Annotated in this window: 49 protein-coding genes and 3 pseudogenes; 25 read left to right on the top strand and 27 right to left on the bottom strand. The window is 72.7% G+C overall.

What is annotated here, in order from left to right; genetic code table 11:
* Positions 1-14: 14 nt before the first annotated feature.
* Positions 15-806: pseudogene (locus tag BKA18_RS22150) on the bottom strand (class II aldolase/adducin family protein); the annotation flags it as partial.
* A 139-nt stretch (positions 807-945) separates the two neighbouring features.
* Here BKA18_RS22150 and BKA18_RS22145 point away from each other — a divergent pair.
* Entirely contained in the window at positions 946-1437 is a 492-nt protein-coding gene (locus BKA18_RS22145) for an SRPBCC family protein (protein ID WP_366044500.1), read from the top strand.
* A gap of 95 nt (positions 1438-1532) precedes the next feature.
* On the opposite strand, the gene guaA is transcribed toward BKA18_RS22145, so the two are convergent.
* Positions 1533-3119: a glutamine-hydrolyzing GMP synthase gene (gene guaA, locus BKA18_RS22140; protein WP_006603760.1), complete on the bottom strand. Its 1587-nt coding sequence runs from the start codon at positions 3117-3119 to the stop codon at positions 1533-1535.
* Positions 3120-3367: 248 nt separating this feature from the next.
* Here guaA and BKA18_RS22135 point away from each other — a divergent pair, with 248 nt between their 5' ends.
* Together BKA18_RS22135 and BKA18_RS22130 are read left to right on the top strand one after the other, a co-directional pair.
* Complete coding sequence (locus tag BKA18_RS22135; protein WP_366044501.1) at positions 3368-3673, top strand: chorismate mutase; 306 nt, start codon at positions 3368-3370, stop codon at positions 3671-3673.
* An 888-nt stretch (positions 3674-4561) separates the two neighbouring features.
* Positions 4562-5638, top strand: a complete 1077-nt coding sequence (locus BKA18_RS22130; protein ID WP_366044502.1) for an LAETG motif-containing sortase-dependent surface protein — start codon at positions 4562-4564, stop codon at positions 5636-5638.
* A gap of 92 nt (positions 5639-5730) precedes the next feature.
* Here the strand turns inward: BKA18_RS22130 and BKA18_RS22125 are convergent, their stop codons facing one another.
* The 3 genes from BKA18_RS22125 to BKA18_RS22115 all read right to left on the bottom strand — a co-directional run bounded on the left by BKA18_RS22125 (position 5731) and on the right by BKA18_RS22115 (position 11426).
* The gene (locus BKA18_RS22125; RefSeq protein WP_366044503.1) at positions 5731-7560 is read right to left on the bottom strand and encodes a GMC oxidoreductase; all 1830 of its coding nucleotides are present in this window, start codon (positions 7558-7560) and stop codon (positions 5731-5733) included.
* A gap of 59 nt (positions 7561-7619) precedes the next feature.
* The gene (locus tag BKA18_RS22120) at positions 7620-9377 is read right to left on the bottom strand and encodes a succinic semialdehyde dehydrogenase (protein WP_366044504.1); all 1758 of its coding nucleotides are present in this window, start codon (positions 9375-9377) and stop codon (positions 7620-7622) included.
* A 129-nt stretch (positions 9378-9506) separates the two neighbouring features.
* Positions 9507-11426, bottom strand: coding sequence for a serine/threonine-protein kinase (locus tag BKA18_RS22115; RefSeq protein ID WP_366044505.1), 1920 nt, complete (start codon positions 11424-11426; stop codon positions 9507-9509).
* Between the two features lie 110 nt (positions 11427-11536).
* Between BKA18_RS22115 and BKA18_RS22110 the strand changes: the two genes are divergently transcribed.
* From BKA18_RS22110 to BKA18_RS22095, 4 genes are all read left to right on the top strand, one after another.
* Positions 11537-12007: a hypothetical protein gene (locus BKA18_RS22110; protein WP_366044507.1), complete on the top strand. Its 471-nt coding sequence runs from the start codon at positions 11537-11539 to the stop codon at positions 12005-12007.
* 96 nt (positions 12008-12103) lie between these two features.
* A complete protein-coding gene (locus BKA18_RS22105; RefSeq protein WP_366044508.1) occupies positions 12104-13174 on the top strand; it encodes a hypothetical protein in 1071 nt (356 codons plus the stop codon).
* 490 nt (positions 13175-13664) lie between these two features.
* The gene (locus BKA18_RS22100) at positions 13665-14327 is read left to right on the top strand and encodes a response regulator (RefSeq protein ID WP_366044509.1); all 663 of its coding nucleotides are present in this window, start codon (positions 13665-13667) and stop codon (positions 14325-14327) included.
* Positions 14324-15625 carry a sensor histidine kinase gene (locus BKA18_RS22095; protein ID WP_429638518.1) on the top strand — a complete coding sequence of 434 codons (1302 nt, stop codon included), beginning with the start codon at positions 14324-14326 and terminating at the stop codon, positions 15623-15625. The genes BKA18_RS22100 and BKA18_RS22095 overlap by 4 nt, the downstream gene beginning before the upstream one ends.
* A gap of 111 nt (positions 15626-15736) precedes the next feature.
* On the opposite strand, the gene BKA18_RS22090 is transcribed toward BKA18_RS22095, so the two are convergent.
* Positions 15737-16111 carry an STAS domain-containing protein gene (locus BKA18_RS22090; protein ID WP_006603770.1) on the bottom strand — a complete coding sequence of 125 codons (375 nt, stop codon included), beginning with the start codon at positions 16109-16111 and terminating at the stop codon, positions 15737-15739.
* A gap of 503 nt (positions 16112-16614) precedes the next feature.
* Between BKA18_RS22090 and BKA18_RS22085 the strand changes: the two are divergent.
* A pseudogene (locus tag BKA18_RS22085) lies at positions 16615-17190 on the top strand (sigma-70 family RNA polymerase sigma factor); the annotation flags it as partial.
* A 113-nt stretch (positions 17191-17303) separates the two neighbouring features.
* Positions 17304-18620, top strand: a complete 1317-nt coding sequence (locus tag BKA18_RS22080) for a zf-HC2 domain-containing protein (RefSeq protein ID WP_366044511.1) — start codon at positions 17304-17306, stop codon at positions 18618-18620.
* Between the two features lie 185 nt (positions 18621-18805).
* Here the strand turns inward: BKA18_RS22080 and purU are convergent, their stop codons facing one another.
* The gene (gene purU, locus BKA18_RS22075; RefSeq protein WP_006603772.1) at positions 18806-19696 is read right to left on the bottom strand and encodes a formyltetrahydrofolate deformylase; all 891 of its coding nucleotides are present in this window, start codon (positions 19694-19696) and stop codon (positions 18806-18808) included.
* A gap of 32 nt (positions 19697-19728) precedes the next feature.
* Positions 19729-20187 carry an SCO4402 family protein gene (locus BKA18_RS22070; protein ID WP_366044543.1) on the bottom strand — a complete coding sequence of 153 codons (459 nt, stop codon included), beginning with the start codon at positions 20185-20187 and terminating at the stop codon, positions 19729-19731.
* Between the two features lie 330 nt (positions 20188-20517).
* Between BKA18_RS22070 and BKA18_RS22065 the strand changes: the two genes are divergently transcribed.
* Positions 20518-21705, top strand: a complete 1188-nt coding sequence (locus BKA18_RS22065; protein WP_366044512.1) for an ABC transporter substrate-binding protein — start codon at positions 20518-20520, stop codon at positions 21703-21705.
* 60 nt (positions 21706-21765) lie between these two features.
* Here BKA18_RS22065 and BKA18_RS22060 read toward each other — a convergent pair whose 3' ends face one another.
* Together BKA18_RS22060 and BKA18_RS22055 are read right to left on the bottom strand one after the other, a co-directional pair.
* Complete coding sequence (locus BKA18_RS22060; protein ID WP_366044513.1) at positions 21766-23601, bottom strand: hypothetical protein; 1836 nt, start codon at positions 23599-23601, stop codon at positions 21766-21768.
* Positions 23602-23803: 202 nt separating this feature from the next.
* Positions 23804-25198 carry an NsdA family TPR-like regulatory protein gene (locus BKA18_RS22055; protein WP_006603776.1) on the bottom strand — a complete coding sequence of 465 codons (1395 nt, stop codon included), beginning with the start codon at positions 25196-25198 and terminating at the stop codon, positions 23804-23806.
* 463 nt (positions 25199-25661) lie between these two features.
* Between BKA18_RS22055 and BKA18_RS22050 the strand changes: the two genes are divergently transcribed.
* The 3 genes from BKA18_RS22050 to BKA18_RS22040 all read left to right on the top strand — a co-directional run bounded on the left by BKA18_RS22050 (position 25662) and on the right by BKA18_RS22040 (position 28967).
* Positions 25662-26333, top strand: a complete 672-nt coding sequence (locus BKA18_RS22050; RefSeq protein WP_366044514.1) for a bifunctional DNA primase/polymerase — start codon at positions 25662-25664, stop codon at positions 26331-26333.
* Positions 26334-26556: 223 nt separating this feature from the next.
* Positions 26557-27336 carry an ABC transporter ATP-binding protein gene (locus BKA18_RS22045; protein ID WP_366044544.1) on the top strand — a complete coding sequence of 260 codons (780 nt, stop codon included), beginning with the start codon at positions 26557-26559 and terminating at the stop codon, positions 27334-27336.
* Positions 27333-28967: a transporter gene (locus BKA18_RS22040; protein ID WP_366044515.1), complete on the top strand. Its 1635-nt coding sequence runs from the start codon at positions 27333-27335 to the stop codon at positions 28965-28967. The genes BKA18_RS22045 and BKA18_RS22040 overlap by 4 nt, the downstream gene beginning before the upstream one ends.
* 126 nt (positions 28968-29093) lie before the next feature.
* Here the strand turns inward: BKA18_RS22040 and BKA18_RS22035 are convergent, their stop codons facing one another.
* Both BKA18_RS22035 and BKA18_RS22030 read right to left on the bottom strand, forming a co-directional pair.
* Positions 29094-29969, bottom strand: coding sequence for an alpha/beta fold hydrolase (locus tag BKA18_RS22035; protein WP_366044516.1), 876 nt, complete (start codon positions 29967-29969; stop codon positions 29094-29096).
* A 495-nt stretch (positions 29970-30464) separates the two neighbouring features.
* Entirely contained in the window at positions 30465-31157 is a 693-nt protein-coding gene (locus tag BKA18_RS22030; RefSeq protein ID WP_006603781.1) for an iron-dependent transcriptional repressor DtxR, read from the bottom strand.
* Between the two features lie 196 nt (positions 31158-31353).
* Between BKA18_RS22030 and BKA18_RS22025 the strand changes: the two genes are divergently transcribed.
* Positions 31354-32121: an SIS domain-containing protein gene (locus BKA18_RS22025; protein ID WP_366044518.1), complete on the top strand. Its 768-nt coding sequence runs from the start codon at positions 31354-31356 to the stop codon at positions 32119-32121.
* Here the strand turns inward: BKA18_RS22025 and BKA18_RS22020 are convergent.
* Both BKA18_RS22020 and pdxH read right to left on the bottom strand, forming a co-directional pair.
* Entirely contained in the window at positions 32109-33536 is a 1428-nt protein-coding gene (locus tag BKA18_RS22020; protein WP_429638763.1) for a PAS domain-containing protein, read from the bottom strand. The two genes, BKA18_RS22025 and BKA18_RS22020, sit on opposite strands and share 13 nt — an antisense overlap.
* Before the next feature lie 537 nt (positions 33537-34073).
* Positions 34074-34697: a pyridoxamine 5'-phosphate oxidase gene (gene pdxH, locus BKA18_RS22015; protein ID WP_366044519.1), complete on the bottom strand. Its 624-nt coding sequence runs from the start codon at positions 34695-34697 to the stop codon at positions 34074-34076.
* Positions 34698-35165: 468 nt separating this feature from the next.
* Between pdxH and BKA18_RS22010 the strand changes: the two genes are divergently transcribed.
* Positions 35166-36269 carry a citrate synthase 2 gene (locus tag BKA18_RS22010; RefSeq protein ID WP_366044520.1) on the top strand — a complete coding sequence of 368 codons (1104 nt, stop codon included), beginning with the start codon at positions 35166-35168 and terminating at the stop codon, positions 36267-36269.
* Positions 36270-36784: 515 nt separating this feature from the next.
* Here the strand turns inward: BKA18_RS22010 and BKA18_RS22005 are convergent.
* From BKA18_RS22005 to BKA18_RS21965, 9 genes and pseudogenes are all read right to left on the bottom strand, one after another.
* A complete protein-coding gene (locus tag BKA18_RS22005) occupies positions 36785-37408 on the bottom strand; it encodes a TetR/AcrR family transcriptional regulator (protein ID WP_366048525.1) in 624 nt (207 codons plus the stop codon).
* Positions 37396-38166 (bottom strand): enoyl-CoA hydratase family protein, encoded by a 771-nt coding sequence (locus tag BKA18_RS22000; protein WP_366048526.1) that lies wholly within the window; start codon positions 38164-38166, stop codon positions 37396-37398. Before BKA18_RS22000 ends, BKA18_RS22005 begins: the two co-directional genes overlap by 13 nt.
* Positions 38163-38464 (bottom strand): annotated as a pseudogene (locus BKA18_RS21995) (AMP-binding enzyme); the annotation flags it as partial. The pseudogene BKA18_RS21995 and the gene BKA18_RS22000, both read right to left, overlap by 4 nt.
* Positions 38465-38495: 31 nt before the next feature.
* A complete protein-coding gene (locus BKA18_RS21990; RefSeq protein ID WP_366048527.1) occupies positions 38496-39659 on the bottom strand; it encodes an acyl-CoA dehydrogenase family protein in 1164 nt (387 codons plus the stop codon).
* Between the two features lie 66 nt (positions 39660-39725).
* Positions 39726-41669, bottom strand: coding sequence for an acetyl/propionyl/methylcrotonyl-CoA carboxylase subunit alpha (locus BKA18_RS21985; RefSeq protein WP_366048528.1), 1944 nt, complete (start codon positions 41667-41669; stop codon positions 39726-39728).
* A 7-nt stretch (positions 41670-41676) separates the two neighbouring features.
* Positions 41677-43275 carry an acyl-CoA carboxylase subunit beta gene (locus BKA18_RS21980; protein ID WP_366048530.1) on the bottom strand — a complete coding sequence of 533 codons (1599 nt, stop codon included), beginning with the start codon at positions 43273-43275 and terminating at the stop codon, positions 41677-41679.
* A complete protein-coding gene (locus tag BKA18_RS21975) occupies positions 43272-44987 on the bottom strand; it encodes an acyclic terpene utilization AtuA family protein (protein ID WP_429638762.1) in 1716 nt (571 codons plus the stop codon). The genes BKA18_RS21980 and BKA18_RS21975 overlap by 4 nt, the downstream gene beginning before the upstream one ends.
* 128 nt (positions 44988-45115) lie before the next feature.
* Complete coding sequence (locus BKA18_RS21970) at positions 45116-45919, bottom strand: TIGR03084 family metal-binding protein (protein ID WP_366048531.1); 804 nt, start codon at positions 45917-45919, stop codon at positions 45116-45118.
* Positions 45920-46163: 244 nt separating this feature from the next.
* Positions 46164-47102, bottom strand: a complete 939-nt coding sequence (locus BKA18_RS21965; RefSeq protein ID WP_429638761.1) for an EamA family transporter — start codon at positions 47100-47102, stop codon at positions 46164-46166.
* A 141-nt stretch (positions 47103-47243) separates the two neighbouring features.
* Here BKA18_RS21965 and BKA18_RS21960 point away from each other — a divergent pair, with 141 nt between their 5' ends.
* Positions 47244-48128: a LysR family transcriptional regulator gene (locus BKA18_RS21960; protein WP_366048532.1), complete on the top strand. Its 885-nt coding sequence runs from the start codon at positions 47244-47246 to the stop codon at positions 48126-48128.
* A 230-nt stretch (positions 48129-48358) separates the two neighbouring features.
* Positions 48359-48973: a GOLPH3/VPS74 family protein gene (locus tag BKA18_RS21955; RefSeq protein ID WP_366048533.1), complete on the top strand. Its 615-nt coding sequence runs from the start codon at positions 48359-48361 to the stop codon at positions 48971-48973.
* A gap of 116 nt (positions 48974-49089) precedes the next feature.
* Here BKA18_RS21955 and BKA18_RS21950 read toward each other — a convergent pair whose 3' ends face one another.
* Complete coding sequence (locus tag BKA18_RS21950; protein ID WP_366048568.1) at positions 49090-50034, bottom strand: LysR family transcriptional regulator; 945 nt, start codon at positions 50032-50034, stop codon at positions 49090-49092.
* Between the two features lie 466 nt (positions 50035-50500).
* On the opposite strand from BKA18_RS21950, the gene BKA18_RS21945 reads away from it, so the two are divergent.
* The 3 genes from BKA18_RS21945 (at position 50501) to BKA18_RS21935 (ending at position 51895) form a co-directional block, all read left to right on the top strand.
* On the top strand, positions 50501-50944 hold the full coding sequence (locus BKA18_RS21945; RefSeq protein ID WP_366048534.1) for a hypothetical protein: 444 nt from the start codon (positions 50501-50503) through the stop codon (positions 50942-50944).
* Positions 50945-51008: 64 nt separating this feature from the next.
* Entirely contained in the window at positions 51009-51131 is a 123-nt protein-coding gene (locus tag BKA18_RS21940; protein WP_366048535.1) for a hypothetical protein, read from the top strand.
* A gap of 230 nt (positions 51132-51361) precedes the next feature.
* A complete protein-coding gene (locus tag BKA18_RS21935; protein WP_006603799.1) occupies positions 51362-51895 on the top strand; it encodes a nuclear transport factor 2 family protein in 534 nt (177 codons plus the stop codon).
* Positions 51896-51918: 23 nt separating this feature from the next.
* On the opposite strand, the gene BKA18_RS21930 is transcribed toward BKA18_RS21935, so the two are convergent.
* Both BKA18_RS21930 and BKA18_RS21925 read right to left on the bottom strand, forming a co-directional pair.
* Entirely contained in the window at positions 51919-52326 is a 408-nt protein-coding gene (locus tag BKA18_RS21930) for a hypothetical protein (RefSeq protein WP_366048536.1), read from the bottom strand.
* Positions 52327-52792: 466 nt separating this feature from the next.
* Positions 52793-52936: a hypothetical protein gene (locus BKA18_RS21925; RefSeq protein WP_366048537.1), complete on the bottom strand. Its 144-nt coding sequence runs from the start codon at positions 52934-52936 to the stop codon at positions 52793-52795.
* A gap of 399 nt (positions 52937-53335) precedes the next feature.
* On the opposite strand from BKA18_RS21925, the gene BKA18_RS21920 reads away from it, so the two are divergent.
* Genes BKA18_RS21920 through BKA18_RS21910 form a run of 3 tightly spaced genes read left to right on the top strand, consistent with a single transcriptional unit; the run spans position 53336 to position 54969 of the window.
* Complete coding sequence (locus tag BKA18_RS21920; protein WP_366048538.1) at positions 53336-53587, top strand: hypothetical protein; 252 nt, start codon at positions 53336-53338, stop codon at positions 53585-53587.
* Positions 53568-54089, top strand: coding sequence for a DUF6879 family protein (locus BKA18_RS21915; RefSeq protein WP_366048539.1), 522 nt, complete (start codon positions 53568-53570; stop codon positions 54087-54089). The genes BKA18_RS21920 and BKA18_RS21915 overlap by 20 nt, the downstream gene beginning before the upstream one ends.
* A gap of 25 nt (positions 54090-54114) precedes the next feature.
* Positions 54115-54969 carry a helix-turn-helix domain-containing protein gene (locus tag BKA18_RS21910; protein WP_366048540.1) on the top strand — a complete coding sequence of 285 codons (855 nt, stop codon included), beginning with the start codon at positions 54115-54117 and terminating at the stop codon, positions 54967-54969.
* Positions 54970-55083: 114 nt separating this feature from the next.
* Here BKA18_RS21910 and BKA18_RS21905 read toward each other — a convergent pair whose 3' ends face one another.
* Positions 55084-55194, bottom strand: a complete 111-nt coding sequence (locus tag BKA18_RS21905) for a hypothetical protein (protein WP_429638760.1) — start codon at positions 55192-55194, stop codon at positions 55084-55086.
* A gap of 240 nt (positions 55195-55434) precedes the next feature.
* On the opposite strand from BKA18_RS21905, the gene BKA18_RS21900 reads away from it, so the two are divergent.
* Together BKA18_RS21900 and BKA18_RS21895 are read left to right on the top strand one after the other, a co-directional pair.
* Positions 55435-56202: a dienelactone hydrolase family protein gene (locus tag BKA18_RS21900; protein ID WP_366048542.1), complete on the top strand. Its 768-nt coding sequence runs from the start codon at positions 55435-55437 to the stop codon at positions 56200-56202.
* Between the two features lie 340 nt (positions 56203-56542).
* Entirely contained in the window at positions 56543-56833 is a 291-nt protein-coding gene (locus BKA18_RS21895) for a hypothetical protein (protein WP_429638509.1), read from the top strand.
* The last annotated feature ends 144 nt before the right edge of the window (positions 56834-56977 follow it).

Genomic DNA, 56977 nt, shown 5'->3' with positions numbered 1-56977 from the left:
CCTCAAGACCGCCCTCAGTCGAAAAGATCCGGCTCACTGCGGGCGATCTGCTGGTACAGCGGCTGGTAGTTGATCCAGGCGACCAGGTCGTTGCCCAGCTGTTCGCGGGTGTGGACGGCGCTGTGGTGGTCGATCAGCACCGGCTTGCCGGCCGCCTTCGCGGTGAGCTGGACCTGGCAGGAGCGCTCCATCGTGAGGAACCACCACGCCGCCGCGTCGACCGAGTCGCCGACCGTCAACAGCCCGTGGTTGCGCAGGATCACGGCCTTGTGCGGGCCGAGGGCGGCCGCGATCCGCCGGCCCTCCTCCTCGTCCACGACCACGCCCGTGTAGTCGTCGAAGAGCGCATGGTCCTCGTAGAAGGCGCAGACGTCCTGGGTGATCGGCTCCAGCAGCTCGCCCAGCGCGGACAGCGCCCGGCCGTACGTGGAGTGGCTGTGCGCCGCGGCGACGACGTCCGGGCGGGCCCGGTGGACCTGGGCATGGATGGCGAACGCGGCCTGGTTGACGTGGTAGCGGCCCTCGACGACCTTGCCCTCGGCGTTCACCAGGATCAGATCGCCGACCGTGATGTGCCGGAACGACATCCCGAAGGGGTTGACCCAGAAGCAGTGCGGGAACTCCGGGTCGCGGGCGGTGATGTGGCCCGCGACGCCCTCCTCGAAGCCGCAGCGCCCGAAGAGGCGCAGCGCCGCGACCAGGCGCTCCTTGCGGTGGCGCCGTTCGCCCTCGACGGTCTCGTGCGTCGGCGGCATCGCGAAATGCAGCTCTTCGGTGGGTATGGGCGTCGGCTCGGGCATCGCGGCTCTCCTCCTGGCACGTACGGCTCTTGATGCTCGAAGCGGAAGCTACCTTTCACTACCGCAGGTAACCAGGGCCAAGACGGACACAGATCGGTCGGCCTGCATCATGAACGCACCAGAAACGGCAGCGGAGGGGCACATTATGAGAGCCGTATCGGTCAGCAAGGACATCAGCGCCACACCGGGGCAGCTCTTCGCCGTCCTCCGGGACCCGGCCCGGCATACGGAGCTGGACGGCTCGGGCATGCTGCGCGGCCGCCCGGAGGGCCCGTCGCCGCTGGGGCCCGGCGACCGGTTCAGCATGGGGATGGCGCAGGGACGCCTCGCCTACCGGTCGGTGAACATCGTGGTGGAGTACGAGGAGGACCGGCTGCTGGCCTGGGAGACCTGGGGCGAGGTCGGCGGCCGGCGGCTGGTCGGCGGGCAGCGCTGGCGCTACGAGCTGACGCCCGTGGACGGCACGGAGCGCACGGACGGCACCGAGGCCGCGGGGACCACCCGGGTCACCCACACCTATGACTGGTCGCGCGCCCGGCTCCCCCGCCTCGTCGTCGAACTCCCCGGCTTCCCGCGGCGGATGGCCCCGGCGATGGCCACGACGTTGGAGCGCCTGGCCTCGGCCGTACGGGGCTGAGGACGCGACCGCCTCCGCGCACTCCCCCACGCCGCAACGCACCACGCCGCCGCCCGGTGGCCCGGACGGCGGCGTGGGTCAGGCGGCGAGTGGGATCACTCCCACTCGATGGTGCCCGGCGGCTTGCTGGTGACGTCGAGGACGACGCGGTTGACGTCGGCGACCTCGTTGGTGATGCGGGTGGAGATGCGGGCCAGCACCTCGTACGGCATCCGCGTCCAGTCCGCGGTCATCGCGTCCTCGGAGGACACCGGGCGCAGCACGATCGGGTGGCCGTACGTCCGGCCGTCGCCCTGGACGCCGACCGAGCGGACGTCGGCGAGCAGGACCACCGGGCACTGCCAGATCTCGCGGTCCAGACCGGCCGCGGTCAGCTCCTCGCGGGCGATGGCGTCGGCCTCTCGCAGCAGGTCAAGGCGCTCCTTGGTGACCTCGCCGACGATGCGGATGCCCAGGCCGGGGCCGGGGAACGGCTGGCGCTGGACGATCTGGTCGGGCAGGCCGAGCTCGGTGCCGACCATCCGGACCTCGTCCTTGAACAGCTGGCGCAGCGGCTCGACGAGCTCGAACTCGATGTCGTCGGGGAGGCCGCCGACGTTGTGGTGCGACTTGATGTTGGCGGTGCCCGTGCCGCCGCCGGACTCGACGATGTCCGGGTAGAGCGTGCCCTGGACCAGGAAGGCGACTTCCTCGCCCTCGGCGCCGGCGTCGGCGACCAGCTCGGCCTGGGCCTGCTCGAAGACGCGGATGAACTCGCGGCCGATGATCTTCCGCTTCTGCTCGGGGTCGCTGACCCCGGCCAGTGCGGTCAAGAAGCGCTCCTCGGCGTCGACGACCTTCAGCTGGACGCCGGTGGCGGCCACGAAGTCCTTCTCGACCTGCTCGGACTCGCCCTTGCGCTGGAGACCGTGGTCGACGTAGACGCAGGTCAGCTGGTCGCCGATGGCCTTCTGCACGATGGCGGCGGCCACCGAGGAGTCCACGCCGCCGGACAGCCCGCAGATCGCACGCTTGGTGCCGACCTGCGCGCGGATCGCGGCGACCTGCTCCTCGACCACGCTGGTGGTGGTCCAGTTCGGCTCGATGCCCGCGCCGCGGTAGAGGAAGTGCTCCAGGACCTGCTGGCCGTGCGTGGAGTGCATGACCTCGGGGTGGTACTGGACGCCGTAGAGCTTCTTCTCGTCGTTCTCGAAGGCGGCGACCGGGACCACGTCGGTGGACGCGGTGACCGTGAAGCCCTCGGGGGCGGCGGAGCAGGCGTCGCCGTGGGACATCCACACCGACTGCTCGGCGGGGGTGCCCTCGAAGAGGGTGGATCCCGGGCGGGCGACGGTCAGCGGGGTACGGCCGTACTCGCGGGCGCCGGTGTTGTCGACGGTGCCACCGAGGGTGGTGGCCATGAGCTGGAAGCCGTAGCACATGCCGAAGACGGGGACACCGGCCTCGAACAGCGAACGGTCCAGGCTGGGGGCGTCCTCGGCATAGACGGACGAGGGACCGCCGGAGAGGATGATCGCCTTGGGGTTCTTGGCGAGCATCTCGGTCACCGGCATGGTGGACGGCACGATCTCGCTGTAGACCCGGGCCTCACGGACTCGGCGGGCGATGAGCTGGGCGTACTGTGCGCCGAAGTCGACTACGAGGACGACGTCCGGGGCAGCGGCAGGGGGCGCTGATGGCACTTCGGCGGCCTTCCGGCGGTGTGGAGCGGGGTTGGACTTTCGATTCTAACGGGCTCATACTGAGCCCCATGAACAAGCAGCTGACCTTCGTCTTTACCTATGGCACCGGCCCAACCGGCTGCCATGGTCGTGCTGCTTGATCCACTGACGAGCAACTTCCCAGGCGCCCCGGGCCGACAAGGTCCGGGGCGTCTGCGTCTGTCAGGACCGGCCGTCGGCTCCGGGGCCCCACACCCCAGGAGACGCACATGAGCACCGAGACCCCCACCGCCGCAGGCACTGCCGCGGACACCGGCGCACGCACCCCGGAGGCCGCCGGGATCATCACCGACGCACGGCAGCGGATCGACGATCTCGACGGCCGGATCATCGGCCTCGTCCAAGAACGGATGGCCGTCTCGGCCGTCATCCAGCGCGAGCGCCTCACCTCGGGCGGGCGGCGGGTGAACCTCTCCCGCGAGATGGAGATCCTCGCCCACTACCGCGACCAGCTCGGCAAGCCGGGCACCGCGCTGGCGATGACCCTGCTGGAGCTGTCACGGGGCCAGATCTGAGGCATCCGGGGCCCGCGGCATGGCTGGTTCCCGACGGTGTGCGGCCGGCTTCCGGTGGGGGCGGAGCGCGCGGCAGGAAGGGCGCGCCCCGGCGCAACTGCCGGATCTGCGTTCGGTTGCCGACTCACCCGTACGGCGCGTGACCGGCCGCTGCGAGGCTTCGTTGTTCCCGGTGCCACGCCAGCCAGGCGCGGCCTGCAGGACTACGCGTAGACGCCGCCCCACGGGCGGACCCCCGGAGCGATGAGACGCCGACCGCCAGCCGCGGTCCGCGTCGTGGGACCTCGCTCCGGTGCAGTGACCGGTCAGCAGGGGACAGCAGCCCGGTCACATCCGATGGGGTGGTCGGTCCTGGGGACGCCCGGGACCGACCGCATCCGGTCGAAACGGTTGCGCCAGGTGAGGCGCATCCAGGACGATGCTTGACGCACCACACTCCGCTTCCGGCAGGGACCTCTGCCACGCCATGGATCCGGCCACCGCCGGGATCCGCATCATCGAGCACCACCCCAAAGAGCCAGCGGCGCTACCCCCCCCCAGCGCCGCCATCGGTGCCGGCGCTGCCCTGACGCCGGCACCGAAAGCCAAGGGCCCCGTGGCCGTCCGCACCCCCCTCGCGGACGGCATCCGGGGCCCTTCGCTATGGGGGGCGCGCGCCGGGCGCACGGCCTCCGCCGGGCCTGGGCTGTGAGTTGCCCTTGAGAAGCCTGTGAGACAGCTGTGACGGATGTGACGGGCATCACGGCGGCAATCCTGGTTGAGCGAACAACCTTTTTCGGCCATGGCCGGTCATGTACCTGCAATCGCACGGCCATACCGCGCCCCCACCGCGACGGCCCGCACCTCACTTGTGCCGGCTTTCGGCACGCTGGACCCCGAGAGGTCTTGATGAAGCTTCGCCGTGCCCTGACTGCCGCCGCCGCGACGGCCGTCATAGCGCCCGCCGCCCTGATGGCGGCCCCCGCCGCGTTCGCGACGACCGGTCCCGAGACCGAGTCCAGCGCGAGCGCCGAGCCGACGCCGGGCACCCCCGGTGCCGAGCAGTCCGGCGCCACCACCACCCAGCCGGCGACGCCGGGCGCCGGCGACGCGAGCGCGCCGGGCGACACCACTCCGGGCGACGACGCCACGACCGGTGCGGAGACCGGGGACAGCGCCAAGCCGTCCGCGCCGGCCACCCCCGGCGACGGCACGAAGACCGGCAGCCCGGCCAAGCCCTCCGTCTCCGCCGAGCCCACCGAGCCGGGCGACGACGGGGACGAGTCCGACTGCACGGTCGACGACGCCGCGATCAAGGTGACCGTCGACCATCTGCCCTCCAAGCTCGTTGCGGGCGGCGGCTGGAAGGGCTTCAGCGTGCACCTGGCCAACACCACGGACCACACGCTCGACGAGGTCTACCCGGTCATCTACGCGGTGCCGACCGAGAACATGGACCACCCCAAGTCCCAGCTCGACCTGGAGTACCAGAACCCGGACACCGGCAAGTGGACCTCGTTCGACGAGTGGACCGACGGCCAGTACTTCGGCTGGTTCCAGCTCGACGGGCACCAGACCGCCGAGCTCAAGATGCGCATCCGCGCCGACAAGGGCGCCACGGCCGGTGACGGCTTCGCGCTGGTCGCGGGCGATTACCAGAACAAGGACGGGTCCTGCGGCTGGTCCGAGGAGCAGTGGTACGACTTCACGATCCTGACCGCCGGCAGCAACCCCGGCAAGATCCCGCCGGCCAAGCCCGGCAAGCCCGGCAACAAGCCCGGTCCGCAGGGCGGCGGGAAGCCGGTCGGCACCGCCAAGCCGAAGGCCGGCATGGACAAGCTGGCGGTGACCGGCAACCTCGCCGAGACCGGTGCGTCCTCCGCGCTGCCCACCCTCGCCCTCGTGGGCGGGGTCGCCATGGTCGTGGGCGCGGGCGCGGTCTTCGCCGTCCGCCGCCGTAAGACGGACGGTGGCGCCGCCGCGTAACGGCTGACGCAGTGGAGCGGGGGCCGCATCCGGAGCGGGTGCGGCCCCTCGTCACGGTCGGGTGTGCGGCCCGGGTGGGCCGAAGCCGCGTACTAGCCGGCGGACTTGGTCTTCTTCGGCGGTACCGGCGGGACGGCCAGGAGTGGCAGGTGCAAGGCGCCGAAGGCCTTCGCGGGGACGGCCGGGCGGACCGGCTCGACCGGTGTCAGCCGCCGGTAGCCGTGGCCCTGGGCGGGGCGCGGGTCCGGCTCGCCCTTGTTGGGCCACAGCGACATCGCCCGCTCGGCCTGCGCGGTGATGGTCAGCGACGGGTTGACGCCCAGGTTGGCGGAGACCGCGGCGCCGTCGACGACCGAGATGCCCGGGTGGCCGTAGAGGCGGTGGTACGGGTCGATGACGCCCTGGTCGGCGTCCGCACCGATCGGGCAGCCGCCCAGGAAGTGCGCGGTCAGCGGGGTCCCCATCAGCTCGCCGACATTGCTGCCCGCGAAGCCGTTGATCTCCTGGGCGAGCAGGGTGGCCGCCTCGGTGGCCTCGGGGATCTGCTCGGGGTTGGGCGCGCCGTGGCCCTGCCGCGCGGTGAGCAGGCCCTTGCCGAGTCCCTTCGGTTTCCGGTACGTGGTCAGCGAGTTGTCGAGGGACTGCATGACCAGACCGATGATGGTCCGCTCCGACCAGCGGCGGTTGGACAGCGAGCGCACGGCCAGCAGCGGATGGCGGGCCACGTTCGCCAGCCAGCCGGCGACCCGCCCGGCGGGGCGGTAGGGCACCTGGAGGATGGTCAGGCCACCCATCGCGTTGGAGCCCCGGCCGTAGCGGACCGGCTCGATGTGGGTGTTCTCGTTGGGGTGGATCGACGAGGTGATCGCCACGCCCCGGGTGAAGTCGGCCTTCGCGCCGTGCCGCTTGCGGTAGCGGCGGTTGTCGGTCTGCGCGCCGACCAGGGCCTCGGAGTTGGTGCGGGTCAGCGCGCCGAGCCGGCCGGAGACGTACGGAAGCAGGCCGCTGTCCTTCATCCGGTGCAGCAGGGTCTGCGTGCCGTAGGTGCCGGCCGCGAGGACGACGCGGCGGGCGGTGAACGTGTGGCCCGCGCCCTTCTTCTTGTTGTCCGTCGGGAGGGTGCCGACGGCGAAGCCGCCGCGGGAGTCCTCGGTCAGCGAGACGACGGAGGTCATCGGGTGGATGACCGCACCGGCCCGTTCGGCGAGGTGGAGGTAGTTCTCGTTGAGGGTGTTCTTGGCGCCGTGGCGGCAGCCCGTCATGCACTCCCCGCATTCGGTGCACGCGCTGCGGGCCGGGCCGGCGCCGCCGAAGTACGGGTCGGGCACCTCCGCCCCCGGCTTCCCCCGCGCGCTGCCGTCCGCGTCGTCGCCGTCCCCGAAGAACACGCCGACCGGCGCCATGTGGAAGGAGTCGCCGACGCCCATGGCCTGTGCCGCCGCCTTCAGATGGACGTCGGAGGGCGTCATCGTCGGGTTGAGCCGCACGCCCAGCATCCGCTGTGCCTGGTCGTAGTACGGCGCCAACTCCTCCTGCCAGTCGGTGATGTCCTTCCACTGCGGGTCGTCGAAGAACGGCTTCGGCGGGACGTAGAGGGTGTTGGCGTAGTTGAGCGAGCCGCCACCGACGCCGGCGCCCGCCAGGACCATGACGTTGCCCAGGAGGTGGATGCGCTGGATGCCGTAGCAGCCGAGCGCCGGGGCCCACAGATAGTTGCGCAGGTCCCAGGAGTTCTTCGGCAGCGTCTGCCGGGTGAAGCGGCGGCCGGCTTCGAGGACGCCGACCCGGTAGCCCTTCTCGGTCAACCGCAGGGCGGAGACCGCGCCGCCGAAGCCGGAGCCGATGACGAGCACGTCGTAGTCGTAGCCGTCCGTCCCGGCGCCGTCCGGGTCCTGGGGGCGGGCAGAGTTCTCCTGGGGCACTGGCTCTCCCTGCTGGTTCTGGCGGAGCGGCGGGGCCGGCTGACCTGCCGCGGGCGGCCTCAGCGCAGGCGGAACGCCTTCATCGCGCGCAGGCTGCGGGTCATCAGCTGTGCGTACCGCTCATCGGTCAGCCCGAAGGACGGAGCGATCGGCATCAGCCGCTGCTGGGCGACGGTCTGTGCCTCGGTGTACTTGAGGATGCCCTCGGAGCCGTGCCGGCGGCCCAGGCCCGAGTCCCCCATGCCGCCCATCGGCGACTGCACGCTGCCGTAGCCGGCGGCGTAGGACTCGTTGACGTTGACCGTGCCGGTCCGCAGCCGGGCGGCGAGGGCGCGGCCGCGGCGGCCGTCCTTGGTCCAGACGCTGGAATTCAGGCCGTACGGCGTGGCGTTGGCGAGCGCCACCGCCTCGTCCTCGTCGCGGAAGCGGTAGATCGAGACGACCGGACCGAAGGTCTCCTCGCCGCAGACGGCCATCGGGGCCTGGACGCCGTCGAGGATGGTGGGCTCGTAGAAGAGCGGGCCGATGTCGGGGCGGGGGCGGCCGCCGGCGAGCAGCTCGGCGCCCTTGGCGACGGCCTCCTCGACATGGCGGGTGACGGTCTCCAGCTGGCGCTCGCCGACCAGTGAGCCCATGTCGGCGCCGTAGGCGAGGGCGTTGCCCAGCCGCATCGCCTTCGTCCGGGCGACGAACCGCCGGACGAAGTCGTCGGCGAGGGACTCGTGGACGTACAGCCGCTCGATGGAGATGCACAGCTGGCCGGCGGAGGAGAAGCAGCCGCGGACGGCGCCGGCGGCGGCCTTCTCCACATCGGCGTCCGCGAGGACCACCATCGCGTTCTTGCCGCCGAGTTCGAGGCTGACGCCGACCAGCCGGGCGGCGGCGCCCTGGGCGACCTCGCGGCCCGTACGGGTCGAGCCGGTGAAGGAGACGTAGTCGGCGTGCTCCACGACGGCGGGGCCGACGACCGGGCCCTCGCCGATCACGACCTGCCACAGCCCCTCCGGCAGCCCGGCCTCGATGAGCTGCTCACGGGCCCACAGCGCGGTCAGCGCGGTCTCCGTGTCGGGCTTCATGACGACGGCGTTGCCCGCGACGAAGGCCGGCAGGGCATCGCCGACGGACAGCTCGAAGGGGTAGTTCCAGGGGGCTATCTGACCGATGACGCCCCGGGGCTGGCGGAGTTCGGTGACCTTGGTGAGGGTCGGTACGACGCCGGTGTGCGCCTTGGGCCGGAGGTAGGCGGGGGCCTTGCGGCCGTAGTGGCGGGCGGTGACCGCGACCGACAGCACCTCCTCATGGGCGTGCAGCCGCGCCTTGCCGGTCTCCAGCTGGATCAGGTCGAGCACCTCGGCCTGGCGGCTGAGCACCAGGTCGTGGAAGCGGAGCAGGACCGCCGCACGCTGCCGGACCGGGACCTTGGCCCAGATCTCCTGGGCGGCGCGGGCCCGCTCGAAGGCGGTCGCGACGTCCTCGGGGGTGGACTCGGGCAGGTCGGCCAGCTTCTCCCCGGTGAACGGGGTGTGGTTGGCGGTACGGCCGGTGCCGACGACACCGCGGGTGAGCCGCGCGGCGAGCTCCGGGGTGACCACGTCGGCCGCGGTACGGGCGCCCGCCGGGGTGGGGGCGACCGGGTTGCCGTCGGCGGGTGCCGGGGCGGCCTCGGCGGTGGCGGCCTCGGCGGGCGCGGGGGCCGCCTCCGCGGGCGCGGTGGTTGCGGGAGCGTCGTCGGGGGCCTCGGCGGCGGAGGTGGGGGCACCGCCCGTTCGAGCGGAGCCGAGAGCGGGGGATGTTCCGGTGTCCTGCGAGTCCGTCATGTCGGCGAGGGTATGCCTCACCGGGCGCTTTGTGTACCCGGGAGTAATGAGTTTTCACGGCGCACGCACCATCGCGCCAGCGCCTGCTGGCCGCAAGGGCGCTGGTCTGGGACGACCGGCAGCCCCGGCTCACGCCCCCGGCAGCCGGAGGGTGTCGAGCGCGGTGTCGAGGTGGCGTCTGGCCTCGCCGCGCGAGCCCAGCGGGGCGGAGATCCACACGTCGATCATCCGGCCGCCCTCGTCCCAGCTGAGGTCATAGGTGTACCGGGGGCCGCCGTCGTGCGCACCGCCGTCCCAGACGAACTCCCAGAGCCCGGCCCGCAGTCCGTTGTGGGTGGTCTCGGTGACGCGGCCCCCTCGGTAGCCGGGGTATTCGGCAGGGCCCCGCGCGTCCGCCGTCCGCATCGCGCCCAGCGGCCCCTGGGGCACCTGCTTTTGCAGCTGGACGCCGATCCGGAAACGTCGGCCCCTGGAGGAGTAGTAGACCCGGTCGTGCTCGTAAGTGCGGTGGAAGCCGGACGGTACGGCGATCACGAAGCCTGCCGGGTCGCGGACGAGCCGGTAGCCGGCCGGGAGCGTGCCGGCGGGGGCCGGCGAAGGCGGTGCGGTGACCGTGACGGTGGGCGTCGCACCGCCGGGGCTCCGCGTCGGCCCCGGGCCCGCGGTCTGCGGGGAACGGCCGGGCCGGCCGGTGCCGTCGTCGGTCCCGCTCCGGTGCGTCAGCAGCACGGCCAGGCCCGCGCCCGTACCGCCGATCACCACCGCCGCCAGCGCGACCAGCAGGGCGGTGCGGGTACGACCGGTGTGCGGGCGGGCGGCCGCGGCCAGCGCCCGGTCGTCGAACGCCGCCGCCCGGACCGGAGCGCCCGGGGCCCGGCCGCCGGTGCGCCCGGCGCCGCCCGTGGCGGGGGCAGGACCCGGGGCGGCCGGGGCGGCGGGCCCCGCCCCGGCCGCCAACGGGTCCTCGCTGGGCGGGTGTTCACCGGGAACGCCGCCGTCGGCCCCGTCGTGCAGGGCGGCATGAGCATCGGCGCCGGGATCGTACGGGGCCTTCGGACCACCGGCGCGCGACCCGCCGGGACCCGCCGGCCCCCGCGCGTCCGCCACGGCCTCGGCGGCGCGGCCGGCGCCATGGCCATGACCGCGGCCGGGCCCGCCCGCACCACGATCGGGGGCGCGGCCGGGCCCGGGTCCCCCGTGACCACGCTCGGGGGCGCGCCCCGACCGCAGATAGCCGCGCAGCAGCCGCTCCGTCTCGGCGACGCCCAGCCGGCGCGCCGGATCGCGCTCCAGGAGGCCGTCGACGACGGCACGTAACGGGCGGGCGGCTTCGGGGAGTTCGATCTCCTCGTACACGACGGCCTGCAGCACGGCGCCCAGCGAGTCGCGACGGAACGGGGAGGCGCCGCTGAGCGCGGCACACAGCAGCGCCCCCAACGACCAGAGGTCGGCCTCGGGGCCCGTGCCGCGGCCGGCCATCCGCTCCGGCGCGGTGTACTCCGGCGAACCGACGAAGCCGCCGGTATCGGTCAGCGTCGTGACGCCGGAGACCTGGGCGACGCCGAAGTCGGTGAGCACGACCCGGCCGGTGCCCGGCTCCATCAGCACGTTGGCGGGCTTGAGGTCGCGGTGCAGCACCCCGCGGGTGTGCGCGGCCCGCAGCGCGCCCAGCAGCGCGACGCCGATCCGGGCCGCCTCGCGGGGCGCGAGAGGCCCCCCGCTCTGCAGCCGGTCGGCCAGCGACGGCCCCTCGACCAGCTCCATCACGATCCACGGCCGGCCGTCCTGCTCGACGACATCGTGCACGACGATCACATTGGGGTGCTTGATCCGCGCGACGGTCCGCGCCTCCCGTATCGCCCGTCCGCGCTGCACCCGCGCCTCGGGCGCGTCCGGGCCCGCCCCCACGTGCAGTTCCTTGACGGCGACTCGGCGGCCCAACAGCTCGTCCTGGGCACGCCAGACGGTCCCCATGCCGCCCCGGCCCAGCCGGACCTCCAGCCGGTAGCGGCCGCCGATCAGTCTGCCCTCGCCGGAGACGATCCCCATGGCCCCATCTTGCCGCACCACCTCCCGGCCGCCAGGGGTCACGCCGCACGGACCGGCCATGGTCGCGCACACCCTGCCGCCGTCCCGGCCCGCTGTGATCAACTGCCGCCATGGAGGCAGTTGTGGCAAGCGTGGTGGCCGTCGTCGGCACCCTGCTGGGTTCCGGCATCACCCATTTCTTCCAGAGCCGGGCGACCGACCGCAGCGAGCGGTTCGCCCGCGCCGAGCGGCTGCGGCAGGAGCGGATCGATGCGTACTGCGCCTACGCGGGCGCGCTGCTGGAATACCGGCGGGCTCTGGTCCACCGCTGGTTCGTGCTGCACGAGGGCGAGCGCTGCGCCGAGGACACCCCGGAGCTGCGCGAGGAGATCTACAAGAACCGCTATGCGGCCCAAGAGGCCATGTTCCGGGCGCAGATGGTGACCGAGGACCCGGAGATACTCGGCCGCAGCGAGGAGGTGATGTCGGCGGTGACCGAGCTGCACTGGGCCGAGGACCGCGAGACCCTCACCGCGCTGCGGACCACCACCCGCCAGGGCATCCGCGACTACATCGCGGCCACCGCCCGCCAGGTGCGCTGATCATGCGACAGGGGAACCACCCGACACACGGGGTGGAACCTCCACCGGCTCTCCCGCCGTCCTTGACACAGTGAGGCTGTCGTACGGGAACTGCCGGTGCGACAGCTGCGAGAGGCGGAGCGGGGGTCGGTCATGGTGATGCAGGACGGAGGAACGGTGGACGTCCGCCCTGGCCCCGACCCGGGCCGGGCCGCTCCGGAGCACCGCGACGCCTATCTCCTGACCGGTCTGTGCCTGGCCCTCTACGCGGGCGCGCTGCTCGCCTGGACGGTCTGCGGCATCGTCCAAGGCGACGGCAGCGCCTGGGACTTCATCGAGGGCCTGTTCAATCCGGCTTCCGCCGCCGCGCCCTCGCTGCTCGGCCCGTACGAATGGGCCTTCACCGCCGCGTTCCTGGTGATCGCGGGGCTGGCGCTGGCGCAGCGGCGGCTGGCCCGCTCCGCCGCCCTGCTGTCGGGCTTCCTGCTGCTCGCCGCCTCGTTGCGGGAGGGCGTGGGCCTGTGCCACGCCGCCTACCGCCATGAGTACAGCAACGACCCGCTGGGCAGCTGGGCGCTGGCCACCCGCGGCCTGGGGCTGGTGGTGGCGCTGGTCGTGCTGTGCGTGATGTTCCCGGCGAGCGAGCGGTGGCGCGCCGGCCGGAGCGCGCCCGCCCCGGAGGCCGACCGGCGCCGCGCGTCGCGGATCTGCGGCGTGCTGTTCCTGCTGATGGGCCTGGCCCGGCTCGGCTGGGTGGTGGCCGATCTGACGGCCACCGAGGCGGACGCGCTGCGCTATCTGCGCGATGCGGTCGACGGCTCGGTGCTGGGCACCCTCGACATGACGGCGTCCGCCGAGTTCACCACCCTGGGGTCGGTGCTCGTCCTGCTGGTCCTGGGCGTACTGGCCTTCCGCGGGCGGCGGGAAGTCCGCGGCGCACTCCTGGTCTTCGCCGCGATGGAGCTGTATCTGACCGTGCGCACCGTGGTCTGGCTGACCGTCACGGACTTCTTCAACCAGTCCGTCGAGACGCCCGCGGGCGCACTGTCCATGGCCACGACGGCATACGGCCTGGCGGCCATGACCTCCGTGGTCGTCCTGTCCACCGGGCGCGGGTTCGGACCGTACGCCGGGGTGCGGGCGGAGGGCTTCCGGACACCGGCGGTGGGGCGCAACGGCGGGGTGTAGGGGCGCCGGCTCCGGCATGGCGGGCACGGACCAGGGGCGGGCGCACGGGAGTTGCGGTCTCTGGCGGTGCGGCTCACCACCGCGCTCGGGGATGCGTGACGGGTCGCGGGGAGTCGGGGGCGCGCGCCTGGGGCGAAGGATGCCCCGTCTGCGTAGAGCGGCGGCAAACGCCCTGGTTGTGCGGGGGAGATCCCCCTCCGGACCGCCCCCGCACAACCAAAGACGGCCGTCGCGTGTGGGGGTCGCGGCGGCCGCCGATGTGAACTGCAACGCGTCCTGGGCTTGTGGCCTCTTCAGTGGTGCAGCATAAGGACCACTCTGCCAACGGGGCCCGCCCCGGGGCATCCTCCAGAGGTCGCGGGCTGACCCCCGCCGCTCGGCGGGGGTGCGGGTCCGTCGCAGGGCGGGCCCGTACGGCAGGGGACGGAGTCGCGCAGCGCCGGGCGGTTCCGCGGGCTCGGAACGGGTGCGTAGGAGAAAGGGGCGGCCGGTGATCCGTGTCGCTGTGGTGGACGACGAGCGGCTGGTCAGATCCGGACTGCGGATGATCCTGGGGACCGCCCCGGACATCGAGATGGTCGCGGACTGTAGTGGGGCAGAGGCCGTGGAGACCGTGCTGGGGTGCGCGGCCGAGGTCGTGCTGCTCGACATCCGGATGCCGGACGTGGACGGGCTGACCGTGCTGCGCCGGCTGCGCGCCGCCCCCGAGCCGCCCGCGGTGGCGATGCTGACCACCTTCGACGCCCAGGAGTACCTGACCGCGGCGCTGCGCGAGGGCGCGGCCGGGTTCCTGCTCAAGGACTCCGACCCGGAGCAACTCGTGCGCGCCGTACGGACGCTGGCGGACGGCGGCAGTGTGCTGGACCCGGGGGTGACGCGTGCGGTGATCGGCGGCTATCTGACCGCCGAGGACCAGAACGCCGCGGCACGGGCGGTCCGCGGGCTGACGCCGCGGGAGTCGGAGGTGCTCGCCCTGCTCGGCGAGGGCCTGGGCAACGCCCAGATAGCCGACCGGATGGGGCTGGCCCCCAGCACGGTCAAGGACCATGTGCGCGCCCTGCTGGGCAAATTGGGCGGCATCAACCGCGTCCAGGCGGCCATCGTCGCCGACCGCGCGGGCCTGGTGACCGGCGCTCCGCGAGGGTCGTGGTGAGCGACATCGGGGGGCGGGAGCGCCCTCGGGGGCCCGCCGGGCCACTGGCGGCCGGGTGGCGGGCGGCGGCGCACGGGGCCCCGGGACGGCTGCTGCGCCGGATCACGCCGGTGACGGTCCCGGTGCTGCTCGCGATCGCCGACGCGATGCTGGTCAACGGCGTCGGAATAGGCCTGGAGCTGGGCGTCTCGGTCGGTGCCGCGGTGGTGCTGCTGCTGCGCCGGCGCTTCCCCCTGCTGGTCTTCCTCCTCACCCTTCCCGGCCTCTACATCGGCTACATCTGGTTCGCGCCGATGATCGGGCTCTACACCCTGGCCGCCCGCCGGCCCGGCCGGGCGCGGCTGGGTATCTGTGCGGTGCTGCTGATCGCCGCGCACTTCTTCCCGTATCCGATCTCCGACTTCGAACTCACCGACTACCGCGAGAACACCCTGGTGCTGATCGACGCCACCGTCACCTCGGCCGCGCCGATCGCCCTGGGCCTGCTGATGCGCACCCGGCGGGAACTCGCCTCCCGCGTCGAGGATCTGACCCGGAGTCTGCGCCGCGAGGACCGGCTGCTCGCGGACCGGGTCAAGTCCACCGAACGCGCCCGGCTCGCCCGGGAGATGCACGACGTGGTGGCCCACCAGGTCAGCCTGATCAGCCTGCAGGCGGGGGCGGTGCAGGTCAGCACGGAGGACGCGGCGGCGCGCGCCGGGGCCCGGACGATCCGGGAGCTGTCCGTGCGGACGCTGGAGGAGCTGCGGCACATGGTGGGTGTACTACGGGCGGACGGCGGCGACGCCGGGGCGGCGCAGGATCTCGCGCCGCAGCCCGATCTGGAGGAGCTGCCGCGGCTGATCGAGATGAGCGCGCTGGATGTGACGTACGAGGGCGGCGTGGTGGCCGGTGCGAAGGGTGCGAAGACGGTGGAGCGGGCGGCCTTCCGTACGGTCCAGGAGGCGCTCACCAACATCCGCAAACATGCGCCGGGGGCGCGGGTCCGGATACGCGTGGATCCGCTGGACGACGCGGTGCAGGGGGAGGGAGAGGGCGCAGGCAGGTCCGATGGCGCCGGGGAGAGCCGTGCGGGGCACGGGTTGCGGGTGGAGATCCGCAACGGGCCGCCGGATGCGACGGCATCGGTCCCTGCGCTGCCCGGCGGCGGACACGGGCTGGTCGGGCTGCGCGAGCGCGCCCAGAGCCTCGGCGGAACGCTGGAGGCGCGGCGCACCTCCGACGGCGGCTTCGTCGTACGGGCGGAGCTGCCGTACGGGCGGGTGGGTTCCGATCCGGGTGAGTACGGGGCCGGGTGAGGGCGAGGGCGGGTGAGGACGGGCCGGTGGGTCGAGGCCCGCGCTTCAGGTGGCGATCCGCTTCCGGTGGCGATCCGCCTCGGGCGGCGGTCCGCGTCAGTCGGGAGCGCGTCAGGCGGTGAGCGGTGCGGCCGCCTCGTCGACGGCGGTGAGCAGGTCCGGGTAGACCTCGAAGAGCCGGCGGACGCCGAGTGCGGCCAGCACCCGGTTGACGTGCGACCCGTCCGTGGCGCCCTGCGCCGGGAGGATCAGCCGCAGCCGCCCCTGACAGGAGCGCATCAGCCGGCGGGCGGCGATCAGCACCCCGACGCCGCTGGAATCGCAGAATCTCACCTCGGAGAGATCGAGCACGAGGGAGCGCCGGCCGTCGGCCACCGCGTCGTGCACATGCTGGCGCACCGCAGGCGACGTGACCAGGTCCATCTCACCGGAGACCTGCAGTACGGCCCAGGGGCCCTTTTCGTCTTCTGCCACCTTCAACGACACGCGCTCGAAGCCTTTCGCTCGCTTTCGTACCGGATGATCCCGGTGGTGTCCGGAACTCACCCTTCCCCGCCTCGACTGCCCGGCCTCTCTCCCCTGAAACACCTGGGAACCCTTGGCGCAACGGGCCGTCCCGCCCAAGGCTATGCCCAGGCGCCCCCTGCCTTTCGCCGACATCCGGTCACACACGGATAACACATACCTCTGAGCGGACAAGAACGATCCGCATCGATCCGCTTCGATCGGGCAGTATCGCCACAAAGCATCAGGCGGTATCGGCGCAAGCATCAGGAGGTAGCGCCACAAAGCGAGGGCATCCGGCATCCGGCTCTTACCATTCCCGTCCCACCCCGGGCTCGGTTTGCCGCAAAGGAGCGTGCGTTGTCGGACCCGCGCATTACATTCGAGGGCACGGCGGACCTGTGAGGTGCACACAGGTCCGGAGCGGGTGCAGGTGTGACGGCTGAGGTGTGAGCCCGGAGGCGGCGGGCAGGGATGAGGACCCGATGGGACACGACGCGTCACCGCGTTGGGACAGGCGGATGCAACAGCGGCTCACCCACGGCGAAGCCGCTGCGCTCGGCGAGGTCTACGACCGCTTCGCCTCTCTCGTACACAGCCTCGCCCACCGCGTCCTGGACGACGAGGACGCCGCCGACCGCGTCACCCGCGAAGTGTTCGCCTATGTCTGGGAGCACCCGGATTCCTACGACCCCAAGCAGGGCACCCTGCGTTCCTGGGTCGCCGCGGTCACCCGCCATCAGGCCGTCCAGCGGCTGCGCCAGACCGAGGCCGCCTCGGCGCGCGACGGCGGAGCCGAGGCCCCCGAACCCGCCGAGATAGAGCAGAAGATTCACGAGGCCTCCACCGCCGCCCGCGCCGACTACATCGTCACGTCCATGCCCGCGCCCCTGCGGGCCGCCCTGGAGCTGGCGTACTTCCAGCGCCGGGACTACCGCCAGACCGCCGCCGACCTGGGCGTCACGGAGGACGAGGCCCGGCGCCGGCTCCGTCTGGGGTTGCAGCTGCTGTCCACCGCCCGCAACCACCAGGCCCTGCCACCGGCCCACCGCGCCGCGCCCCCGGCCCCCACCGCCCGCACCCCGCACGCTCCCCACGGCCCGCGCCCGCCGCACTCCCCGTACACCGGCCCGGGGGCCTCCGCACCGCCCGGCCCGGGCCACGGACGGTCACTGTGAACGGCCCGGACGAGTGGGACGGCCGCGAACTGCCCGGCAGCCCCGGCGAACGGCCGCGGATACCGTCACCCCGCGCAGCCGCCGAGGACCGCGGCCCGCTCCCGGACGCCCCGCCGCTGCCCGTCGCCGAGCCGGACGGCCTCGACGGGACCGAGCCGCCCGTGCCACCCATCGCACCCGTGATCCTTCCGGCGCCGGCCGCCGCCCCACCACACCGGATCCTCAAGTCGCTGCTCGGCGCCTGGGCGCTGGCGGCCTGCTCCGCCGAGGAGACGGCCGCCGTCGAGGCGCATCTGACCGACTGCGCCTCCTGCGCGGACGAAGCGCTGCGGCTGCGCGAGGCCGTCGGGCTGCTGCACCCCGCCGACAGCCTCGATCTCGATCCGCTGCTGCGCTCCCGTGTGCTGGAGGGCTGCCTGGGCCGTCGCCCGGCCCGTATCCCGGTGCCCGAGTGGGCGACGCCGTACGACGCGGAGACCGCCAAGCTGGACGCGCTACTGCGGGACATGGGCGCGGCGGAGTGGCGCGCCCCGGTGCGGCTGCGCTGGTTCGAGGGTGAGCGCCCGGTCGAGCGGGAGACCACCGTCGCCGGTGTCATGGGACATCTGATGGCGGTGGACGGCCTGGTCGCGACGGCCCTCGGGCTGACCGACCCGCTCGGCACCGCCGCCCCGCCGGGCGCCCCGGATCCCCTCGTCCGTACGGAGACGTTCTGGCGGGCTGCGGACGAGAAGCAGAGCCCGCTCGCCACCCACACCCCGTGGCGCGACCAGAGCAGCGCGCTGATCCGCCAGGTGTCGTTCGCCGGCACCAAGGTCGCCGAACTCGCCGTTCCCTACGGCGACTTCCGGCTCCCGCTGCGCGACTCGTTCCTGGACCGCGCCTTCGAGTGCTGGGTGCACGCCGGCGACATCGCCGAGGCGGTGGACTATCCGTACGAGCCGCCGGCCGCCGCGCACCTCCACCAGCTGGTCGACCTCGCCGCGCGGCTGCTGCCCAGCGCGCTGGCCGACCGCAGACGGGCCGGGCTCGCCGCGCCACCGCAGCGGCTGGTCGAGGCGGGCGCCCCGGGCCGCACCCTTCATCTGGAGGTCGAGGGCAACGGCGGCGGCCACTGGTACATACCGCTGGACTCACCGGCCGCCCTGGGCACCCCCGAGCACACCGTCGCCCACATCGCCCTGGACAGCGCCGAGTTCTGCCAGCTGGCCGCCGGCCACATCTCCCCCGAGGAGGCCGCCGCGGGCCAGCACGGCGAACGCCACGCGATCCGCGACGTCCTCTTCGCGACGGCGTCGCTCTCCCGGCTCTAGAGATCGCCAGTAGGGGGCGGTCGAACATGTCCCGTAGGGGGTCCGAGCGCCCCCTCGGGGCCACAACGTGAGCGGTGCGGAAGGTATTCCGGACGTGAGCGGTGCGGAGGGCGTTCCGGCCGTGGACAGTGCGGAAGGCATTCCGGCCGTTGAAGGTATTCCGGCCGTCACGCGGCGACGAGCCGTTACGCGAAGACGACCGTCCGGCTGCCGTTGAGCAGCACCCGGCGCTCGCTGTGCCACTTCACGGCGCGGGCCAGCGCCTGGCACTCGACGTCCCGGCCGATCGCCACGAGCTGGTCCGGGGTGACCTCGTGGCCGACCCGCTCGACCTCCTGCTCGATGATCGGGCCCTCGTCGAGGTCCGCGGTGACGTAGTGCGCGGTGGCCCCGATGAGCTTGACGCCGCGGGCGTGGGCCTGGTGGTACGGCTTGGCGCCCTTGAAGCTCGGGAGGAAGGAGTGGTGGATGTTGATGATCCGGCCGGACAGCGCCTTGCACAGATCGTCGGAGAGCACCTGCATATAGCGGGCCAGGACCACCAGCTCGACCTGCTCGGCCTCGACCAGCTCCAGCAGCCGCGCCTCGGCCTCGGCCTTGGTGTCGCGGGTGACCGGAATGTGGTGGAAGGGGATGTTGTACGAGCCGACCAGCTCGGCGAAGTCCGTGTGGTTGGAGACCACGGCCGCGATCTCGACCGGCAGCGCACCGATCCGGGAGCGGAAGAGCAGGTCGTTGAGGCAGTGTCCGAACTTGGACACCATCAGGATGATCCGCATCTTCTCGTCGGCCCGGTGGATCTGCCAGTCCATGCCGAAGGAGTCGCCCACCGCCGCGAAGCTGGCCCGCAGCTTGTCGACGCTCACCGAGGTGTCCGCGCTGAAGTGGACCCGCATGAAGAACAGCCCGGTGTCCCGGTCGCCGAACTGCTGGCTGTCCTCGATGTTGCAGCCGGTGATGAAGAGGTAGCTGGACACGGCGTGCACGATCCCCTGCTTGTCCGGGCAGGACAGGGTGAGGACGTACTGATCGTTCCGATCGTGCGGACCGGGCTGGGTGGGCTGCGACTCGTTCATGACCTCATAGGGTCGCACACCCGCGGAGCGGGTCAGGCCGGGGCGTCCGCCTGACCGGTCATGATGGCCAGCACCTCCAGCGAGCGGGGCACCGCATCGGGGTCCTCGCCGTCCGCGGTCGCCAGCTGCACGTGGGCCTCCCGGGCTGCGTGGACGGCCTCCGGCCAGCCCTGGTGCTCCATGTACGCGGCGACCGGAGCGTCCGCGCCGACCTGGTGCATGAGCCGCAGCACCCGCAGCACGGCGGCGTCGACGAGCTGGGCCTCCTGGCTGTCCCGGAAGATCGTGCCCACGTACTTCTCGGCGGACCAGTTGTCCAGCCAGGTGTCCTCGACGAGCCGGTAGACGGCATCGGTGACATCGCCGTAGCCGGGCCGGCCGGCGAGCCAGGCCTCCTGCTGGAAGGCGGGGTCGGAGAGCATGTGCAGCGCGGAGCGCACATTGCTGCGCCAGCGCCACCACGGCATGTCGTTGAGCGGCATGCCGCCCATGGTGGGGGAGCGACGGCCACGACGGGAAGACTTCTCCGAACCTTGCACAGTATTGGATCGTACGTTCCGGTCCGGTGATCTCAAGCAGCCCCCTGGAGTTCACCTCAGCGTCACCATCCCGTGCCTTATCGTCACTCGCCCGTTCCGGGCAGGACGGAAGGCTGCCGTGTTATGACCGGACGGCGATGCCTTACCCCCCGCCCCTCTTCCCGTGCGCGTGTGGTCCCGATCGCTTCGGCGGCGGCTTGCACGGCGGTCATAGCATCCCTGCTCTCGGGCTGCGGCTCGCTCCCAGGAGCGGATTCCGGGGAGAAGGACCCGATCACGGTGATGACCTGGGCCCCCGAGGACACCAAGGCGACCAATATGCCGGGTATGCCGGCCATGGCGCAGGCCTACGCCCGCTGGGTCAACTCCCGCGGCGGCATCCGGGGCCACCGTCTGCGCGTGCTGACCTGCAACGAGCGCAACGACTCGGTGTACGCCGCGCAGTGCGCGCAGCGTGCGGTGGACGAGGGTGCGGTCGCCGTCGTCGGCTCGTACAGCCAGTTCGGCCGCTCGTTCATGTCGCCGCTGGAGGTCAAGGGAGTCCCCTTCATCGGCGGCTACGGGGCCTCGGACGAGGAGTTCGAGAGCCCGCTGTCCTACCCCGTCAACGGGGGCCAGGCGTCCCTGCTCGCCGGGAACGGCCGCCAGCTGGCCGGCGACTGCAAGCGCGTCGCGCTGGTCCGCCCGGACACCATCCAGGGCGACCAGATGCCCTCGCTGCTCAACTCCGGCCTGACGAGCGGCCATCGGCACCCGGCCAAGGACATCAAGGCGCCCGAGGACGGGACCGACTACTCGTCCGAGGTGAACCGCGCGCTGGACGGGGTGCACGCCGACCCGGCCGTCTACGGCTCGCCCAAGGCCGGCGGCAAGGCGGACGGCGCATGCGTGAGCGCCTCGCTCGGCGACCACACCGACGCGTTCTTCGACTCGTTCCGGCGCCTCCAGGAGGACAGCCTCCGGGTGCGGGTCGCCTCCGTCCTCGGCAGCGTCGGCCAGTCGCTGGTGAACCGTACGGGCGGTTCGGGCGGGCCGCTGGAGGGCGCGGACATCACCGGCTGGTACCCGGTCGCCAGTGATCACCGCTGGGATCCGATGCGCAAGGTCATCACCGACTTCGCCTTCGACGACAACCGCATCGACCCGGCCGACCAGGGCGTCCAGACCACCTGGATCGCCTACACCGTGCTGCGCTCGCTCGTCGAGCAGCTCGACGACCAGGGCACCGAGGACATCACCTCGCACGCCCTGCAGAAGGCGCTGGACCGCGGGGACCGCGCCGTCGACACCGGCGGGCTGACCCCCAAGCTGCGCTGGCGCGACGAGGACATGCTCGCCGTCCAGGACTTCCCGCGCATCGTGAACGGGACGGTGACCTATCAGGTCGTCCGGGACGGCGAGTTGGCCGCCGCCCGGCAGGGCTTTGTGAACGTCACCAGCACGCTGGAGCGGCGACCCTCCGACGACTGAGCGGCCCGACAGCTGAGCGGGACGGGGCGGGCCGCCCGGCGGCGCCCGCCCCTCAGTGGTTCAGAGCTGCTCGGGACGGCGCTCCGTCAGCCCGTACTTCTGCGCGAGCGGGTTCCAGATCTGGGCCGCCTGCCGCTTGGCCTGGGTCGCCTGGCCGCTGGCCACATTGCCCGCGGCTGCCTGCCCGGTGCCCTTGGCCCGGCCCTTGTGGCAGCCCTTCTTGCCGCCGACCTGGCCGGCCCAGGCCGCGTAGTGGTTGTCCGCGGCGGCCGAGGACTGCCAGGCCTTGGTGAGCGCCGCGGTCAGCCGGGCGTGGTCGGGGATCTTGTCGACGGAGAGCTGCTGCAGCCGCTTCACCAGGTCGTTGCGCTGCCCGGCCGCGGACCGCAGGTCCTTGGCCGCCGCACCCAGGTTGCTGCAGGTCTTGATGCTGTTCACGGCGCCGATCACGGAGGAGCGGCTGTTGTTGCTGTCACCCAGCAGCGCGTCCAGGTCCTTGGCCTGCGCCTGGGCGGGGTCGGCGGACGGCTTCGGCTGGTCCGACTCCTTCGCCGTTTTGGACGCCCCGGCCCCGGTGTCCTGCTTCTTCGCACCGTCGTCGCTGCTGTCACCGCTCAGCGCCCAGCCGATGCCGAGGCCGGCGCCGAGGAGCGCCACGATGCCGATGCCGATGAGCGCGGCCGTGGGGAGCCGGCGGCGCCCGCCGCCGTCCTCGTCGTACGAGGCCTGCTGGTCGTAGCCGCCGGCCGGCGGGAACTGCTGCCCGTACTGCTGCTGGGGCGGCTGTCCCTGGCCGTACGGCGGGCGGCCCGGGTCCTCGAAGCGCGGCAGCTGCGCTGTGGAGTCCGGTGACCCGGCCTGCCCGGACGCCCCCGGACCGTCGCGGAAGAGGCCCTCGAACTCGGCGGGCGTGGGGCGGTCACCGGGCGCGCCGGGGCGGACGCCGTACGGGGCGCCGGGCGGCGGGGGCGGCGCGCCGGCGCCCACCGGCGGGATGAGCTGGGTGGCCTCGGCGTCGCCGGCACCCTGGGCACCGGGCATCGGCTGGGCGCCCTGGGGGCCGCCATGCTTCGGCTTGATCGCGCGCAGCATGGTGGTGGACTCGTCGGGCGTCTCGGGCCGGGAGTGCGCCTCGGGCGGCAGCGGCGCGGCGCCGCCCGGCTGCCCGCCCATGGCGGGAATCAGCGCGGTCGCCTCCGCGTCGCCCGAGGCGGGCGGCAGCGGTGCACCGGTCTGCGGGGTCGCCTTCACCAGCGCTCCGGACGGGCCCTGGGGCTGCTGTCCGTACGGCTGCTGGGGCGGGGACTGTGGGGGCTGCTGGCCGTAGCCCTGCTGAGGCGGCTGCTGTCCGGCGTCGTAGGGCTGCTGCCCCGCGGGCGGCAGGGCACCGGGCGCGCCCTGGCCGCCGTACGACGGCGTGGCCTGGCCCTCCGGGCCGGCCGGCGGCAGCGGTGCACCGTGCCGGGGCGCCGGCTGCTGCGCCATCGCGGGCGGGGCGGGCGGCGGGGGCGGCACCGGCGGCTGCCCCGGGGGCGGCGCCGGGAAGCCCTGGCCGCCCTGCGGCTGCGGCGGCATCGGGGCCTGCGGGTTGTGCGGCTGCCCCTGGGGTGCGGGGTATCCCTGCTGTGGATCTTGGCCGAAACCCTGCTGTTGGTCCTGGCCGTAACCCTGCGGCTGCTCCTGCCCGTACGCCTGCGGCTGCCCCTGGGCGGGCGCCTCGCCGTACGGGGCGTGCTGCTGACCGGGCCCCCAGGGCTGGCCCCACGGCTGGCCGGCCGCCGGTGCGGCCTGCTGGTCGGGCACCCACGGCTCACCGTTGGCGGGCAGCACAACGCCCTCTCGGGCGGGACCGGCCGCAGAATTCTGCGGGTCGTGACCCTGTCCGTTCTGCGTCACCGTGACTCCTACCAACGTGCAGACTTACCGAATCGACGGCTGCACGCTACCGGGTCGCAGCAACGTTCGACACGTCGCCTGGTCACACCCCCGCCCACCCCGGAACTCGGTGGGCGGACCGTACGCACCGGCCCGCCCACGCCGTACGACAAACCCGACGCGGCACGACAAATGCCGCCTCCGGCCCCGCGCGAGAGGTTGCTCACGCCGCGGCGGCCCGCAGTTCCAGCCGTGCGCTGAACTCCCTGACCACGGGTTCGTCGCGGTACGGCTCCAACCGCACCTGGAAGTCCTCCAGATACTCCGCGCCCCGGTCCGAGCGCAGCTCGCCGAGCAGCTCCACCGCCTGCGTTCCCGTGTGGCAGGCCTGCTCCACCTCGCGCTGCTGCGCCTGGGCGCCGGCCAGCAGCAGCAGACCGATGGCCCGGCGCCGCGCCCGGCTCTCCGGATGCCCGTCCAGCGCCTCCTGTGCACGCTGACCGGCGGGCCCCGGCTGCCCCAGGTCCCGGTGGCAGTGGGCGAGTTCATCGGCCAGATAGGCCGGGTCGAAGTGGGCGATCCACACCGGGTCGTCGCCCGCGTCGGCGGCCGCCTCGGCCCGTTCCATCGCGGCGACCGCCCGGCCGGCCACCGCCTGGAAGGCCCGGCCGTCGCCCAGCAGCGCATGTCCGCGCGCCTCCGCCGCGCAGAACATCGCCTCCGCACGCGGGGTGACATGGCCGCGGGCGCCTTCCTGGGCGGCGCGGGCGAGCTGGGCGATCTCGCGCGGATTGCCGAGCGAGGCGGCGAGGTGGCTCATGCTCGCGGCCAGGACGTAGCCCCCGTAGCCGCGGTCACCGGCCGCCTGGGCCAGCCGCAGCGCCTGGATGTAGTAGCGCTGGGCCAGACCCGGCTGGCCGGTGTCGACGGCCATGTAGCCGCCCAGCTCCGTCAACCGCGCGACGGCGGCGAAGAGTTCCCGCCCCACCGACTCACGGTAGGAGCCGGCCAGCAGCCCCGAGACGACGCTGTTGAGGTAGTGCACGACGACCGGTCGGACATGCCCGGCGCCGAAGCGGTGGTCGAGTTCGCTGAGCGCCGAGGTCATCGCGCGGACCGCCTCGACGTCCGAGATCCCGACGCGGGCCCCGGCGTTCCGGGCGACCTGGACATCGGCGCCGGTGATCAGCCAGTCGCGGCTGGGCTCCACCAGCGCCGAGGCCGCGACCGTGGAGCCGCTGAGGAAGTCGCGCCTCCCGACATCGCTGCGCCACAGCTCGCAGACCTGCTCGATCGCCCCGAGGACGGTCGGCGAGAACTGCAGCCCCACCCCGGACGCGAGGTTCTTGCCGTCGGCCATCCCGATCTCGTCGATGGTGACCGTGCGCCCCAGCTTGCGGCCCAGCGCCTCGGCGATGACGGCCGGAGCCCGCCCCCGCGGCTGCTGTCCGCGCAGCCACCGGGCCACGGAGGTCTTGTCGTAGCGGAGGTCGAGACCGTGCTCCGCACCGCACATGTTGACGCGGCGGGCGAGGCCCGCGTTGGAGCAGGCGGCTTCCTGGATCAGCGACTGGAGCCGTTCGTTGGGCTGCCGTGCGACGAGTGGCCTGGCGGCCATGCTGGTACCCCCTGAGTACTGCTGCGCGCGTTCACCGACGAACGCCGTTCCCCGTGATCGATTCCCCAGGCATATACCGGATATCCGAGAGTTCCGTGATATGCGCGATAAGTGGGATCAGAGCGGTACGCACCGCTTCGAGGATGCGCGGTTGTGCGCGGTTGGTGAGCGGGTGGATCCGGTGTGGTGCGTCCTCGGTGCGTGGCGCTCGTTCACGAGTGGGCTGGTGCGCGGTGTCCGTACGCGGCTCGTGGCGCCGCCGTGCCGGGCTCCCCCGGGATCCACGCCGGCCTGCCACCGGGCGGCCTCTCCGCCCGTCAGGCAGGTGGCTACCCGTTCGCCGGGCCCCGCCCGCACACGCGCCCCCACCGGTGCTCCCATGCGCCCCACATGCGGGAACGATGCGCCCCGGACGTCAGCCATTTGGGCGTAACCCTTGGTCACACAGGGAGTTGTCCTGTGCGTGGAAAAGACCATCGGAGTCACAGGGGCCCCGCAGCTCCCCACGCAGCGCGGCGAGCAGCTGCTGGACACTGCGGTGCGTTATGCGGAGGAGCGGCACTGGGACGTGTTCCCCGGCGCATGGCTGGAGCACGACGGCAGGACGCCGCGCTGCTCGTGCCGCGCCCACGACTGCGCTGCGCCCGGCGCGCATCCCACCGCGCCCGGCTGGGCCGGCGAGGCCACCGGCAGCGCGAGCGCCGTCCGCCGGCTGTGGAGCAACCGGCCGCAGGCCTCGATCCTGCTGCCGACCGGCCGGACCTTCGAGGCGCTGGAGGTGCCGGAGACCGCGGGCTGTCTGGCGCTGGCCCGCATGGAGCGGATGGAGCTGCCGCCCGGCCCCGTCCTGCGCACCCCCGACCGCCGGATGCTCTTCCTCGTCCTCCCCGGCGCCTCGGCGAAGGTGCCCGCCCTCATCCGGAGCCTGGGGTGGGTGCCGGCGGCGCTCGATCTGATCTGCCGCGGTGAGGGCGAGTACATCGCCGCGCCGCCGACCCGGGTGGGCGCGCACGGCGTGGTGCAGTGGGCCCGCCGCCCCACCGCCGCCAACCGCTGGCTGCCGGACGCGGAGGAGCTGATCAGCCCGCTGGGCTACGCCTGCGCCCGGGAGGCGGTCGCGGCCCGGGCACGCTGACCCGCAGGTCCGTGCCGCCGACGCCCCCGCGGAACGGCTCCGTCCGGCAACCCGGCCGTATCGTGGGACGCCGGACGGGGGTCGGGACCGGCCCCTGCGGGGACGTCGAAGGGCAGGACCGGTGGCGAACGAGCCGGAACACATCGAGGGGCGGGCCGAGACGGCACCGCCGCAGCACAGCACCATCGCTCCGGGCGGGCCGGCCACGGCCCCCGGGGACGTCATGGCCCCTCCGCCCGCCGTCCGCATCCAGGGCCTGTGGAAGAAGTTCGGCGAGCAGACCGCCGTCCACGGCATCGATCTGACGCTGCCGGCCGGCCGCTTCATCGGACTGGTCGGTCCCAACGGCGCCGGCAAGACCACCACGCTGTCCATGGTGACCGGCCTGCTGCGGCCGGACGCGGGGACGGTCGAGATCGGCGGGCACGACGTCTGGCAGGACCCGGTGTCGGTCAAGTCCCGGATCGGCGTGCTGCCCGAGGGGCTGCGGCTCTTCGAGCGGCTGTCGGGACGCGAACTCCTCAGCTATATAGGCCGGTTGCGCGGTCTGCCGGGCGACGAGGTCGACAAGCGTGCCGCGCAGCTGCTGGACGTGCTCGGTCTGTCGGGCGCCCAGCACAAGCTGGTGGTCGACTACTCCACCGGTATGCGCAAGAAGATCGGGCTGGCGGCCGCTCTGCTGCACAACCCCGAAATCCTCTTCCTCGACGAGCCCTTCGAGGGCGTCGACCCGGTGTCGGCGCAGACCATCCGCGGCGTCCTGGAGCGCTACACCGCCTCCGGCGCCACCGTGATCTTCTCCAGCCATGTGATGGAGCTGGTCGAGTCGCTGTGCGACTGGGTCGCCGTACTGGCCGCCGGGCGGATCCGGGCCGACGGGCCGCTCGCCGAGGTACGCGGTGCGGCGCCCTCGCTGCAGGACACCTTCCTCGAACTCGTCGGCGCGCAGGACCGCGGCGCGGGCGCGAACCTGGACTGGCTGGGCGGGGGCCGCGCCCGATGAGCACCGCATCCGCCGCGGCCGCCCGCCCGTCCGCCGCACCCTCCCTGACCGGCGTCTTCGTCCGGCTGAAGCTGTCGCTGCTGCGCAACGGGCTGCGCCAGTCGACCGGGCGCACCCTGGCGTATGTCGCCTCCATCGTCGTCGGCCTGCTGTTCGCCGCCGCTGTCGTGCTGGGGCTGACCGCGCTGCGCGGCAATGCGCACGCCGGTGCGCTGGCCGTCCTGCTCACCGGGCTCCTCACCGTGGGCTGGGCGGTGATGCCGCTGTTCTTCCCCGGGAGCGACGAGACGCTCGATCCGACCCGGCTGGTCATGCTGCCGCTGCGGCCGCGGCCGCTGATCGTCTCGCTGCTGATGGCCTCGCTCGTCGGCATCGGCCCGGTGGTCACCCTCATGCTGGTGGCCGGGGCGGTGATCGCGGTCGCCGACGGCGTGGTCGCCGCGGTCGTGGGTGTCGTGGCCGCCGTCCTGGTGCTGTTGGTGTGCGTGGCGCTGGCGCGGGCCATCGCCACCGCCTCGGTCCGGCTGCTGACCAGCCGCCGCGGCCGCGATCTCGCCGTGCTGGGCGGGCTGTTCATCGCGCTCGGCGGGCAGGGCGTCAACATCGCCGCCCAGCGGCTGGGGCGGCCGGACGGCCTGTCCGTACTGGAACCGCTGGGCGAGGTGCTGCGCTGGGTGCCGCCGGCCTCCGCGCTCGGCGCCGTCGACGACGCCGGGCACGGGGCGTACGGACGGGCGCTGGCCGGTCTGGCGCTGACGGCGCTGGCGCTCGCGCTGCTGCTGTGGTGGTGGCAGCGCACTCTGACCGCCCTGATGACCTCCCCGGACTCCTCCACCCTCCAGGCGCTGGAGAAGGACGGCGCCCGCCGGTCCGGCACCGGGGCACGCGGGCTCGCACGGCTGCTGCCGGACGGCCGTACCGGCACCGTCATGCTCCGCTCGCTGCGCTACGCCTGGCGCGACCCCAAGTCGAAGATGGCCTGGGCCACCGCGCTCGGCGTCGGCCTGCTGGTCCCGATCGCCACCTCCGCGCAGGGCAACGGCAGCATGTACACCGCGTTTTCGGCCTCCGCGCTGCTCGGCGCGCAGATGTACAACCAGTTCGGGCAGGACACCTCGGCGTTCTGGATGGTCGCCTCGACGATCGCCACCGCGCGCGACGCCTATCAGGAGCTGCGGGCCCGCGCGTTGACGCTGGCGCTGGTGGCCGTCCCGTACGTCACGCTGGTCGTCGTCGGCGCCGCGGCACTCATCGGGCCGTGGTCGGACTTCACGGAGGTCTACGGCCTCTCGCTGGCCGTACTGGGCGCACTGCTGGCCACCGGCGCGATGTCATCGGCGCTCTTCCCGTACTCGATCCCCTCGGAGGGCAACAAGAACGTCGCACCGGGACAGGGCGCGATCGCCTGGTTCAGCCTCTTCGGCGGGGTCCTGGTCGCCGCGGTGCTGTGCAGCCCGCTGCTGGGGCTGACCATCTGGCTGCATGTGGCGGGTCTGCACCACCTGTTGTGGGTGCTGCTGCCGGCCGGAGCGGTCTACGGCCTGGGACTCGCCGAGGCGGGCCTGCGGGTGGCAGCACCCCGGGTGACGGCCCGACTGCCGGAAATCCTGGGGGCCGTCAGCAAGGGGTGAAGGCGCCATCCCGGCCGTGGTCCATGGGCCGCCCCACGCCGCAGCGTGGTGGCGGCCCGACGCCAGCCGGCGGGAAACGTGCCCCCGGCCGGAAGTCGTGGCCCGAGTGACCCCGGCCAGGGGCGCTCAGCCGGGCATCGTCGCCCCATGGAGAAACGGTTCGATGGCGGCGCCCCAGGCGTCGGGTTGTTCCCAGGGGAGCAGATGGCCGGCGTCGGGGATTTCGGCGTAGGCACCGCGCGGCAGCACCCGGACCATCTCCTGGGCTTCGGCGCGGCCGAGTTCGGCGTCGAGGCCGCGGACGACGAGGGCCGGGCAGGACACCTGGGCGAGCTCTTCCCAATGGGCGTCATGGACCCAGGTCTCACGGGCGGTGAGCATCTGCCGGCGGGAGAAGACGGGGCGCCAGCCGTCGGCGCGCTCGGCCATCACCTCGGCGAAGTACTCACCACGGGCCGGCCGGGGGCGCTCCAGGGTCGGATCGTCCTCACCGAACCACTTGCGGACATCGGCGAGCGTCGCGAACGGCACCGGCCAGGACCGGAACCACTCGGTCCATTCGCGCTGCGAGGCCGCACCCAACGCCGACGCCCGCATATCGCAGATCACCAGCGCACTGACCAGATCCGGTCGCCGGGACGCTAACTGCCACGCCGTCAGGGCACCCATGGCATGCCCCACAAGGGCGACGGGGGCGAGGCCGAGCTGCTCGACGGCGGCGATGGCGTCATCGACATACGCCTCGCGGTCGTACGGCCCCACGGCGGGCTTCTCGCTGCGGCCGTGGCCCCGCTGGTCCAGCGCGACCGGGCGGTGGCGGGCGCTCAGCCGGCGGGCGGTGGCCGCCCAGTGCGAGGCGCGCCCCATCAGGCCATGGAGCAGCAGCACACCCGGACGCTGCTCGGGCTCCTCCAGTCCGCCGCCGCTCTTGGGCGGGTCGGTGAATTCCCAGGCGGCGAGACGCACGCCGCCTGCCCCTGCTACATCGATGCGTCGCACCATGTGCCCTGGCACCCCCAATCGTCCCGTGAGCACTTCCACACTATCGAACCCCTATTCGAACGCACCGCGTTGGCGCGGAATACCCCTCGTTCGAGTGACCTCACTCGGGGATTGGCCGCGCCCGCCACGGGGAGACATCTGCCGGGAGGCGGGCCCTACCGGGAAGGGGGCCCGTGGGGAAAGACCCTGAGAGCTCGGGGCTCCGGGTCTTGGGTGGGGGACATGGGGAGGCAGGGCCCCGGCTGCTCGCAGCGCCGGGGCCCTGACTGTTCCCACCACGAGTGGATGCATCCGAGCCCCCTCCCGGCCAGGACAAGCCGCTGCACGGCCATGCGTCAGCGTGACACGAGACCGGCCGTATCGCACGGATTCGCACAAGTCCGTTCAAGAGGCAAGAACTTGCCGAGCCCGCCGAACGGCGCGTCAGCGCAGCTCAGCGGGCTCGTGCGGGATATGCGGGCGGGAGTGCGAGAAGGAAAGAGTCTGAAACTGCTTTCAACGCTTGGCGACGAAGACATGCGAGGCGATCTCGGAGCCCAGCTCGGCGGCCTCACCGCTGCTGCCGACCAGCACCCCGGCCGGTGACTCCGTCACGCTGACCACCGCGCCCGGCTGCACACCGGCCCGGCGCAGGGTGTACATCAGCTGGGCGTCGGCCTGGATCGGCTCGCCGATCCGGCGCACCACGGCCGTCTTGCCGTCGGCCCCGGCGTCCAGGTCCATCAGGCTCACCATGCCGGCGTCGAGGAACGGGTCGACCTCGGACTTCTCGCCCAGCTCGGCCAGCCCGGGGATGGGGTTGCCGTACGGGGACTCCGTCGGGTGCCGCAGGAGCTCCAGGACACGGCGCTCGACCGCCTCGCTCATGACGTGCTCCCAGCGGCAGGCCTCGGCGTGCACCTGCTCCCATTCGAGGCCGATGACGTCGACGAGCAGGCACTCGGCGAGGCGGTGCTTGCGCATCACCCGGGTCGCCAGCCGCCGGCCCTCTTCCGTGAGCTCCAGATGACGATCGCCGGCGACCGTCAGCAGCCCGTCCCGCTCCATGCGCGCCACGGTCTGGCTCACCGTCGGGCCGCTCTGTTCGAGGCGCTCCGCGATGCGTGCGCGCATGGGGACCACACCTTCCTCTTCCAGCTCGAGGACGGTGCGGAGATACATCTCCGTGGTGTCGATCAGTCCTGACATGCGTGCCCCTCGATGTGTGGTGCGGTGGCCCTGCTCCAATTCTGACGCATCCCGCTGACATCGGTGCCGCCTCGTCCGCGCCCGCGGACCCTCGTCGCCGTGTTGACAGGGCACTGGTCCAGACCGCAACGTGATCCGCGCCACTGATCACAGACGCCGGGATTCCGGCGAGATCCGACGAGAGGGGCCCGCGGCGATGGCTGAGAGCGACCGGAGCGACCGGCTGGCCGGGAACTACTTCGACGCCGCGATCGACCTGCTGCGACAGGTCCGCGACGCGGAGGGCGACCGGATCACCGCGGCCGGGGCGCTGATCGCGGACGCCGTCGCGGCGGGCGGCCGGGTCTTCTCCTTCGGCGCCGGCCACTCCTCGCTCCCCGCGCAGGACACGGTCTACCGCGCGGGCGGCCTGGCGGTGATGAATCTGCTGTCGGTCCCGGGTGTGGTGGGCGTGGACGTACGGCCGGCGACGCTCGGCAGCGCGCTGGAGCGGGTCGACGGGCTGGCCGCGGCGGTCCTGGACACCAGCCCCCTGGAGGCGGGCGATGTGCTGGTGATCATCTCGCTGTCCGGGCGCAACCCGCTGCCCGTGGAGATGGCGGTCAACGCCCGCGCCCTGGGGATCAAGGTCATCGGCGTGACGTCGGTGGCGTACGCGGAGGCCACCAGGTCCCGGCACGCCTCCGGCGGCTTCCTCAAGGACCACTGCGACCTCGTACTGGACAGCCGGATCCCGGTCGGCGACGCGGAGCTGACGCTGCCCGGCATCGACGCGCCGTTCGCCCCCGCCTCCACGGTCGTCACCAGCGCGATCATGCAGGCCGTGGTGGCGACGGCCGCGGGCACCCTCGCCGAGCGGGGCATCGACCCGCCACTGCTGCGCTCGGGGAACGTCGACGGCGGCCACGACTGGAACGCCCGGGTGATGGGCGCCTACGCGGACCGGATCTTCTACCGGCAGTGAGCGGACGGCGCGCCGCCGAGCGCCGCGGCGCCCGCGAGGTCGAGGGCCGCGGCGATCCGCGCCGCCACCTCCTCCGCGTAGTCCGCGTCCGCGCGGTCGAAGGGGCGGCGCGCGGGGGTCCGCAGAAAGGTCGCGACGCCGAGGGTGCGGCCGCGGCTGCGCAGCGCCACACACAGGCCGTGCACGGTGCCGTCCGGCCAGTGACGGGCGGCCGCCCAGCCCTCGGGTGAGGCGGGTCCGGCGCCGGTACGCACCGAGCCGCGCCGCTCGTACGCTTGGAAGACGGGATGGCGCGGCGCGTACGGCACGGGGATGCCGGTCGCCGGAAGGCGCTCGGCCGGGCCGGGCGCACCGGCCGGGGAGGCCAGCGTCCGTACCAGCTGGGGCCTGCCGTGGCGGGTGCCGGGTCCGGCGTCCGCGCCGGGTGCGCTGCCCGGTGGGATGCCGGTGCCGCCCGCCGCGGCCGCACCGTCACCCGTGTCGCAGGCGTCGTACGCCTCGTCCTCGGCGACCGCCCCGTACGGCGCGGGCAGGGGGGTCGTGGCGAGGTCGACCAGGCCGTGGTCGGCGAAGCCCGCCAGGGCGAAGTCGAGGTGGACGGCGGCGGCCTCGACCGGGTCCGGGCACTCCGCGGCCGCCCGTCCCGCCCGGTGGAGCTGACGGGCGTGGAACCGCAGCAGGGAGCTCTCCTGCTCGGCGCGCTTGGTGTCCGTGACGTCCTGGAAGAGCCAGGCCACGCCCAGCGGCACCGGCTCCTCGGCAAGCGGGGAGGCCAGCCGGACGAAGCCGCTGCGCCAGCACCGGCGCGGGAATTCGGCCCCCTCGGAGCGCAGTGTCACCCACAGTTCGGTGGTGGCCGGCGGGGCGCCCTCGGCGAGGACGTGCTGCAGAGCGCACTCCAGCTCCTCCACGCCCTGCGCCAGCAGCTCGCCCAGGGGGCGCCCCAGCAGGGCCGTGCGCCCCACGCCCAGGATGCGGCCGGCGTGGGCGTTGACGACGGCGGGCCGCAGATCGGCGTCGATCAGCACCACGCCCCACGACGCGTCCTCGAACAGCGCCTCGGCCAGCGCGACGGACCGCTCCAGGTCCAGCTGGGTGTGCACCTCGCTGAAGGCGCAGTACACGCCCACGACCCGGCCGCCGGGGCCGCGGACCGCGGAGGACTGGGTGCGCAGGAGCACGCGGCGGCCGTCTTTGGTCAGCAGGGCGAATTCATGCACCTGGCGGCCCGGGGAGCGCATCGCGGCGGCGAGGGCGGCCTCGATCCCGTCGGCGTCCTCCTTGCGGACCGCCCAGCCGGTCAGTCCCGTACGGCCGACGGCCTCGGTGGTGGTCCAGCCCAGGATGCGTTCCGCTTCGTGGTTCCAGTGGGTGACCGTGCCGTCCGCGGCGAAGGCGGCGAGGGCGGCGTCCATGCCGTCCAGGAGCGCGGCGAGCAGTCCGGAGTCACCGGATTCATCGGTCTGCTCGGTGGCGCGGCGGGCCGGGGCCACCGTGCCGGGAGGGCCGGGAAGCCCGGAGACCCCGGAAAGGTCGGAAGAAGCTGACGAAGCAGTCACTGGCACCCCTCACGAACGCGGCCACACATGCTCCACCTGGGAACATTCAACTGGAACGTCATACAGAGCACCCGCGATTCACGGAAATCGTTGCTTCCGGAAAATGTGGTTGTGCCGGGCGGACCGGCTTCCTAATGTGTGGAGCACACGAGAAGGGAGGTGGTTCGGCCGATGATTTCGCACCGGACGCGTGAGGTGGCTGCGGGCTAGCGGCCCGTCGCTTCACCGAAGTGCAGCGCCGGACCAGCGCATACTGCAGATGCGCAGCCGGCCAATCCCAAGCAGTCACCCGACCCGCGGGCTGCCGGTTCGTCCGACCGGCCCTTCGCGCCACCGAGCGCGGAGGAGACAGCCCGCGGGTCGTCTGCGTGTGCGGCCCCGGGCGCGCCCGTTTCAGGGCGCCAGCCGCTCCACTCGCCAGCCCCCGGCCTCGCGGACGTACCGCAGCCGGTCGTGCAGCCGGTTGAGCCGGCCCTGCCAGAATTCGACCGTCTCGGCGGCGATCCGGTAGCCGCCCCAGTGTGGCGGCGCCGGCACCTGCTCGCCCTCTGGGTAGCGGGCTGCCAATTCCTCGTAGGCGTCCTCCAGTTCCGCGCGCGAGGCGACCGGCGCGGACTGGTCGCTGGCCCAGGCACCCAGCTGGGAGCCGTGCGGGCGGGTGCGGAAGTAGGCGGCGGTCTCGTCCCGGCCGATGCGTTGGGCGGTGCCGGACACCACGACCTGGCGGGCGAGCGGGTGCCAGGGGAACAGCAGCGAAATGGCCGGATTTTCGGCTATTTCACGGCCCTTGCGGCTGTTGTAGTTGGTGAAGAACACAAAGCCGCGGTCGTCGAACGCCTTGAGGAGAACGGTCCGTGAGCTCGGCCGGCCGGCGGCATCCGCGGTCGAGACGACCATCGCGTTCGGCTCGTGCAGCCCGGCCACGGTCGCGTCCTTGAACCAGCGGGCGAACTGGTCATAGGGGTCGGCGGCGAGATCGGACTCGGCGAGTCCCTCGGCGCGGTAGTGCGCGCGCATGGAGGAAGGGTCGGGGTTCTCGTGGTGAGGCACGTCGGCTGGGTGCACGGCCTCATCTTGCAACATCGCGCTCGGCCCGGTCAGCTGGGAGGGGCGGAAGTCTGCCCCTGGCCGCCCGGCCGTAACCCTCCCGACGGCAAACCGACGACTGTGCCGGATCTCACGCTTCCCCGCAGGTGAGGGACCCGCCAAAATCATGGCCCGGCCCACTGTGGGCTCCGGACAGGGAGAGCTATCGTGTCCGTCCGGCTGTATTGACGCACCACACCGCCGCACCGCACCGCCCGCCCGTGGCCGACCACTGCGGGCAGGACCTCGCGTGACCCGTGCCCTGGCAGGGCATCACCGGGGTGACCGGTTCGGACCGCGAGCTGCCAGCAGCCGCGTAACCGCACCGGCGCCGCACACCACGACCGCACGGCAGCCGCTCACGGAGCGTCTGCCGGCCCCAGCTTGAGGAGCCGCCTGATGTCCGACTTCGTACCCGGACTCGAGGGAATCGTCGCGTTCGAGACGGAGATCGCCGAACCCGACAAGGAAGGCGGTGCCCTTCGCTATCGCGGGGTCGACATCGAAGAGCTCGTCGGTCAGGTGTCCTTCGGGAACGTCTGGGGGCTGCTGGTCGACGGGGCGTTCAACCCCGGTCTCCCGCCCGCCGAACCCTTCCCGATCCCGGTGCACTCCGGGGACATCCGGGTCGACGTGCAGTCCGCGCTCGCCATGCTCGCGCCCGTATGGGGCCTCAAACCGCTGCTGGACATCGACGAGGCGACGGCCCGTGACAACCTCGCCCGCGCCGCGGTGATGGCGCTGTCGTACGTCGCCCAGTCGGCGCGCGGGCAGGGCCTGCCGATGGTGCCGCAGAAGGAGATCGACACGGCGGAGACGGTCGTGGAGCGCTTCATGAAGCGCTGGCGCGGCGAGCCGGACCCCAAGCACGTCAAGGCCGTCGACGCCTACTGGACCTCGGCCGCCGAGCACGGCATGAACGCCTCCACGTTCACGGCGCGCGTCATCGCCTCCACGGGTGCGGATGTGGCGGCCGCGCTGTCCGGTGCCGTCGGCGCCATGTCCGGGCCGCTGCACGGCGGTGCGCCCTCCCGCGTCCTCGGCATGATCGAGGAGATCGAGCGGACCGGCGACGCCGGTGCCTACGTCCGTAAGGCGCTGGACCAGGGCGAGCGGCTGATGGGCTTCGGCCACCGCGTCTACCGCGCCGAGGACCCGCGGGCGCGGGTGCTGCGACGCACCGCGAAGGAGCTGGCCGCCCCGCGCTTCGAGGTCGCCGAGGCGCTGGAGAAGGCCGCGCTGGAGGAGCTGCACAACCGCCGCCCGGACCGGGTGCTGGCCACCAACGTCGAGTTCTGGGCGGCCATCGTCCTGGACTTCGCCGAGGTCCCGGCGCACATGTTCACCTCGATGTTCACCTGTGCCCGGACGGCGGGGTGGAGCGCGCACATCCTGGAGCAGAAGCGGACGGGCCGACTGGTTCGGCCGTCGGCCCGGTATGTGGGCCCCGGGGCGCGCAGCCCGCGGGAGATCGATGGGTTCGCCGACATCTCCCCCCGCTGAGGCGGCCTTCGGCCGCCGGGGCTTCCCACGTCTTTTTCTTTTCCGCCGTGGGGCCTGCGCTTTGCGGCGCACCGTGCGTTCTCGGCCGTCCCGCCGCGGGGCTTTTTCGCCGTTGCGCCTGCGGCGGGCTGGTGCCGCTGCGCTGGCTGTTCGGCCGCGGGACCGGCCCTCCGGACTCCGTCCTGCGGTCCGCCCCCTCCCGTTGGGGGTGGAGGAAGACCGGTGGGGGCGGACCTCATCCCTCGACTGCGTGTAGTCGAGGGATGAGGTCCGCCCCCACCGGCCTCTTCCCACCCACTACGGGAGGGGCCGAGCCGCAGGACGAAGTCCGGAGGAGCGGCACCGCACCCGACCACCCACGCCCGCCGCCAGGCGCAACGGCGAAACACCCCGACGGCGGGCCAGCCGACAACGTGCGGCGCGCCGCCAAGCGCAACGGCGAAACGCCACCACGGCGGGAAAGCCGACAACGTGGGGGGCGGCCGAGGCGCCAGCCGACACGCCGCGTTCCACGCTCAAGGGTTCAGTACGCCGTCGATGATCTTTGCCCACTGCTCGACGACCCGGTCGCGGCGGGCCGAGTCATCGGTCAGCAGGTTGGCGAGGCCCAGGCCGCGGGCCATGTCGAGCAGGCCCTGGACCGTCTCCCGGACGCCGGGCACCGCTTCGTCGGCGTCCAGCAGCGCGACCGCCGTGCGGTGCGCCTCCCGGCCCACCCTCGCCTCCAGCGCGGTGACCCGCTCGCGCAGCTGCTCCTCGTCGGAGGCGGCCACCCACAGGTGCAGCGCGGCGCGGAACAGGGGCCCCGTGTAGAGGCCGACGAGTTCCTCGACGATGACCCAGGTGCGGGCGATGGAGCCGGCCGGCGGGAGGTTGTGGGCGACGGCCTTGACGGCGCCCCGGCGCTTCTCCGCGACGTGTTCGACGGCCGCGGTGAAGAGGTCCTCGCGGGTGCGGAAGTGGTGCTGGGCGGCGCCGCGGGAGACGCCCGCGCGTTCGGCGACCACCGAGACCGTGCTGCCGCTCCAGCCGCGCTCGGCGAGGCAGGCGATGGCGGCCTCCAGCAGTTTGAGGCGGGTGGCGCGGCTGCGTTCCTGCTGGGGCTGCTTGGGGCCGCGGGCGGGGGTCAGCGCGCCCATGCCGGGGCCCGTCGCTCCAGGAAGGCGGTCATGCCCTCGCGGGCCTCTGCGGAGCCGAAGAGCCGCGCGGACTGGTCGGCGAGCGCGTCGGTGTCGCGGTCGAAAGTGTCCAGCACCTGGGCGGTGACCAGCTTCTTCGATTCGGCCAGGCCCTGGGGCGAGCCCTTGCGCAGGCCGTCCAGTACGGGGGCGAGGCCGGTGTCGACGTCGTCGGCGGCGAGGGTGACCAGGCCGATCCGGGCCGCCTCGGCCGCGTCGAACTTCTCGCCGGTGAGGTAGTAGCGGCCGGCTGCCCGTGGGTCCAGACGCGGCAGCAGCGGGAGGGAGATGACGGCGGGGGCGAGGCCGAGGCGGGCCTCGGTGAAGGCGAAGGTGGCGTCCGGGCCGGCCGCGGAGATGTCGCAGGCGCCGAGCAGACCCAGGCCGCCGGCCCGGACGTGTCCGGTGACGCGGGCGACGACCGGTTTGGGCAGCGCGACGATGGCGCGCAGCAGCCGGGCCAGGCCGAGCGGTCCGTCCGTCGCCGCCCCCGAGGTGGCCTCGGAGAGGTCCGCGCCGGCGCAGAACGTACCGCCGGTGTGGGTGAGGACGACGGCGCGGGTGTGCTCGTCGGCCGCGGCGTCCGCGAGGGCCTGGTGCAGTGCGGACACCAGGCGGGTGGAGAGGGCGTTGCGGTTGTGCGGGGAGTCCAGGGTGAGCGTGGTGATGCCGCGCTCGTGGGAGCGCAGCACCAGGGGTGTCGCGGAGGCATCGGTCATCGGGGCGTCGAACTCCTTTCCCTGGCGCGCAGTTCGCGCCGCAGGATCTTTCCGGTGGCGGCGCGCGGCACAGTGTCCAGGAACTCCACGCGGCGCACCTTTTTGTACGGGGCCACCTGCCCGGCAACGTACGCGATGACCTCGTCCTCGGTGAGGCGGGCCCCCGCTGGCGGACCACGAAGGCCTTGGGGACCTCGTTGCCGTCGGCGTCCGTGACGCCGACGACCGCGGCGTCGGCGCTCGCGTGATGGCCGAGCAGCAGCGCTTCGAGGTCGGCGGGGCGATGACCCTTGTATTTGTTGGCGTCCTCCCCACCAAGATCTGCGCCCTCAGTACGACTTGGGCAGCCCCAGCGACTGGTGTGAGACAAAGTTGAGGATCATCTCCCGGCTGACCGGGGCGACCCGTGCCACCCGGGCCGCCGTGATCATCGAGGCGAGGCCGTACTCCCGAGTGAGGCCGTTGCCGCCGAGGGTGTGCACGGCCTGGTCGACGGCGTGGACCGCGGCCTCGGCCGCCGCGTACTTGGCCATGTTGGCGGCCTCGCCGGCGCCCATGTCGTCGCCGGCGTCGTAGAGGTGCGCGGCCTTCTGCATCATCAGCCGGGCGAGTTCCAGCTCGATATGGGCCTGGGCGAGGGGGTGGGCGATGGCCTGGTGGGCGCCGATGGGCTCCTTCCAGACCTGCCGGGTGCGGGCGTAGTCGAGGGCCCTGCCCAGCGCGTAGCGGCCCATCCCCAGGGCGAACGCGGCGGTCATGATGCGCTCCGGGTTGAGCCCGGCGAACAGTTGCAGCAGCCCGGCGTCCTCGTCGCCGACCAGCGCGTCGGCGGGCAGCCGCACCTCGTCCAGGGTCAGCTCGAACTGCTTCTCCGCGGCGGCCAGTTCCATGTCGATCGGGCTGCGGCCGAAGCCGGGGGCCTCGCGCGGGACGATGAACAGGCAGGGCTTGAGCCGCCCGGTCCCGGCGTCCTCGGTGCGGCCGACGATCAGGGTCGCGTCGGCGATGTCGACGCCGGAGATGAAGACCTTCCGGCCGTTGAGGACCCAATGATCGCCGTCCCGGCGGGCCGTGGTCGTGATGCGGTGCGAGTTGGACCCGGCGTCCGGCTCGGTGATGCCGAAGGCCATGGTGCGGGTGCCGTCGGCGAGGCCCGGGAGCCAGGTCCGCTTCTGCTCCTCGGTGCCGAACCGGGCGATGACGGTGCCGCAGATCGCCGGCGAGACGACGAGCATCAGCAGCGGGCAGCCGGCCGCACCCAGCTCCTCCAGGACGAGGGAGAGTTCGGCGATGCCGCCGCCTCCGCCGCCGTACTCCTCGGGGAGGTTGACGCCGAGGTAGCCGAGTTTGGCGGCCTCCGCCCAGAGCGCGTCGGCGTGCCCGCCCTCGGCCACGGTCCGCGCGATGTACTCCCGGCCGTAGCGTTTGCCGAGGGCGGCGACGGAGCTGCGGAGGGCGCGGTGTTCCTCGGTCTCGATCACAGGGTTGCTCATCACGGCTCCTTGTGTGCGGTGGGTGAGGTGGTGCGCGTACGACGGAGGGGGCAGCGGGGGGCGGGGTCAGTCCGTGTCCGGCGCGGCCGTGGCGTCCACGACGGCCAGCAGTGTCCCCACTTCGACCTGCCGTCCGGTGTGGACGGGCAGCGAGGTGAGGGTGCCGGCCGCGGGGGCAGTGATCTTGTGTTCCATCTTCATCGCCTCCAGCCACAGCAGCGGCTGGCCGGCCGTGACCCGGTCGCCCTCGGTGAGGCCGGGCGCGATCCGTACGACCGTGCCGGGCATCGGAGCCAGCAGCGAGCCGGGTTCGGTGCGGGCGGCGGGGTCGGGGAAGCGGGGCAGTGCGGTGAACGACCACGAGCAGGGGACGGCGGCGGCCGCGCCGGCCAGCGGGGGTGCGTCGACGTGGACGCGGTCTCCGTAGCGGGTGACCGCGAACCGCCGCCGTACGCCGTCGACGTCGAGCACCACCTCGTGGGCGCCCAGGGTCAGCAGCCGTACACCGGGGAAGCCCTCGGCCGACAGCCCGTCGCGGCCGAGTCGGTAGCGGATCGGGTACTCGGTGTCCCCGCAGGCGTAGGTCTTGACCTGCGGCCCCGAGGGGACGTTGCGGAAGCCGCCGAAGCGGGAGCGGCCGGCCGCGTCGGCGAGGGCGGCGGCGAGCGCGAAGACGCCTCCGCCGGCCGCGTCGGCCGCGGTCAGCGCGGCGAGGTTGCGGTCGTAGAAGCCGGTGTCCAGCGCGCCGGGGTCGGTGAACTCCGGGTGGCGAAGGGACCGTACGAGCAGGTCGCGGTTGGTGGCGGGGCCGTGGAGGGTGGCTCGTTCCAGGGCGCCCGCCAGCTTGCGCACCGCCTCGTCCCGGCTCGGCGCCCAGGCGATGACCTTGGCGAGCATCGGGTCGTAGTGGACGCCGATGGTGTCGCCGTCGCTCACCCCGGAGTCCAGCCGGACACCCTCGGGCAGTGCCAGCCGGTGCAGGGTGCCGGTCTGCGGCTGCCAGCCGGCGGCGGGGTCCTCCGCGTACAGCCGGGCCTCCACGGCGTGCCCGTGCGGGGGCGGCGGATCGCCGTCCAGGGGCCGGCCCTCGGCGACCCGTAGTTGGAGGGCGACGAGGTCGAGGCCGTGGACCGCCTCGGTGACCGGGTGTTCGACCTGGAGGCGGGTGTTCATCTCCAGGAAGTACGCCCGGCCGTCCGCGGAGACCAGGAACTCCACGGTGCCCGCGCCCCGGTAGCCGATGGCGCGGGCGGCCCGGTCCGCGGCCCGGTGCAGGGTGTCCCGCAGCTCCTGCGGCAGGGCGGGGGCCGGGGCCTCCTCGATGACCTTCTGGTGGCGGCGCTGGAGGGAGCAGTCGCGGGTGCCGAGGGTCCAGACCGTGCCGTGTGCGTCGGCGAGGATCTGCACCTCGACATGGCGCCCGCCCACGACGTACGGCTCGACGAACACCTCGCCGTCGCCGAAGGCGGCCGCCGCTTCGGCCTTGGCGGCCGTCAACTCCTCTTCGAGGGAGGCGAGTTCGGTGATCAGGCGCATTCCGCGGCCGCCCCCGCCGGACGCCGCCTTCACCAGCAGCGGCAGGTCGGCCGCGGTGGCCGCGCCGGGGTCGACGGGCGCCAGCAGCGGCACCCCGGCCGCCGCCATCAGTTCCTTGGCCCGCGTCTTGGAGGCCATCGCCTCGATGGCGGCGGGCGGCGGCCCGATCCAGGTCAGGCCCGCCTCGGCCACCGCCGCGGCGAAGGCGGCGTTCTCGGAGAGGAAGCCGTAGCCGGGGTGGACGGCATCCGCGCCGGCGGCCCGTGCGGCCGCCACGAGCAGATCGCCGCGGAGATAGGTGTCGGCCGGGGCGTCGCCCGGGAGCCGTACGGCGGTGTCGGCCTCCTGGACGAAGCGGGCGCCGGCATCCGCGTCCGAATACCCGGCGACGGTGGAGATGCCCAGCTCGCGGCAGGTGCGGAAGATGCGCCGGGCTATTTCGCCGCGGTTGGCTACGAGGACGGAACGGATCACTGCTGCCTCACATCCGGAAGACGCCGAAGCCGCCCCGCGCACCCTCGACCGGGGCGGTGTGGAGGGCGGACAGGCACAGGCCGAGGACGGTTCGGGTGTCGCGCGGGTCGATGACCCCGTCGTCGTAGAGCCGCCCGGACAGGAACATCGGCAGCGACTCCGACTCGATCTGCTGCTCGACCATGGCGCGCAGCCCGGCGTCCGCCTCCTCGTCGTACGGCTGCCCCTTGGCCGCGGCCGAGGCGCGGGCGACGAGGGAGAGCACGCCGGCCAGCTGCTGCGGCCCCATGACGGCGGACTTGGCGCTCGGCCAGGCGAACAGGAAGCGGGGGTCGTAGGCGCGGCCGCACATCCCGTAGTGGCCGGCCCCGTACGAGGCGCCCATGAGGACGGACAGATGCGGGACCTTCGAGTTCGACACCGCATTGATCATCATCGCGCCGTGTTTGATGATGCCGCCCTGCTCGTACTCCTTGCCGACCATGTAGCCGGTGGTGTTGTGGAGAAAGAGGAGCGGGATGTCGCGCTGGTTGGCCAGCTGGATGAACTGGGCGGCCTTCTGCGACTCCGCGCTGAAGAGCACACCCTGGGCGTTGGCGAGGATGCCGACGGGATAGCCGTGCAGCTGCGCCCAGCCGGTGACCAGGCTCGTCCCGTAGAGCGGCTTGAACTCGTCGAAGTCCGAGCCGTCCACGATCCGGGCGATGACCTCGCGGGGGTCGAACGGCGCCTTGAGGTCGCCGGGGACGATGCCGAGCAGCTCGTCCTCGTCGTACTTCGGCGGGGCGGCGGGTCCCGGATCGGGTTGCGCCTTGCGCCAGTTGAGGCGGGCGACGACCCGCCGGGCCTGGCGCAGCGCATCCGGCTCGTCCAGGGCGAAGTAGTCCGCGAGGCCGGAGGTACGGGCGTGCATCTCGGCGCCGCCCAGCGACTCGTCGTCGCTCTCCTCGCCGGTCGCCATCTTCACCAGCGGCGGTCCGCCCAGGAACACCTTGGCGCGTTCCTTGACCATGATCACGTGGTCGGACATGCCGGGGACGTAGGCACCGCCCGCGGTCGAGTTGCCGAACACCACGGCGATGGTGGGGATGCCGGCCGCCGACAACCGGGTGAGGTCCCGGAACAGCGCGCCGCCCGGGATGAAGATCTCCTTCTGGCTGGGCAGGTCGGCGCCGCCGGACTCGACGAGCGAGATCAGCGGCAGCCGGTTGGCGAAGGCGATCTCGTCGGCCCGCAGCGCCTTCTTCAGCGACCAGGGGTTGCTGGCGCCGCCGCGCACCGTCGGGTCGTTGGCGGTGATCAGGCACTCCACGCCCTCGACGGTGCCGATGCCGGTGACCACCGAGGCGCCGACGGGGTAGTCGCTGCCCCAGGCCGCGAGCGGGGACAGCTCCAGGAACGGGGTGTCGGGGTCGAGCAGCAGCTCGATCCGCTCCCGGGCGAGCAGCTTGCCGCGCCCCCGGTGCCGGGCGACGTACTTCTCCCCGCCGCCCGCGGTCGCCTCGGCGTGTGCGGCCTCGACCTCCGCGAGCTTGGCGAGCATCGCCGTACGACGCTCGGCGTATTCGGCGCCCGCCGGGTCGAGCCCGGTTGCGAGCACGGTCACCACAACACCTCCGGTATGTCCATGTGCCGCGCGCGCAGCCACTCCCCCACGGCCTTGGCCTGCGGATCGAACCGGGCCTGGGCGGCGACGCCCTCGCCGAGCAGCCCGTCGACGACGAAGTTGAGCGCGCGCAGATTCGGCAGTACGTGCCGGTCGACCGGCAGGCCGACGGTCTCCGGCAACAGCTGCCGGAACCGTTCGACGGTCAGCTCATGGGCCAGCCAGCGCCAGCCCTGCTCGGTGCGGGCCCACACCCCGACGTTCGCCGAGCCGCCCTTGTCCCCGCTGCGGGCACCGGCGACCAGGCCGAGCGGCCCGCGCCGGGTGGCCCCGGCGGGCAGCGGCTCGGGGAGCGGCGGGTCGGGCAGCCGCACCAACTCCTGGGATTCGGGCGCAGGTTGAGCGTGGATACGGGTGCCGTCCGGCAGTACGGCGCGGTGCGGCACCTCCGCCGCGTCCACCGCCACCGCCTCGAAGACCCCGTACGGGGTGCCCTTGCCGGGCGGCGCGGTGACATGGAAGCCGGGGTAGCTGGCCAGCGCCAGCTCGACGGCGGCGCCGCTGACCACCCGCCCCACCGCGTCCTGGTCGGCGTCCCGCACCACCAGCCGTAGCAGGGCGCTCGCCTCCTCCTGGACGTCCGCGTCGTCCCGGTCGGTGCGGGCCAGCGTCCAGCGCACTTCGGCCGGGCGGTGCTCCGCGGCGTCGAGGGCCGCCTCCATCTGCCGCCGGACCAGCGCGGCCTTGGCCGGGACGTCCAGCCCGGTCAGCACGAAGGTGACCTCGTTGCGCCAGCCGCCGAGGCGGGTCAGCCCGGCCTTGAGGGTCGGCGGCGGCGCCTCGCCGCGCACCGCGTCGATCCGGACCCGGTCCGGCCCCTCCTCGGTCAGCCGTACGGTGTCCAGCCGCGCCGTCACGTCCGGCCCGGCGTAGCGGGCGCCGGAGGTCTCGTACAGCAGCTGGGCGGTGACCGTGCCGGGGGTGACCGCGCCGCCGGTGCCGGGGTGCTTGGTGATCACCGCGCTGCCGTCGGCGGCGATCTCGGCGAGCGGGAAGCCGGGCCGCAGCAGGTCGTGGGCCCCGAAGAAGGAGTAGTTGCCGCCGGTGGCCTGGGTGCCGCACTCCAGCACATGCCCGACGACCACCGCCCCGGCCAGCTGGTCCAGGTCCTGCGGCCGCCAGCCGAAGTGCGCCTGTGCCGCGCCGCTGACCAGCGCGGCGTCGGTGACCCGCCCGGTCACCACCACATCGGCACCGGCCCGCAGACACGCGGCGATCCCCTCACCGCCCAGGTAGGCATTGGCGGTCAGCACCCCCTCGCCCCACCCCCCGCGGCCCAGCAGGTCGTCCCCCTCCACATGCGCCACCCGGACGGAGACCCCGACCTTGTCCGCCAACTCCCGTACGGCGTCGGCCAGTCCGGCCGGGTTCAGCCCGCCCGCATTGGCGACGATCCGCACCCCGCGCTCGACGGCCAGCCCGAGCCCGTCCTCCAACTGCCGCAGAAAGGTCCTGGCATAGCCGCGCGTGGGGTCCTTCAGCCGGTCCCGGCCGAGGATCAGCATGGTCAGCTCGGCGAGATAGTCACCGGTCAGCACGTCCAGGGGCCCGCCGGTGAGCATCTCGCGGAGGGCGTCGAAGCGGTCGCCGTAGAACCCGGAGGCGTTGCCGATCCGGAGCAGGGCGGGGTCCGCACCTATGGGGTGGCGCACGGGCTGGGCGACGTCCGCGGGGGCGCTGTTCCTTCCGTGGGTCCCGTCCGTGAGGGCGCCGCTTATGCCGGGGTTCCCGTCCACGGGGGCGCCGCTTATGCCGGGACTCCCGTCCGCCGGGGCGCCGCTCACGCCGTGGTTTCCTTCCCCGACGGTGCGCGCCCCTTGCCCGGCGGCCCCGCGAAGGCCTGCGCGATGCCCAGCCACCGTTCCGCGTCGGCTCCTTCGGCCCGCAGGGACGGTAGATCGCGACGGTGCGCCCGCTGGGTCACCAGCAGACAGAACTCCAGCGCCTCCCCGGTCACCCGCTGCGCCGCCTCCTCCGGCCCGTACTCCCACACACTGCCGTCCGGCGCCCGCAGCTCGACCCGGAACTCCTCGGCGGGCGGGGTGAGGTGATGCGTCACGTAGGCGAAATCCCGGGTCCGCACCCCGATCCTGGCGATGTGCCGGAGCCGCGCGGTGGGGGCCCGGGTGACGCCCAGTGCGTCGGCCACGTCCTGACCGTGCGCCCAGGTCTCCATCAGCCGGGCGGTCGCCATCGACGCCACGCTCATCGGCGGCCCGTACCACGGCAGCTTCTCGCCCGTCGGCCGCTCGGCGAGCGCCCTTTGCAGCTGCGCGCGGCCGTCCCGCCAGTCGTCGAGCAGCTGGGCCGGCGGCGTCCGGGCCTCGGCCTCGGCGGCCTCGTCGACGAAGGTCAGCGGCGCGGCGAACGCCTCCTGTGCGGCGCGCGCAAAGCCCTCCGGGTCGGTGGCCGAGAGCAGCGCCTGCCGGTCGGTCCAGGCCAGATGGGCGATCTGATGGGTGATGGTCCACCCCTCGGCGGGCGTCGGGGCCGCCCAGCGGTCGGCCGGCAGCCCGGCGACCAGCGCGTCCAACTCCTCGCTCTCCGCCCTGAGATCGGCCAGTACGGCGCCGGGATCGGACACGCGACACTCCCCTCGTCGTCCCAACTGCCGTGACAGCGGGGCAGGTTGGCAGGCAGCGACGGCCACTGCTGCGGCCGTGCGGGTGCGGTGTGGTGCGGGTGCGCTCCGAGCGTGGCAGCGCCGCCGGAAACAATCAAGCACGCCTGCATGATTTTTGGTGCCACCGATGTCTTTGCGACACAGCAGAGGGACGAGGAGGACGGCCCGGGGGCACGGCCGCGCTCAGTGCGACCCGCCCCCGCGCTCAGTGCGAGCCCGCCCCCGCGCTCCGTACCGCCCCCACACTCGCGACCACGACCAGCCCGATCGCCAGCACCTCGGCCCAGCCCAGCGCCTGGTGCAGTACGAGGAACCCGGCGGTGGCCGCGGCGGCCGGCTCCAGGCTCATCATCACGGCGAAGCCGGAGGCCGGGAGCTTGCGCAGCGCCAGCAGCTCCAGGGTGTACGGCAGCACCGACGACATCAGGGCGACCGCGGCGCCCAGCCCCAGGGTGACCGGGTCCAGCAGCGCCGTCCCCGCACTGACGACACCGAGCGGCAGGCTGAGCAGCGCCGCGACGGTCATCGCCAGCGCCAGCCCGTCCGCCTGCGGGAAGCGCTGCCCCGTACGGGCGGAGAGCAGGATGTACGCGGCCCACAGCCCGCCGGCCGCCAGCGCGAACGCGGCTCCGGCGAGGTTGAGCCCGTCCAACCCCTCGCGCCCCAGCAGCACGACACCGCCCAGCGCCAGCGCCGCCCACAACAGGCTCAGCATCCGGCGCGAGGTGGCCACCGAAAGAACCAGCGGCCCGAGGAACTCAAGGGTGACCGCGGCGCCCAGCGGAATGCGGTCGATCGCCTGGTAGAAGAGCGAGTTCATGCCGGCCAGCGCGACGCCGAAGGCGAGCACCGTCGCCCAGTCGCCCCGCGTATGGCCACGCAGCTTGGGACGGCAGACGACCAGCAGCACCAGCGAGGCGACCACCAGCCGCAGCGTGACGACACCCAGCGCACCGGCCCGCGGGAAGAGCAGCACCGCCACCGACGAGCCGAACTGCAGCGAGACGATCCCGCCGATGACCAGCGCCACCGAGGCGATCCGCCCCCGCGCGCCCGCCGCCACGGGAATCCCGGCCTGCGCCTCCGCCGTCAGCACCTCGGGCGAGGGCGGTACGGGGTAGGGAATGCCCGCACCGGCGGGCACGGTGGGGGCGGGGGTGGCGGGTGCGGGAGTGGCGGGCACACGGCCCTCGGGGCTCTCGGACGAAGCGTTCACGCCACCACGCTACGGCCCGCCCTTCCCGTCCGTGAAATGCCATTTCCCCTGTTGTTATGCTCCGCGCGCATGAGCATCGAGCTGCGTCATTTCCGCTGCTTTCTCGCCATCGCGGAAACCCTGAGCATCACCCGCGCCGCCGAGCGCCTGCATCTGACCCAGCCGGCCGTCTCCCGCACCCTGCGCCAGCTGGAGCAGCAACTGGCGCTCCGGCTCGTCGACCGCTCCACGCACCATCTCGCGCTCACCCCGGACGGCCGGGCGTTCCGCGACCGGGCCCGGATCGCGGTCACCGCCTTCGACCGGGCGCTCGCCACCGCCCACCACACCGACTGGCCGCTGCGCCTGGGTCATGCCTGGTCGGCCGCCGGGACGGACACCACCGCGCTGCTGCGCCGCTGGCGCGAGGAGCACCCCGAGACCCCGCTCGAACTCCTCCGCATCGACGACCGCACCGCCGGTCTCGCCCGCGGTGACGTGGACGCGGCCCTGCTCCGCGGCGAGGTCCGCGCCCCCGGCGTGATCACCGAGCAGCTCGCCACCGAACCCCGGGTCGCCGGCCTCCCCGCCGACGACCCCCTCGCCGGCCGCACCGCCCTCTCCCTCACCGAGCTGACCGACCGCACCATCGCCCTCAACACCGTCTCCGGCATCACCACCCTCGACCTGTGGCCCGCCGGGGCCCGCCCCGCCTCGTCGATCACCATCGGCAACACCGACGACTGGATCGCCGCCATCACCGGCGGCCGCGCCGTGGGCGTCACCACCTCCGCCACCGCCGAGATGCATCCGCACCCCGCCATGGCCTACGTCCCGCTGACCGGCGCACCACCGGTCCCGGTCGTCATCGCCTGGCGCGACGGCCCGGGCCATCCCCGCATCCCGGACCTGATCGCACTGGCCCGCGACGTCATCGGGAAGGCGACGGGCTCGGAGCGTGCGCGCGACCGCTGAGGAGACGCCCACCGCTGTGACCTGAAGCCCTGGCGGGTGGCGCGGCGGGCGCTCCCCCGGCGGCCGTGCCCGGCGTGGGATGCAGTCGCCGTCCTCGCTCCATAAGCTCGTAGGAGGGAGCGCTCACCGGCGGGCCGAGAGGCGCGCCCGGTGCCGCCGGCGGCACGCCGGATGCCGGGTCGGTTGCTCAGCGACGCATCGCTCCCGATGCCCCTGACGTGGAGCCCTTCATGACCACACCGCGGGACCTGTTGTTCGTTGCCATGGACATGGAGTCCAGTCCCACTCGGGAGCGCGGCGAGCTGTCGCTCGCGCTCGCGGGAGCCGAGCTGATCGACCTCCTTCAAGCGCAGGCCATCAGCCTGGACGGCGATCGCATCGTGCCGGGCTACCGGCCGGCCGTAGCGGATCGCCTCATGGACGAAGCCGCGTCGTCGGTCGCCCAGCAACCGCCGTACGAGGCGGTCGACGACTGGCTGTGGCGCAGGGGCCGCGGCCTCGCCACGGCCTATTTGGCCGCCCTTGAGGCGGAAGGGCAGCTCACCCAGCCCCGCCGCCGTTGGCTGCGCGTCGGGACCGGTCCGCTGACGCTGGCCGATTCGCCCGCGCGCCGCGCGGCGGCGGACCGCTTGGCTTCGCAGGAGCCCGTCCTCGCCGACCTTGCAGCGGCCCTCGGGATCCGCGGCGGGCGCACGGAAGACCCGCCGGAGGTGGCCGACGACGCGGTGGCCACAGTGCTCGCCGCCGTCCATGACGCGGTGCGGGAGCTGGAATTCGAACGCCAGCGGCGAGCCATCGACGAAGAGGCCTTCAGCAATATCTGGCGAGCCCCCGGCGACGGCTGACGCCCCCCCGCTCGGTGCCGACAGCCGCTCGGCACCACGACCGGCCGTGGCCGGTCTGCGGGCTACCGCAGCGGGCACCCACGCTCGGGACGGATGTGGTGCGGACCGCACCGGCCTTACCGGGCCGCCGGGGTCCAGCCCTCCCGGGCCGCGGGTGCCTGTCGCAGCACGGCGGCGGCCGCCTGCCGGATGGCGACGATCGTGGGCAGGGCGCGGTTCCTGGCGGTCCACGCCAGGGCGGCGGTACCCGGCGGCAGATCCGGCACCGCCACGTAACCGACGCCGGGCCGGGGGAAGAAGTGCCGGGCGGCGGCCGGCAGAAAGGCCATGGCCTCGCCCCGGGAGACGGCGAGCAGCAGCGCTTCCATGTCCGGCACCATCGGCCCGTACCGCACGACCGAGCCGTCCGGACGCGGATCGGCCGCCCAGAACCGCCACCACACCCGGGGGCACGGCGGCGGAATGTCCACCACGGTGCGCCCGGCCAGCTCCGCCAGCCGCACCTCGTCCCGCCCGGCCAGCGGGTCGTCGGCCGGCAGGCACGCCACCCGCGGCTCACTGGCCAGGGGCAGCGTCTCGATACCGGCCGGCACCGGCGGACGCAGAAACATCACATCGACCTCGCCGCGCTCCAACGCGTCGAAATGGGTGGCGAGATCGAGGCCACGGACGCTGGTCCGCAGCCGTGGATGGCGGGTGTGCAGCTCGTCGAGGATGGCCCCGGTGTACGGCATCGCGGCCTCGGCACCGATGGAACCGATCACCAGCCGCCCATCGACCTGTCGGGCATGGGCGCCGGCCGCCCGGCACAGACCGGCCATCGCCTCCACCACGGCACGCGCCTTCGGCAGCAGCGCCTCCCCTGCCGCGGTGATCTCGACATGACGACGCGAGCGCTGCACCAACAACACATCCAACCGCTCTTCGAGCGCCTGCAGTTGACGGCTGAGCGCGGGCTGCGTCACAAACAGCCGCGCGGCCGCCCGGCCGAAGTGCAGCTCCTCCGCCAGCGCCAGGAACGATTCCAGCTGCTGAACGCTCGGCGCACACCGGGAAACCATCCCCAACTCGCCCAAGTCGCCCCCGCTGCGCCCCTCTTCCGTCATGCACGGAGGTTATCAATCGGTCACACATCGTCATGAGGATCCGGGTTCCCCTCACCGGCCCGAACACCGAAGATCAAGAGGTTGCGGCCCGGCAGTGGCAGTGGCAGCGCCACGGCCCGGTCCGACGGAGGAGCCCAGCGGAGCGGCTGCACGTGGGGAGAGTCGCTCCGCTCCTCTTTCCTCCGCCTCCCGGTTACGCCCTCTGGCGGGCCGTCCCCTGAGATCGGGCCGGGCATCCACTACTGGACGGCCCCCGCAGGTCCCTGACAACGGCCGGGGCGCGTCTCGTTCGTGTGGACGACGAAGCGGCGGCGGGCTGATCGGACCCTGGACACGGCCGCCTGACCGTCGTCTTCCCGTGCGGCACGGCATGCGGGGCGCCGGCCCAGGAGAGTCGGCGCACACCACAGAGAGGATCACCATGAGCACCCCGAAGCCGGACTCCGTCGCATCGCCCGCCGGAGATCTGCGTCATCCGAGCGTCCGGCAGGCGTTCCGCAGCACCGGACTCCTCGTCGGCTGCTATGCCGCGCTCAGCGCGCTCACCCTCGTCGCCATCATCCTGCTGCGCCACCACCCCGACCTCGTCACGGACGCGGTGTGGGTGCGCGCCTCCATCGTGGTCGCCACCTCGCTGCTGATGGTCTCGTTCGCGGTGCGGACGAGCCGCGGCCACAGCCGGTCCTATCTGCGGCTGCGACTGGCGTCCGGCATCATGCTGGCGGCCATCGCGGTCATCCTCGCGATTCCCGGCGCGTTCCCCCTGTGGCTCAAAGCCGAACAGGGCGTGTGCGGGGTGCTGTTGCTCGGCGTCGTCGTGATCGTGAACGGCACGCGCATGCGGTCGGCGTTCGCCACCAGGTAGCGACAGGCGTCGGTGCACGGACGCACGGACGCACCGACGGAACCCCCACGCCCCGCCCACCGTCTTGACCACCGGCCCACACGCACCCGCGGGAGAGGGAGAGTTGATGTTCACCGCCGCGATCGGCGCGGTGCTCCTGCTTCTGGCCGCGCGCGCCTACTTCTCCTCGGCCTGGCGGGTCGACTGAGGGCGGGGCGGGGCTCCGCCGGCGGCTGAAGCCGGAGCCGATCAGGACGTACGAGCCGGTATGTGCCTGGGGTACCTGGGCTGCCTGGGTGTGCGGCACCCAGCCACGCCCCGTCCTGGCCGACCGGGCGCCGGCGGCCCAGAGTTGACCCGACCCGGCGCATCCGGCCGACACCAGCACTCCCGTCGCCCGCCGCCGTCGTTGTCCGCGATCACCCCAGAGGAGCACCTGTGTCCACCTCCCCCGGCACCGACGACACCCGCACCCTCGCCCGGCGCCTCCAGCGCCTGGAGGACAAGGATTCCCTGCGTGCGCTGCTGATCCGCGGCTGGCGCGCGCTGGACCGCAAGGACTGGCGCACCTGGATCGAGTGCTGGACCGAGGACGCGGTCCTGGAGTTCGGTCCGTGGGAGTGGATCGACGGCAGGGAGGCGATCCTGGCCAAGGTCGTCGAGGCCGAGGCACCGTACGTCAGCATGCAGCACCACATCCTCAACATGGACTTCGAGGTGCGGGGCGACCGGGCGACCGGCGTCGGCTACATGTGGTTCGTGGCCGTCGCCGCCCCCGGCCGGACCTCCTCGCCGTACGCCATGGGCGGCCCCTACGACTGGGATTTCGCCCGGGACAGCGGCGGCTGGCGTCTGACCCGCCAGCGGCTCGGCGTCCGGTGGACCACCGGCGAGGACACCCTCCGCTCCTTCACCGCGGCTGACCAGGACATGTCTCCCGGGCCCACGGAGACCGGGGAGACACGCCCCTGAGGGCAGGCGGGGATGCGCCCGGGCTACCGCTGTGGGCAGGTGTACTCCGGCCGCACCCGATGCGGACTACAGGCGATCAGATTGACCGAGAGAAAACGCCCGCCGCTCACCCACCACCCCCCGACCCGGTCCTCCCCGGCAGCCAGGGCCCGCACGGTCTCCTCGTACAACGGGTCCGGCACCGACGCCCCGACGAAGAGCTCGGCATATCGCGCGAGTTGCCCCGCATACCACTCGGCCCCCTCCTTCGGCTCGACGAACGTCGCCTCCATTCGCTCGGCCGGCTTCAACAGCCAGTCCGCGCACTCCAGCGGCATCACCTGCGCGGACCGGAACTCCGGATGGTCCGGCCGCCGGTGCGCATCCCCCGGCTTGACGAGGACATCGCCGCTGCCGAGCCAGACGTAGGCGTGGTGATGAGGTGCGGCCATCTCTCTCCCTGGTACGAACGCCTCGCGTGCACTGCTCCGAACGGGCGGCCCTCGCCCGGTGTGGGGGACGAGGGCCACCCAGGCTCATCACGGACTACTGCCGGCCACAGCCCTGACCGTCGCCGCAGCCACCGTTGGGGTTGCCGCCGTTGTTGTCGTCCTCATCGCCGCTGTACTTGACCGCATCGAGGCGGTATCGCATGGTCATCTCCTCAGGTGCTGTGTCGGCGCACGGTCGGTCCGCGCGTCGCCGTGCACGTGCGAGGGCCCCACGTCCTTGTGTGGGCCCGCCCGCTCCGGCCGTGTCCTGCCAGGGAATGGCGGCCGGGGCGGGAGTTTTCATAGGGGCGCCGCGGTTTTTGACGGAGCGCCGCCCTGCCGACGACCCGGGTTCAGCAATCGCTACGGGCCATCCGAAGCCGCAGCTCGTTCAAGCCCGTAAGCGCGATGCGGCTCCCCTGCCTCTTCACTGCTTCGGCTGGTGTCGCGCGCGATGGCGTGCGATGAGGACGTTGAAGTCGGTCACCCTGCTGAGGTCCCGGGCCGCTGCGGCCTGATTCCGGCCGCGCTCCAGGTCGTCGCATTCGGGGCACCGGTACGTCGTAGCCATGGGAGTGCTCACTGGAATGCCTTCCGGTGGGAGTCGTTCAGCCCTGGGCGCGACCCACCCGGGACCAAGAATCGGAGCTGCGCAGTCACGAAGCTAGAGGCGTGGCGTGCGCCTCGGCCATGAATGTGCATCGATGTGCACACAAGCCCTCTTCTAGGCGAGATGGCCGCTTTCCAGTCTTGACCAGGCACATGGATCCCACGATCGTGGTGCACATCAGCGCACAGCTGGAAGCCGAACGGCAGTAATTGCCTTTCGGCTTCCGACCGCCTGCCGTCAAGCAGAGCGGTGATGCATTCGAGGCGGTGGAGCCGCGCCATCCCGCACGACGAGTACGAGATCCACTAGCAGCACGGATCGGAGCAGACCGTTCTGCCCCATCGATCACAGGAGGTTGCCATGACATTACGGTTCATCGGGATTGACCCGAATACCGGTGACGATGAAAGTCCTACCGTGTGGGTGGACCAAGAGATGAAAGAGCTCGTCCTCCAAGGCTGGAAGCCGAGCGCCGAACTTGAAGCAGAGTGCGCTGCCTCGGAGATTCCCGGGCACGCGAAGGGGATCCCGGACCACGAGGCAGTGATCCGTATCCCGGCCAGGATGGTGCACATGATTCGGGAGGCGTGCGATGCCGTCGAGGGCGTTTGACGAACTGATCTCTAACTGCAGACATTCCGCTGTGCACTTGGAGATGCGCGACGCCTACGCCGTCGACTACGAGAAGGGCCCGTTCGCCGACTGGAAGAACGGCTTCCGCCACAACCCAGCAGACCGGCAGTCTTGGTGGCGGCCATGGCTGGACCTCATGGAGGAGACGGTGTCCAGGGGCGTCGTCGTGCGCCGGGCCCGAATCGTGTCCGAGCCGGTCAGCGAGTACACCAGGTTCCTGTACGACGGCACCTTCACCAACGTGGCCGCGGGCGAACAGGTGCGGTGGCTGCCCCGTCGACTCGCCTCGGACATCGCCCTGCCAGGCAATGACTTCTGGCTCTTCGACGAACAGTGGATCCGCTGGAACCACTTTGCCGGCGACGGCTCATCGATGAGCGAAGAGGTAACCGACGATCCGGCCGCCGCGAAGCTCTGCGCCGACGCGTTCGAGGCAGTGTGGTCGAGAGCTGTCCCGCACGACCAGTACGAGATCCACTAGCAGGAAGCACCGGTACAGCCAGCTCATGCCCATATCTCCCTCCTCATCTGCCCAGGCCGCCCGTGAATCCGTCGCACAGAGGCTGCGCGATCTCCGCAAGAGCGCCGGGCTGACGGTCACCGAGCTGGCTGACCAATGTGGCTGGCACCACGCCAAAACGTCCCGCATCGAGAATGCCCGCACTGCTCCCTCCGCCAAGGACATCAGGCTGTGGTGCCGTGCCTGTCAGACGGAGGAGCAGGCAGACGACCTGATCGTCCAGTCATTGAACGCCGAGTCGATGTACACCGAGTGGCGACATCAGTTGCGCAATGGGCTGAAGCAGTTGCAGAGCAACTCGGTGCAGTTTTTCCGCGAGACTCAGTTGTTCCGCGTGTATTCCTCAACCCTGGTTCCGGGCCTGTTGCAGAGCGAGGGCTACGCGTCCGCAGTGCTGCGGAGCGTCGCCGCATTCCGGGAACTCCCTTTCGATGACAGTGCGGAGGCCGCGCGTGCACGGGTCGAGCGCTCCCGCATCGTCCACGAGCCGAGGCACCGATTCGTGCTGCTTGTCGAAGAAGCGGCGCTGCATTACCAGGTCGGTGACGCCGACGCGATGGCCGCACAGCTGGGCTACCTGCTTACGGCTGGCGCCTTACCGTCCGTGTCGCTCGGCGTCATCCCGATGGCGACGCGCGAGCGGGTGCAATGGCCGCGTGAGACGTTCCATGTGTACGACGACAGCCTCGTGTCGGTCGAGCTGGTGTCCGCGCGCGTGAGGATCACCCAGCCCTCCGAAATCGCCCTCTACCTGAAGGCGTTCGAACAACTACGCAGCATGGCCGTGTACGGCGCGGAGGCACGGGCGCTCGTCCTTAAGGCGCTTGAAGCCTTGCGCTGAGGCCGGCGGGCGACGAGAAGCGCCCGGACCAAGCTCCTGGTCCGGGCACTTGCCATCGCTCTCCTCCCACCAGGCGGCACGAGCCGTTTCAGAGAGCCGCGGACTCGTCAGCCTTCAACGTCTCCATGAACGAAGCCCACGCGCCTGCGCCCACGACGAGATGAGGGGGCCGGCGGGATCCTTGCTGTCGCGTATGGCCGTGACCTGCGGGACGTTGCGCGCCACTGCCACGCACTCGCCCTGCGAACCGCTGTAGCTGGACTTGTAAAACCTGAACTAATCCTGCCGCGAGGGTCAGCCTCCAACACCGTGGCCTGGACAGGTGATCCGACAGCGCTGCCGTGGGGGCGGGGTTTGTGACGGTTCTTGTGGGCCCTCGCCGTATTTCAGAGGGATACGCGCGCTGTTCTGCCAGCGGCAGAACACCGGCCGGACCGGGCTCGACGATCACTACAGTCCAGTCTCATGACGACGATTACGACGCGTACGGTCGAGTACCCGGCCGACGGTTTGACGATGATCGGGCACCTCGCTCTCCCGGCCGGTGTCGACCGCCGGCCCGCGGTGCTGCTCGGGCCAGAGGGCACGGGGCTCAGCGACGTCGAGCGCCGCCGGGCCGATGCTCTCGCCGAGCTGGGATATATAGCGCTGGCCTTCGACCTTCACGGCGGGCGCTATTTGGGCGACCCCGAGGAGATGCTGGCCCGTTGCATGCCGCTGCTCGCCGACCCCGATCGGATGCGGGGCATCGGCCATGCGGCGCTCGACGTGTTGCGTGCCGAACCGCGGACCGACCCCGACCGGATCGCCGCCGTGGGCTACGGCACCGGGGGCGCCGTCGGGCTGGAACTCGGGCGCGACGGCGTCAACCTGCGTGCGATCGGGACAGTCAACGCACTGACCACGGGCCGACCGGGCGAGGCGGCGCGCATTCGCTGCCCGGTGTGGGCCGGGGTCGGGTCGGAAGACCCGATCATGCCGCCCGCGCAACGGGACGCGTTCACCGCAGAGATGCAGGCTGCGGGCGTCGACTGGCGCCTCGCGGTCTACGGCGGCGCCTTGCACGCCTTCCACCACCCGCCGGTCGACCACACCGTGCGTCCCGGCGTCGGCTACCACCCACGGCACGCGCAGCGAGCCTGGCGCGACGTCGTCGACCTGCTCGCCGAGTGCCTGCCCGTGACGGAGGATCTGGGGCATGACCCAGGCAAGCATGCTGGCCCCGGGCACTGACAGTCCACTCCCCTCAAGTCCGCACAGCAGAAAGGCATTCGGGCGGTTACTCGATCGCGGAGACGTAGTCACAACTACCGCAGCACATACCGGATTTACTGCGGCAGAGCCCCTACCGTGATCACCGCGACCTGCGGCGGACCAATCCGGCCGCCCTCAACGTGGAAGACCTCCACCCGCAGGACAAGCGCGGCAGGATCACCGCCAGGGCGGGGCGACCGAGTGGATCCACTGGCAGTCCGGCACCGCCCAGCTCCTGCCCCGCCTCATCGCCCGCCGTACCCGCAGCCCGCTGTTCCTCACCGACCGCAAGGCCCCGGCCGGAACACCCACGCTCGACGTGTCCCCGGAGACCGGCCGGGCCCGGCTCTCCTACCGCCGCGCCGAGGAGATCTTCGAGGAGAACACCCGGCTGCTGGCAAACCCCCTCGCCGGGGCCATGGCCGCACTTCAGCGAGGCGAGCCGTGCGGTCTTGCCCTCGCTTGCGCCGGGGCCTGGGTGGAATGGTCCGCCAGGCCTGCCCTCTTTCTGCCCCTTGCCGACGGGGCACCGGGAACACCGGCCCCGCGCCGAGCCGGTCGGCCGACGGGGTTCGGGGCGCCCCTGACACCGCGCAACGGCTTCCCGTAGGGGAAGCGGACGACGAACACGCGGGGGCCCGGTGCACCCCGGTCGCTCGGGCGGGCGCCGACGCGCCAGGGAGCGGGCTACCGCCCAGAAAAGCTTATTTCGAGTCCGCGCGTGAGCGAAGGTAGCGCCATCCGACGCACACCG

The sequence above is a fragment of the Streptomyces auratus genome, from assembly GCF_050433025.1.
Taxonomy (GTDB): Bacteria; Actinomycetota; Actinomycetes; order Streptomycetales; family Streptomycetaceae; genus Streptomyces; species Streptomyces sioyaensis.
Note: the sequence above shows the minus strand (reverse complement) of the source record. Positions and strands in the feature narration are given on the sequence as shown.

Excerpts from the sequence above, each read along its gene's own strand:
- BKA18_RS21900 (WP_366048542.1), top strand. The coding sequence starts at position 55,435 with ATGACGACGATTACGACGCGTACGGTCGAGTACCCGGCCGACGGTTTG.
- BKA18_RS21930 (WP_366048536.1), bottom strand. The coding sequence starts at position 52,326 with ATGGCCGCACCTCATCACCACGCCTACGTCTGGCTCGGCAGCGGCGAT.
- BKA18_RS22145 (WP_366044500.1), top strand. The coding sequence starts at position 946 with ATGAGAGCCGTATCGGTCAGCAAGGACATCAGCGCCACACCGGGGCAG.
- purU (WP_006603772.1), bottom strand. The coding sequence starts at position 19,696 with ATGAACGAGTCGCAGCCCACCCAGCCCGGTCCGCACGATCGGAACGAT.
- BKA18_RS21955 (WP_366048533.1), top strand. The coding sequence starts at position 48,359 with ATGACCACACCGCGGGACCTGTTGTTCGTTGCCATGGACATGGAGTCC.
- BKA18_RS22030 (WP_006603781.1), bottom strand. The coding sequence starts at position 31,157 with ATGTCAGGACTGATCGACACCACGGAGATGTATCTCCGCACCGTCCTC.
- BKA18_RS22000 (WP_366048526.1), bottom strand. The coding sequence starts at position 38,166 with ATGACCGATGCCTCCGCGACACCCCTGGTGCTGCGCTCCCACGAGCGC.
- BKA18_RS22005 (WP_366048525.1), bottom strand. The coding sequence starts at position 37,408 with ATGGGCGCGCTGACCCCCGCCCGCGGCCCCAAGCAGCCCCAGCAGGAA.
- BKA18_RS22130 (WP_366044502.1), top strand. The coding sequence starts at position 4,562 with ATGAAGCTTCGCCGTGCCCTGACTGCCGCCGCCGCGACGGCCGTCATA.
- BKA18_RS22115 (WP_366044505.1), bottom strand. The coding sequence starts at position 11,426 with ATGGGGATCGTCTCCGGCGAGGGCAGACTGATCGGCGGCCGCTACCGG.
- BKA18_RS21915 (WP_366048539.1), top strand. The coding sequence starts at position 53,568 with ATGCCGTCGAGGGCGTTTGACGAACTGATCTCTAACTGCAGACATTCC.
- BKA18_RS22045 (WP_366044544.1), top strand. The coding sequence starts at position 26,557 with ATGGCCCCTCCGCCCGCCGTCCGCATCCAGGGCCTGTGGAAGAAGTTC.
- BKA18_RS22025 (WP_366044518.1), top strand. The coding sequence starts at position 31,354 with ATGGCTGAGAGCGACCGGAGCGACCGGCTGGCCGGGAACTACTTCGAC.
- BKA18_RS22010 (WP_366044520.1), top strand. The coding sequence starts at position 35,166 with ATGTCCGACTTCGTACCCGGACTCGAGGGAATCGTCGCGTTCGAGACG.
- BKA18_RS21945 (WP_366048534.1), top strand. The coding sequence starts at position 50,501 with ATGAGCACCCCGAAGCCGGACTCCGTCGCATCGCCCGCCGGAGATCTG.
- BKA18_RS21910 (WP_366048540.1), top strand. The coding sequence starts at position 54,115 with ATGCCCATATCTCCCTCCTCATCTGCCCAGGCCGCCCGTGAATCCGTC.
- BKA18_RS22120 (WP_366044504.1), bottom strand. The coding sequence starts at position 9,377 with ATGACGGACTCGCAGGACACCGGAACATCCCCCGCTCTCGGCTCCGCT.
- BKA18_RS22135 (WP_366044501.1), top strand. The coding sequence starts at position 3,368 with ATGAGCACCGAGACCCCCACCGCCGCAGGCACTGCCGCGGACACCGGC.
- BKA18_RS22020 (WP_429638763.1), bottom strand. The coding sequence starts at position 33,536 with ATGGACGCCGCCCTCGCCGCCTTCGCCGCGGACGGCACGGTCACCCAC.
- BKA18_RS21950 (WP_366048568.1), bottom strand. The coding sequence starts at position 50,034 with ATGGTTTCCCGGTGTGCGCCGAGCGTTCAGCAGCTGGAATCGTTCCTG.
- BKA18_RS22070 (WP_366044543.1), bottom strand. The coding sequence starts at position 20,187 with ATGGGCGGCATGCCGCTCAACGACATGCCGTGGTGGCGCTGGCGCAGC.
- BKA18_RS21925 (WP_366048537.1), bottom strand. The coding sequence starts at position 52,936 with ATGGCTACGACGTACCGGTGCCCCGAATGCGACGACCTGGAGCGCGGC.
- BKA18_RS21960 (WP_366048532.1), top strand. The coding sequence starts at position 47,244 with ATGAGCATCGAGCTGCGTCATTTCCGCTGCTTTCTCGCCATCGCGGAA.
- BKA18_RS21920 (WP_366048538.1), top strand. The coding sequence starts at position 53,336 with ATGACATTACGGTTCATCGGGATTGACCCGAATACCGGTGACGATGAA.
- pdxH (WP_366044519.1), bottom strand. The coding sequence starts at position 34,697 with ATGCGCGCGCACTACCGCGCCGAGGGACTCGCCGAGTCCGATCTCGCC.
- BKA18_RS22055 (WP_006603776.1), bottom strand. The coding sequence starts at position 25,198 with ATGGCCGCCAGGCCACTCGTCGCACGGCAGCCCAACGAACGGCTCCAG.
- BKA18_RS22035 (WP_366044516.1), bottom strand. The coding sequence starts at position 29,969 with ATGGTGCGACGCATCGATGTAGCAGGGGCAGGCGGCGTGCGTCTCGCC.
- BKA18_RS22065 (WP_366044512.1), top strand. The coding sequence starts at position 20,518 with ATGACCTGGGCCCCCGAGGACACCAAGGCGACCAATATGCCGGGTATG.
- BKA18_RS21990 (WP_366048527.1), bottom strand. The coding sequence starts at position 39,659 with ATGAGCAACCCTGTGATCGAGACCGAGGAACACCGCGCCCTCCGCAGC.
- BKA18_RS22110 (WP_366044507.1), top strand. The coding sequence starts at position 11,537 with ATGGAGGCAGTTGTGGCAAGCGTGGTGGCCGTCGTCGGCACCCTGCTG.
- BKA18_RS22040 (WP_366044515.1), top strand. The coding sequence starts at position 27,333 with ATGAGCACCGCATCCGCCGCGGCCGCCCGCCCGTCCGCCGCACCCTCC.